The sequence below is a fragment of the Pseudomonas sp. GW821-FHT09D08 genome, assembly GCF_059416305.1.
Genome location: NZ_JBWKOX010000019.1, coordinates 57,296 through 114,966, shown reverse-complemented (window position 1 = coordinate 114,966; position 57,671 = coordinate 57,296). Strand labels below are relative to the sequence as shown.

The following is a 57,671-nucleotide window of genomic DNA, read 5'->3' as shown; positions in this document are numbered from 1 at the left end:
ATGACGCCGGCAACAAAGGGGTCAATGTCGAAACGACTCAACGCAAGCTTGTCGGTGACCTGGTTGATCGCGATCTGGATCGTGTAGAAGATCAGCAACATCAACGCCAGATCCGGAACACCCCGGATCAGGGTGGTGTAGCACTGGGCGGGAAAGGTCAGCCAGGGTTTGCCTGACAGTTTTGCCAACGCGCTAATCAGCCCAAGAGACAGAGCCAGAACCAGCGCTACCAGCGCCAGTTCGACAGTGCTCAAGGCGCCTTTCGCAATCAAGGGTAGATACTCAAGCCATTGCATGGCGCATCACTCGCAATAGATGTACAGAACAGATCGACACAGGGCTGGCCAGGACTTTCAACGAACCGTCATGGCCGCAAATCGTGCCTGCCATCAACCGCCGTAGATATCGAAGTCGAAGTATTTGCTGGCGATCTTCTGATAGGTGCCATCCGCCAGCATCCCGGCAATGGCTTTGTCGATACCGCTCTTGAGGTGTTGATCTTCCTTGCGAAGACCTATCGCAGTACCGCTGCCTAACACCTTGGCATCGACGAGTATCGGGCCGGCAAACTCATACCCTTTGCCCTGATCGGTTTTCAAAAAGGCATAGTTCGCCTGCACTTCATCCTGCAATGAGGTATCGATACGGCCGTTCAACAAGTCGGCGTAAACCTGGTCCTGGCTGGCATAGGCCTGCAGCTTGATGCCCGGAACTTTCCAATAAGCACGCGCATAGGACTCTTGAATGGTGCCTTGCTGATAGCCGACCGTTTTGCCCTTGAGTCCGGCGGGTGTCGGCAAGATTCCTGAGCCGCTGCGAGCAACCAGGCGTGTGGAGGGGTTGGAGAGTTTGTCACTGAAGTCGATCTGCTTCAGGCGTTGCTCAGTGATGGACAGACTCGACAATACGCCGTCGAATTTGCGCGCCAGCAGGCCCGGAATCAAACCATCAAAACTGCTCTGGACGTACTCGCACTTAACGGCCATTCGCTTGCAGATTTCGTCACCCAATTCGATATCGAAACCGATCATCTTGCCTTGCGGATCACGGTATTCCAGCGGTGGATAGGTCGGGTCCACGCCCAGGCGCAGCACGTCTTCGGCCTTTGCCCCAGTGGCGCAAAGGAGCAACACCACACAAGCTACAACGAGATTCTTATTCATGATTATTTCTCTATGAGGTAGTTGGCAGACTTCAGGAAGTTTCGATTGGATTGTTGTTATCCATCGCCGGCCCCAGATCTGGCAGGCGATGGGTGATGCTCTTAGAACAGTGTCTTCAGATCCGGGCAGCCCTCGACCAGCTCGCTGCTGCGAATTAACTCGGCAATGCTGGCCATGTCCGGCGCAATGGGCCGATCCACGTTCATTGCCGGTACTTTGCTGCGAATGCTGGCAATCACCGGTGCCAGGCGCGCGCTGTACAACTCGCCGCCGCGCAGATCCAGACCCTGGGCCGCACACAGCGCCTCGATAGAGAGAATCCCGCGCAAGGTACAAGTCATCTCCAGCAGACGGCGGGCGCCGTGAGTGGCCATCGACACGTGGTCTTCCTGGTTACCCGCTGTCGGGATGGTGTCGATGGACGCCGGGGTGGCCCGTTGTTTGTTTTCCGAGGCCATGGCTGCCGCCGAAATATGTGCGGTCATGTAGCCCGAGTGGAGTCCGGCATCGACGGTCAACATCGGCGGAAGACCCGAAAACGCCGGATCGAGAAGCAAGTTGCAACGACGCTCGGAGAGGTTGCCGATTTCGGTAATGGCGATAGCCAACATGTCTGCGGCAAACGCTACCGGCTCGGCGTGGAAGTTACCGCCGGAAATCACTTCACCGGTTTCAACGAAAATCAGCGGGTTATCGGAAGCCGCGTTGCTCTCGATTTCTAAGGTGACACTTGCGTTGCGAATCAGGTCCAGGCACGCACCCAGCACTTGCGGCTGGCAGCGAATGCTATAGGGGTCCTGCACCTTGCCGGACGCTTGGGAAACGGCCCGCATCGGGCTGTCGTCGAGCAGGCGCTTGAAGGCAGCGCCTACGGCGATCTGCCCTGGATGACCGCGCAATGCCTGGATACGCGGGTCGAACGGGCTGGCGATACCCGCCAGCGCCTCGGTGGTAATGCTGCCGATCGCGATGGCGGCCATGAACGCGTTTTCCAAAGCGAACAGGCCGGTCAGCGCCAGTGCGGTCGATACCTGAGTGCCATTCATCAACGCCAGGCCTTCCTTGGGCGCCAGCACGATCGGGGTCAAGCCTGCACGAGCAAGGGCTTCGCCGCCGTCGAGCAGTTCTCCTTCAAACCAGGCTTGCCCCATGCCGATCATAACAGCGGTCATGTGCGCCAGGGGCGCCAAGTCACCGCTGGCCCCCACAGACCCCTGAGCAGGAATAAACGGGATCACGCCACGCTCGCGCATCTCTTCGAGCAATTCCACGGTGCGATACTGCGCGCCTGAAGCTCCACGCCCCAAGCTGGCCACTTTCAAAGCCATGACCAGCCGAACAACATCGGCGTCCAGTGCAGGGCCGTAGCCGGTCATGTGCGACATCACAAGGTTCTTTTGCAACTGGCAAAGATCCGCGTCGCTGATCCGTACGTTGGCCAATTTGCCGAATCCGGTGTTCAAGCCATATACAGCACGACCGCTATCGACCAGTGTATCGACCATCTTGGCGGCTGCTTCGATGCCTGCCCGAGCGTTGTCGCAGAGGCGAGCCGGAGCCCCGTTGTAAATGGCACGCCAGGTAGAAATACGTGTTTCGCCCGGGACAATTTTTTGTAGTGTGTTCATGTATTTTCTCGCTGTTTGTAAATTGAGTTGAAGCGAACTAAATCGGTTTTCGGTCGAACTGGTTGATTGAATGGCGCATGCCCTCCATTTGTGGGTCGTCCTGGCAATCTCGATAAGCCCCCTCGAGATACGGCCGCAGGATTTCACTGGCGCGCTGCCCGCCACGAACCCGTCCTTGCAGGGTCGGCATGCGCTCCATCAACTCAAGCATCAACGCCTCTTCATCGATGCGGGTGATTCGGCCCTGATCCACCAGCTTGCGTCCCCCCACGTACACGTCACGCACAGAGTTTCCCTGTTCGCAAAAAACCAACTGCGTCAAGGCATCGTTGAGCGGCGTGAATGCACTGGTCTTAAGATCGATCAGACAGAAATCGGCTTGTTTACCGACCTCGATCGAACCCGTCTGACCACCTCGCCCGATGGCTTTGGCGCCACCGAGCGTGGCCATGTTGAACGCCTGCATGGCGTCCACCGGGCAGGTGTCGCTTTGATCAAGCAGTGCGTTGGAGAGTGCTGCCAGGCGCATGGCATCAAACATCGAGTTAAGGTCATTGCCATTGTTGTTATCGGTTCCCAGACCGACGTTTACTTGGCGTCGCAGCATTTCGGCGATGGGCGCTACCCCGCTTCCCAGCTTCATGTTGCAGGCCGGGTTGTGCACGACACTGGAGCCTCTTTTGGCAATAAGATCGAGTTCATCAGGTGAGAGCCAAACGCCGTGGGCCAGCACGCTACGGGGCGTTAACAGACCCAAATCGTCCATATACGCGGCCATCGGCTTGCCATAGAACTTTGCAGCGGTGAGCGCCTGGATTCGGGTTTCCAGTAGATGTATCAGGACGGGGCGGTCGTATTGCTCGGCCAGTGCCCAGGTCTGCTGCAGAAAACCGGCACTGCAGCGCTGTGGACCGGAAGGTGAAAATACAAAGCGCACTCGGCCGTTCCAGCTGCGGGCTAGCTCTTGCCAATGCTCAAGCACTCGATCCGCTGCCTGAATCGGCACACTGCCCTTGAGCTCGTTGGGCAGCCGCTCGGCCAGGTAGGGAATACCCTCCTGAAATGGCCGGTCAGACCACGCAACACTCACGTCGGCACGAATGCCAAGATCCGAATAAGCCTGAAACGCCGAATGCACGACCTCCGGTTCCAGATGACCGCCGAAGTGAATGTCATCGACCACAGTGGTGATGCCACTTCGCAGCATCTCGATGCCGTTGAGCAATGTGCGCAGGTACACCTCGCGGGCGGTCCATCCACGCCGATAGGATGGCGGGTTGTACAAGCCCATCCAGATTTCCAGTGGAATCCCGGAAAAACGGCCCTTGTCGAAACGATCATGAGAATGATGGTGAGCGTTGATCAAACCGGGAATGAGTAACTTGCCCCGACCGTCCGTACGCTCGTCGAGATTGACCGTCGAGAGATCGATTCGCGGCGCCAGGCCCACAAAACGATCGCCGTCGATCAATACATCTACGACCTGGGCGGCCGCACCTCCCATGCCGACCACGCTGACCTGTTCGATCAAATGAAGTAGGGCCATGACGACTTCCTATTTTCCGCGGTACTGAGTGGCTTGAGGAGACCACCAGAGAGGAATTTGAATGGCGTTGTCGGTCAACGGCCCTTCCCCTTTGGAAACGGTTTTGGCCATTGGGTAACCGGCTTGTGCATGGCGCACGACACCAATACCCGAGTCCGTTGTCAGGCACGCATCCAGACGCAGATCGGCCTCCTCCGAACCATCGGCAATCATGGTCACGCCGGTATGGGCGGATATCCCCATGGTGCCGTTGGACTGAATCGCCACCAGATCGGCCATCGCCGAAACGTTGAGCAAGGCGTTCAGGTACGGCCAGTCGGAGATCGCGTCGGAGCCGTCGAGCATGTTTTCGGTTTCAAACGCCGGGTTGGCAATCGAACCTGTATCCAGGTTGTCTCGGGAGAAGGCCACCGGGCCTGCCAGTTCACCGGAACGCACCAAGGCGTTGACGGCAAGACCGAAAGCTCGGCGCTGGCCAAACCCTAGGAAGCAGATACGTGCCGGCAAGCCTTCTACCGGCAAGCGGTGACGGGAGGTGGTGATCCAGCGAGTGACGAGGCTGTCGTCCTTGAACATCTCCAGCGCCAGGTCATCCAAACGCGTCTGGTCAGAGACTTCGCCGGAAACACAGGTCCAGCGGAACGGTCCTCTACCGAGGAAAAACAGCGGCCGCACGTATTCGGCAATGCAACCCGGATAGGCAAAGGCTTCCTCTTTGGACATTCCCGCATCGACCGCTTCCTTGCGCACGAAAGTGCCGTATTCAAACACCACCGAACCGGCTTTCTGGAAACGTGTCATCGCTCGTACAATTCGTATCATCGACTGGCGAGAGCTGGCCATGTAGGCGTCACGGTCGGTTTCCAGTAACGCAGCGGCCTCCTCCAGAGTCAGCCCGGAGGGAATCAGCGCAAACGGGTCATGGCACGGGCACATTTCGGTGACGACATCTGGCCGCCAGCCATAGTCAAGCGCCTGTTCCAGCGCATCGACCATGTTGCCCAACACAACGATCGACAGAGCCCGCCCTTCACGCTTGGCGCTCTCCGCCATTTCAATAGCGTCTTCCAGGGAAGCGGCCTGAACATCGGCATATCCGGCGGCAAGACGATCGACAATGCTCTGCTGGCGAATTTCCACGGTGACACTCACACCGCCGTGCATGCTCATTGCCAATGGCTGCGAGCGCCCCATCCCACCCAGACCCGCAGTAAAGAAGATGCGGCCTTTCAGTTCACTGTCGAAATGACGATCTGCCACCAGCGCAAGGGTCTCAAAGGTGCCTTCGATCACCCCTTGGCTGCCGATGTATTGCCACGGGCCGGCGGTGTACGAAGCGAACGCTGTCAGGTTTTGAGCACTGAGGTCATAGAATTTCGGCCAGTCGGCCTTGATCACGTTGCTGTTGGCCATGACCACCCGCGGTGCCAACCGGTGGGTCTTGAAAATGGCTACCGGCATGCCCGATTGAATCGCCAGGGTTTCGTCATTCTCCAGCGCCTTGAGCGACTCGACGATCGCATCATAGCTTTCCCAGTTGCGCGCGGCCTTGCCGATCCCGCCGTAGACAGTCAATCGCGAAGCGTCCTCAGCATTTTCCAGGTTGTTTTCCAGCATGCGCAGGATGGTCTCCTGCTTCCATCCCTTGCACCGCAAAGTACTGCCACGCGCAGCCATGATTTGTTTGGCTTTTTGCTGAGTCATGTCGAGCCACTCTCGCTTAGGTTAATGCGGAAGCACCTTTGGCAGGCTTCCCCTTGAATGGCTCGAATTATTCAAACCTCAGCGACTTAGAACTATGCCAAATGCTGCAAGTGAAGTTGCCACTTGCTGCATGGTTGGCTCGTCACCCGCTGTCGATACTCGCTCAAAGCTTATTCACCTGATGACGAGGCTGATGTATGAGTGATTTTGACATGGTGGTACGTGGACGCATCGTCGACAGCCAGCAAACAGTAGAAAACGGCTGGTTAGCCGTGAGTGACGGACGCATTGCCGCTCGCGGAAGCGGTGAGCCACCTGCGGCCAGGGATACGCTGGATGAGCGGGGACAATGGATTTTGCCCGGTGTAATCGATGGGCAAGTGCATTCGGGTAGTCAGGCCAACCAGGAAGGCCTGGGTTGGGCCAGCCGCGCCGCCGCTGCGGGTGGCATTACTGTCATGGTTGATATGCCTTATGACGACCCCGAACCTGTGGCCTGCGCTGAACAACTGATTCGCAAAGCCCGAGAAGTCGAAGACACCTGTCATGTCGATGTCGGGTTGTTCGCCACTGTCAACGAAACCCACGGAGTGGCAGCCATACCTGGACTGATCGAGGCCGGGGCTTGCGCCTTCAAGTTCTCGACGTTTGAAGCAGCGCCAGGCCGCTTTCCGCGAATCGAAGAGGATCTGTTGGCCGAGTTGTTCACCTTGATCGCACCGTCTGGTTTGGTGTGTGGTGTGCACAATCAGATGCAGGAACTGACTCGCAGAAACATCAGTCGCCTGATCGAAGCCAATGACACCGGTTGGGATGCGTTCCTTCGGGCTCATCCGCCCCTGGTTGAAGACCTCGCCACGGCATTGATCTATGAAATTGGCGCACAAACAGGCGCTCGCGCCCATCCGGTTCATGTATCAACCGGTCGTGGCTTCGAGTTGTGCGAGATGTATCGCCAGGCCGGGCACAAGACGAGTATCGAGACCTGCATCCAGTACTTGATGCTCAACCATGAAGAACATACGCGGCGCTTCGGCGCCAAAACCAAACACTACCCTCCCATCAGGCCCAAGGCTGAAACCGAAAAACTGTGGGATCACATTGCCAAAGGTCATTGCACCTTCGTTTCGTCTGACCACGTCAGCTGGGGTTTGGAGCGCAAAGGTAATCCCAATGTATTCCGTAACTCATCAGGGGGGCCTGGGCTCGAAACACTCCTGCCGGCATTTTGGACCGGCGCCATGGCCAGAGGCCTGGCCCCTTCGCTCGTGGTCCGACAACTCAGCCACAACCCCGCAAAGCACTTCCTTCTAAATGACCGTAAAGGTGATTTTGCGATAGGTCAGGACGCCGATTTTGTGGTGTTGGCACAAGAGCGTTATCGCTACGACCCCTCAATCAGCTTGAGCGCGGTGACGTGGAGTTCATTCGAAGGCATGGAGTTCACGGCCCGGGTCAAGACAACTTACTGCCGTGGCCAGAGTGTTTTCGATCAAGGAAAGATCCTCAACAAACCGGGATACGGCCGCTTCCTTCGCCCTTGCACGCCAACAAAGAGCACGTACTGACATGACCGACTCACCGCTGCAACTGAACATTGACCGTCTCTGGAACCGGGTCAACACCCTTTCGACGTTCACTCTGCCACACATGCCTTGGACCCGGCGCGCCTTCTCACCCGAGTTCGAACAAGCCAGGCACTGGTTGAAAGCTGAATTTGAGGCGGCGGGCCTCACGGTAACCCTGGATGCCGGTGGCAATTTGATCGGTCAACTCGACGGTAGCGAGCCTGACATGAAACCACTTATCAGTGGCTCGCACTGCGACACCGTGGTCGGCGGTGGCCGGTTTGACGGCATCATCGGCGTCTTGGCCGCTCTCGAAGTCGCCCATGCGCTGAAGGACGCCAATCGGCGCTTGCGCCATCCATTACAGGTGATCGACTTTCTTTCCGAAGAGCCCAGCGACTATGGCATTTCCTGCGTCGGTAGCCGGGCGCTCTCCGGTTTGCTGAGCCCTGAAATGCTGGCCTCGCAGAACCGCGCCGGTGAAAGCCTGGCACAAGCGTTGACCCGTATTGGTGGCGATCCAAAGGCCCTCGGCCAAGCGCTCAGGGCCCCCAACAGCACCGCAGCATTTGTTGAACTCCACATCGAACAAGGCCCCGTTCTGGAAAGCCGCGGCTTGCCTATCGGGTCAGTCACCAACGTCGTGGGTATCCGTCGCGTCGGTATCACTGTCCACGGTTTACCTGACCATGCGGGTACCACACCCATGGATCTGCGTCGCGACGCATTGGTCGGCGCGGCTGAGCTGATTCGCGAGGCACGAAAAATGGCCGCCGTCATGAGCGGTAATCCTCACTACGTGGTTGCCACAGTGGGCCGGCTGGACGTGAGCCCCAATGTGCCGAATGCCGTGCCCGGCAAAGTGGAAATGGTCCTGGAGGTACGCAGCGACTCAAAACAGGTACTGCTTGACTTTCCGGAACAACTGCTTGATGGCTGTGCACCCGCACTGGCTGATCTCAGACTGACAGTCGATTCGGTAGCGTTGACCTATGCCGATCCAACGGACTGCTCGCCCATCGTGATTGAAGCCGTCAGCCAGGTAGCTGAACGATTAGGTTATTCGCACAAGACCATGCCCAGCGGAGCCGGACATGACGCGGTTTACGTCGGCGCGACCGGCCCTATGGGGATGGTGTTCGTCCCCTGCCTGAATGGTCGCAGTCATTGTCCTGAAGAGTGGCTGGACCAGCAACAACTGTTGGACGGCACCCGAGTTCTGGCTGAAACCCTGATTCACTTGGATAGCCAGCTCTCCTAAACAATTGACTTGGTGTACAACACTAACAAAAGGCCGAGCGCGACACGTCTTGCTGACGCAAGCGCTCTACTCCCTGCACCTGGAGTATAAAAAGTTGAACACCCCATCGGTTCCCCCTCTGCACGACATTGATTTGAAACACTGGCGACTGTTTAAGGCAGTCGTCGAATGCGGTGGGCTATCCGCCGCCGAAGAGGCGACTGGAATGGGCATTTCCGCCATAAGCCGGCAACTGTCGGATCTGGAAAGTCGCTTCGGTAGTCAGCTTTGCCATCGTGGTCGTAGCGGCTTTCAGCTGACTCAGGAAGGGCAAGTCGCGTACACGGCGATACTTCGCCTGCTCGACTCGATCGACGAATTTCGCGAAACCCTGGCCAGTTCAAAAGGTGAAGTCAAAGGTGAGTTGAGTTTGTGGCTGATCGATCACTGCGCCTTCACACCCAGCAACCCTATTGCATCGGCCCTGCAGAGTTTTTGCACCCGTTATCCGCTGGTCAACCTCAGCATCGGTGTGGCACCACCCGACGCAGTAGAGCGAGCGGTCGCGGAAAAAAAAGCCGGGGTAGGCGTCACTATCTGCAAATCGGACCTTCCGTCTCTGACCTATCAGGTAATTGGCAGTGAAGCCTCTGCGCTGTACTGCGGTCGTCATCATGAAGCGTTCGGCAAAAGCGAAGAAAAGGCCCGCCAGATTGTCGAGCAAACAGCACACTATGTTCGCCGTGGATACCTGGTGCAGGACGCGGCACCTGCCTCGTTCCTCCAGAACTCCTGCGCCCTGGCCCACCATGTCGAGGGGACTGTGCAGCTGTTGTTGAGCGGCGGCTTTGTGGGGATCGTCCCCGACCACATTGCTCAACCCTGGGTGGCGAGCGATGCACTGTATCGCCTGCCACTACCCGAGTTCATGGTAGAGCGCCCGGTGTTTGTCGTCGCTCGTGAATCTCAAGGGGCGTCCAGAACAGCCGGCCTGATGCAGGAAGCAATCATGGACGCTTTCCGACTTACTCAAAGCTAGGCATTTCGCTGGGAAGACAAAGCCTATGCATCGCTCAAGCAATTTCGGTTAACCGTGCTAGTAGCGATTATCGTCACGACAGCATTGATCTTCCTTGTGCAGAGCATGCTCATGAAGTTGCTGATGCGTCCGTTAGCCAACATGAACGGCGCCATGACTGATATCGCTCGGGGTGAGGGAGATCTGACGCGTCGCCTGCCCGTTATCAATCAGGATGAGTTCGTCGAGCTGACAAACGCCATTAATACCTTCACAGCAGGCGGCGAAAAATTCGTAAAGGATGTAGACATCGTGACATACGACACTCTTGCAAGACATAGCTCAAAAGTCCACCATGGAAATTATGTACACAATAGTGCCTTCCTGAAAAATCTGAATCTGGGAGCGTCTACCGCACCCTTTGTCATGAAACTGGCGCCCGGAGGCGACGATTGGAAGTAAAAGTGTCAATGGGTATGCGCCTGCAAGAGGAGCGAAAGCGACTTGGATACAACCAGGAAGATTTTTCCCGCCTAATAGGTATTTCACGAAGAACCCAAGTCAGTTATGAATCGAGGGAAATGAATGCAGGATTACAGTATCTGAGTAAGGCGCAGGCCGAGGGCTTGGATATCTTCTACATTATTTCAGGAAAAACCATCACGGTAGATCTGCACCAGCTAAGCGAATCAGAGGCAAACCTGCTGAAAACCTACCGCAGTCTGGACCAGCAAAACCAAGAGTCATTGATGATCGTTGCTCAATCATTAGCCAAAGACACATCCGCCCCTTCTTCATAAGAAAATCAGCGTATTCATCAATACGTAGATCATTCGAGTACACATCTTTGGTGTTGCTCGCTCACTCCTTCCGTCTGCCACAACTCCCCCATAGTTCAGCCTGCGTTTCTATCCAGCTACTTCTGTCGGCATAAGACGAGAAAACTCTTCTGCCTGTCGCAGGCTCTTTTTTCGTCTCCCGAAACGGCAACCAGCCTCTTGATCGACAGAGACAATAAGTCCACTATGGATAAATATCACACAAAAATGGATCGCAGGCATGGCCCACACCGTAGAAACCAACCTTCCCTCGCAGACTCCAGGCGTTGTGCACAAGCTTTGCAAGCACACGTTCAGTGGTGGGGCGAGCCAACGTAGTGCCTACATCCAGGCGGGGTTGCATGCCGACGAACACCCAGGACTACTTGTCATCCAGCACCTGCTGAATCATCTGCAACAGCTGGAACAGCAAGGTCTGATTAACGGCCGAATCGTGGTCAGGCCTTTCGCCAACCCAGTCGGCATGGGGCAACAAGTCTTTGGCCAACTGCCTGGACGCTTCAATCTCGCCAATGGTGAAAACTTCAACCGCAACTTCCCGAACATCATTGCCAAGCTGGAGTCCGTGCTGACAACGATGCGACCCGCTCATAACGACACTGCGGCAATGAAGGCGCTGATGCTGTCTGCACTCGGGGATTCGATACCGGCCGAAACAGTCGCCGCTAACAAATACTTGTTGTTGCATGAGGCATTGCAGCACGACCTTTTTATTGACCTGCACTGCGACACCTCCAGCATTTTGCACATCTACGCCAACCTTAATCAGCGCGAACGTGCGCTACGCCTTGCGACAGGCATGGGGGTCAAGGCGGTATTTCTAGAGGAAGAAGCCGGCGGTTTTCCGCTGGACGAGGCCTATGCCAAAGCCTGGAAGACGTTGTACTCCAAGGAATTCGTGGACGCGGAGCATCTCGGATTCTCCGCTACCGTCGAGCTGCGCGGCCAAGCCGATGTTGAAGATGACATTGCCGAACAAGATGCATTGGGCTTGCTCCGCTTTCTCTGCGCAGAAGGTCTGATTCGACAGAAAAACGCCTCGGAACCCCCCATCAAAGCAGAACAGGTGATCGTCTACCCGTTGGAAGGTGTCGCCCATCTGGAAGCAACCGCCACAGGCATCATTGCCTGGAAAAAAGCACTCGGCTCAACCGTACAGCGCGGTGACATCATCGCCGAAATCCTGCCGCTGGACATGCAACTCGGAACGCCGCGTCTTCCGGTAGTGAGTCCTGTGAATGGCGTTCTCGTTGCAAGGCACCACATCAGACTGGTTCGAGCAGGCCAACGAATCGGTATGGCGGCGGGAACCGAACCGCTTCCAGGACGCATAACGGGTCAGCTGATGCACGCTTTCTAAAAGACAGAGTAGGTACAAAACCTATCAACAAGTAATAACGATTCAATTTTCAAGCTGCCTTGGCGAGCCGCTTTTGCGGCTTCACCAACAAAACCGACAATCAACCTGAGGCATGTAAAAATGAAAATACTCGCAGTGTTCAGCGGTCTGACGCTCGCTTTTTCAATGTCCATGACCCACGCAGCAGATCAACCACTGAAAATCGGCATCGAGGCAGCTTATCCTCCCTTTGCTTCCAAGACTCCCAACGGCGAAATCACTGGTTTTGATTACGATATCGGCAATGCGCTCTGTGCAGAAATGCAGGTCAAATGCCAATGGGTCGAGCAGGAATACGACGGCCTGATACCGGCGCTGAAAGTCAAAAAGGTCGATGCGATTTTGTCGTCGATGTCGATCACCGAAGAGCGCAAAAAATCTGTCGACTTTACCGACAAGTACTATCAGAGCCCCGCTCGGCTGGCGATGAAAAGTGGAACTCAAATTGGTGATGACCTCTCCGGTTTAAGCGGCAAGCGTATCGGTGTGCAGCGCTCCAGTATTCATGACCGTTTCGCGACGGAAGTCCTGGCGCCCAATGGTGCAGAGATCGTGCGTTACAGCTCGCAAAACGAGATCTATCTGGATATGAATTCCGGCCGCCTTGACGGAACCGTCGCTGATCAGATCATTCTCAGCGAGTCGTTTCTCAAGCTGCCTACCGGCCAGGGATTCGCCTTTGCTGGCCCGCAATTGACCGATCCAAAGTACTTTGGTGATGGCATCGGTATCGCACTGCGCAAAGGCGATACGCCGCATGTACAAAGCTTCAATGACGCCATCAAGGCATTGAGGGCGAAAGGGATCTACCAGGCCATCAACGCGAAGTATTTCGACTTCGACGTTTATGGCAAGTAATCGCTGATATCAATACTCGAGGGTAGTTCTCTACCCACGCGTTCCTCACTCAATTCGCCGATCCACGCACCAGGCACCGGGAAAAGTTATCTCCGGTGACGTCCTGTGTCTGGTGCATGGATTTATACGCCTTTTGCAAACAGTTAAAAGGTTTGTCGATCATGCTCAAATTGTCCTGCAACACACTGATAGCAACCGTGCTGATGACGGTTCTAACCCAGAGCCAGGCCACTGAAACTGACACCAAGTTTCAGCTTGATGAAGGTAAATGGGCACCCACGACCCGTGCTGCGATCGAACAATTGATCGCGAAACACGCAGTCCCCGACGACACCGCCGAATCAAAGCGCGCCTATGCGGTTTTTGACTGGGACGACACCAGCATCATCAATGACGTTACTGACAAATTCTTCCTCTACCAGATGGATCAACTGGCCTACAAGTTGAGCCCCGCAGAATTCAGCGAAGTGTTGCGCAAGACCATTCCCGATAAGGCGCTGTCGGAATCTGTCAAAAACGTAGCGGGCAAACCCCTCACATTTGCGCAGCTGACGGCCGATATCGAACGCGACTACCTCTATCTCTACAACAACTATGAAGGTATGGCTGGCAAGCAGTCTCTTGCCACCGTTACCCAGACCGATGCATTCAAAGACTTCAAGACCAAACTGTATTTCTTGTTTGGGGCCATCATCGATTCCCACGGGCAACTGGTCGCCTACCCTTGGGAGATATTCTTCTGTGCCAACATGACGGAGAGTGAAGTCGATGCGTTAGCGCTGGCTTCCATTCGACACAGCCTGCAAACCGGCATCGCCAAGGTCGAGCTGACCAGCCCCGAAACCCAGGCGGGACAATCAGGGCAGGTAAAGATCTCGTTCAATGACGGCATGCGTGTTGTCCCGGAGATCGCCAATCTGATGCACGTTCTGCGGCGCAACGGCATTGACGTATTCGTGGTGTCCGCCGGTTTCGAGCCCTTGGTAAGAACCATCGCCACTCGCCCCGAGTTTGGTTACCAGCTCCCGGCCAACCACGTATTCGGCCTGCGCCTGGAGACCAATGACAAGGGCCAGTACCTGGCGCAAAGCAAAAAGGACTACCCGGTCTCCTACCGTGAAGGCAAACCTGCGCTGGTGCGTCAGCTGATCGCTCCCGGCAAAGGCGACCGTGAGCCGGTATTCATTGCCGGTGACAGCAACTCCGATTACGGCAACTTCAGCCTGCTGCCCAAGGTTGAATTGGGGTTGATCGTCAACCACCTGAGCTCTGGGGATTTCGGCAAGGTTTCGCGCCAGGCAGCAGAGCAGCTTGGCAAGCCTAATCCTCGCTGGGTTCTGCAAGGCGTCGATGAAAGTATCGGCCTTTGGTCCCCAAGCGAAAAAACACTGAAAATCGGTAGCACCGAAGCGCGCCTGCTGCGCCCCGACACGCCTTGAATCCGCGTCACATGTAAGCATCACATCCGTGTCATTCCGGGGCCTTCAGGCCCCGGAATCATTTTTGATTCTGGATCGTGGTCGCGCAGCTTCTGAAGGAAAAAACGCTTGCCTATACAGAAAGAATGTCCATAATGGATTTTATGTCCACGCGAGATTATTTCTCTTCGTGATTGCCTTTCTGCAGCCGCCTTTGAGAGCAACGTCCATGTCCACTTTTTTTCAAGCTCCCCTCATCATCCAGGAATCGGATGTCAGGGCATTGCTCCCACTGCTGGATGTACTGGCTGCAATGCGCCACCTGTTTGAATCGTTGGGTGCCGGCAACGCCGTGCAACCGCCACAGCAACTGGTGGAGTTCCCCAATGGGCAGGGAGACTTCATCAATTACCTGGGGGTCATGAGCGAAGAAAAGGTGTATGGCATTAAAACGTCTCCTTACATCAAGACCGACGGCAAACCACTCGTAACTGCCTGGTCCATGCTGATGTCCATGGACACCGGCACTCCGCTCTTGCTGGCAGACGCGGGTCTGCTGACCACCCTGCGTACCGCTGCAACCACCGCTTTGGCAATCGACCACCTCGCCCCCAAGGACAGCAAGCGCCTGGCGGTGATTGGCAGCGGTCCTATTGCATTGCGGCATGTGGAGTTCGCAAAGGGTCTGCGGGAATGGGAAAAAATCTCTATCTACTCCCTCGAAATTCCGTCCATGAATGACGAACAGCGCGAGTCGATTCTGGCCATCGATCCACGCATTACGCTCTGTGAACTGCAATCGAAGGCGGTATCCAATGCGGACGTCGTGATGCTTTGCACTTCGTCACCCAAACCTGTTTTGCAGACGGAAATTCTCGGGCAGCCCACACTCATCACCTCAATCAGCACCAATGCTTATCGGGCACATGAAATTGCGCCGCAGGATCTGCCGAAAATGGACGTGTATTGCGATTACCGACACACGACTCCACTGGCGGCGGGAGAGATGGTGATCGCCGCCGAACGCGGGTTGTGGTCAACCGAAGAACTGGTTGGCGATCTGGCAGAGCTGGCAAACGGGACAGCGCCATTGCCCGAATACAACCGCCACGTTTTTTTCCGCTCCATCGGTCTGGGACTGGAGGATGTTGCTGTCTCTCTGGAAATCTACAAGGCGCTGACTCAACGTTGAGTGCCGCTCGCTAACTGACAAATCAAAACAAAAGGTACTGAAATGAAGATCAAAGAGTTCGGCGTTGAAATCTGGATGAACGCGTACGAAACAAAATGCGAGTACAACCTGGCGGAAACCTGCGTGGAATCCCTGACCATCGAGCAACTGCTGGAGATGGCCGGTAAAAAAGAGAGCATTCTCGCCGAGCTGCTGCCGTTGAAGATGACTTACGGCGCCATCGAAGGCTCTGATCGCCTGCGCAACAGTGTGGCGGCTCTGTACACGAAGCAAAGCAAGGACAACGTCATCATCACCCACGGTGCGATCGGTGCTAACGCCCTAGTGTATGAGACCCTCGTTGAACCAGGTGATCACGTTATTTCCGTGGCGCCGACTTATCAGCAGCATTACTCGATTCCCGAGAGCTACGGCGCCGATGTTTCGATTCTTAAACTGCGTGAAGAAAACGCTTTCCTGCCTGATCTGGTAGAGCTGAATGCGCTGGTCCGGTCGAACACCAAAGTGATCGCCATCAACAACCCGAACAACCCGACCGGCGCGTTGATGGATCAGGCCCTGCTTGAAAAGATCGTGGAGATTGCCCGTTCTGTTGGGGCCTATCTGCTCAGTGACGAGGTCTACCGCGGCATTGATCAGGACGGTAATGGCTTCACTGTCTCGGTGGCAGACTTGTACGAAAAAGGTATCAGTACAGCCAGCATGTCCAAGGCGTTCTCGCTGGCCGGCTTGCGCCTGGGCTGGATTGTTGCGCCAACCGACCTGATTCATCGCGTCTCCATTCACCGTGACTACAACACCATCAGCGTCGGCATGCTGGATGACCATTTCGCCTGCATTGCGCTGGAAAACAAGGACAAGATCCTGGCCCGCAACAAGTCCATTACTCGTACCAACCTCGAGTATCTGGATCAGTGGATCGCCAAAGAATCCAAAGTTTCGTACGTCAAACCGAAATCGGGCACCACTGCCCTTCTGAAGATCGACGTGGATCTGTCTTCCCGTGACTTGTGCGTCAAGCTGCTGGAAAGCAAAGGCGTCATGTTCACGCCAGGCAGTGCTTTGGACATCGAAGGTTATGTGCGTATTGGTTATGCCAACAATCTTTCGGTCCTGAAAGAAGGCCTGGAAAAGGTTTCGCAATTCCTCGCCGAACTTTGATCTCTCCCGGCATGCCTTGGCTCAGTGCCACGGCATGGCCTGATGAAAGACGCCGACGCTGTGCCGTCGGCGTTTTCACTTCGATTGGTAATTACTCGTTTGGGTAGCAAGAGTAAAGAATGAACAACGCACTATGGGCGACTGTGCCTATTCTTTTGGCACTTGCCTTGGGGCTTGGGCTCGGCCAATACGTCAACGTTCAGTATCGAAACTACGTCTCACGATGCGTCGGGATACTGGTCTGGGTGCTGCTTTTTTCACTGGGTGCAGAGTTTGGCAACGTGCTCGGCAATCCGCAGTTGGCGGCAAGATCCCTACTTGTCGGCATCACCTTTGCCATGGCCTGTACCCTTGCCACTTGGCTGTTGATTCATCTGTTCACAGCCACGAATGATCGCAAACCTGCCTTCAAGCTGACGCAACTGCTCAGTTCTCTTGCCGCAGGGTTGAAGAGTTGCACCGTCACGTTGTCCATTGTCACTTTGGGGGCAATCTATGCTCATTTGCCGATCGACTGGATCACTCGGCAAATCTGGAAGCCCGCACTGGGAGACATGATTTGCGTGCTGGTTTTTCTGGTGGGTATCGAACTGGCCAAGATGAAGTTGGGCCGCGATCTCTTCACTTTCAGATCCATCACCGTTCCCCTCATCACGGTTGTGGGCACATTATCGGGTGGACTTCTAGCTGCCTGGATAGTCGATGAGCCACTCAAAATCGGACTGGTGCTTGCTTCGGGATTCGGCTGGATGAGTTTATCGAGTGCAATGGTCAGCGAAACACTGGGCGAGTCCTACGGCTCGATGGTGTTGATAGCAGACCTCCTGCGAGAACTCCTGGCTATCACCCTGCTTTACATCTGCGGCATGAAAGCGCCTCTGGCCTGCATTGGCGCCACCGGCGTTACTTCGCTGGACTCAACCTTGCCGATTGTTCGCGCGACATGCCCCGAAGAAGTCATTCCCTTTGCTGTTGTCAGCGGCCTGATTCTGACTGTGGTTTCACCCCTGTTTATCGCGTTCTTCCTGACGTTGTGAGCGTTCGCGTCATGAACAATCTTGAAAACTACAAAGCCATTGCTGATGGCATCGCGACGCTGTATTCCCCCCATGCCGAGGTGACTATTCACGATGCCAGGACACACGTAACACTCTATGTATCAGGACACCTGGAGGGCATCAACAGCAATGTCCCCTATGTGAATCCCAACCGCAGTGATGAGCGAATTCGTTCGATTACCACTGTGTTGAAAAACGACAAGGACGAGCCGGAGGCACTGCTTTGCATCAATGTAAACTTCTCGGCACTCGACACAGCGGTTGCGGTACTCACCCAGTTCTTGATCCCTCGTCAAATCTCCCCTGGACGTGACGCGCTGTTTCAGGATGACTGGCAAAAACGCATTAATACATTCATCCAGCGCTGGCTGAGAAAGCGCAACTTGGCACTTGAGGGCTTGAATCGCCACGACAGAACGATGCTGGTGGAAGCGTTGCATATCGAAGGTGCTTTTGAGGGCAAAAATGCCGCTGACGTCGTGGCCAGCGAGCTGAAAATGAGCAGGACATCAGTCTTCAACCATCTGAGGTCCCTGCGAAAATCGATATGACCCGCTGTAGTGTTCCGCTTCATGATTGCATCAAACCGTGGCTCGTAGTCAAACCGCGTAACTGCTACATTTGTGCCCCTAATGGACTCTCTTGCGATCTACCCCAGCATGAAAAAACTTAACGACTACAAGACCATCGCCGACGGCATTGCGTTGCTTTACTTTCCTCACGCAGAAGTCATCCTTCACGATGTAAAAACGCAAAGAATCGTTCATATCGCGAATAACATTTCAAAACGACAGTTGGGGGATGATTCTGCCTTGGATGAGTTGCCCGGCGACTTCGCATCCGTCAGCAACCTGGGACCCTACGAAAAACTCAACTGGAACGGTCAGAAAATTCGTTCCATCACCAGCGTGTTGAGAAACGATGATGACGAGCCAGAGGTTCTGCTGTGCATCAATATGAATTTCACAGTACTGGAAATGGCCCGGGAAGCACTGAACAATTTCTTCGAGCCCAGCCGTCTGCTACCGCAGCCTGATGCACTGTTCCGGGATGACTGGCAAGAACGTATCAATACCTTTCTGCACGCCTGGCTCAAGGAACATAACCTTTCACTGCCAGGACTGACACGCAACGATAAACGACTGTTGGTGGAAGCACTGTTCGCCGAAGGCGCTTTTGAAGGACGTAGTGCCTCGGATTACATCGCCAACGTACTGTCTATGGGAAGAGCCACTGTTTACAAGTACGTGAAGCTTTTGCGTGAAGCCGCGTGATGTACAGCGGATCACGCCTGCCCGAACTGAACGACGTCATACAGCCGTCTCAAACGTTTCACCGCACCTTCGATATCAGTTTCTTTCACACCGCCGTATCCCAGCACCAACAGGTTATCGCCGAGCCTGTCTGGATTAATGTGATAGGCACCCCGCAGCGTCAAACCGTGCGCAGGGGCTAACTGAATCATTTTTCGAGCTGTACCCGCGGCGCCGATGGTCACTGCCAGGTGGATCCCGGCCTGCCCCGAAGAAAACTGCACGGCATCGCCAAAGTAATGCTTCAGGTTTTGCTGCAACAGACTCCTGCGCGTCGCGTAGATTGCCCGCATCTTTCGGATGTGACTGGCGAAATGGCCTTCCTGCATGAAATCCGCCATCGCTGCCTGGATGGGCGGAAATCCTGGTCGGTAAAGTTGCGTCATGCCCTTGCTGAACGCGTCCGCCAGAGATTCTGGCACCACCAGGTGACTCAGGCGCATGCCCGGAAACGTCACCTTACCAAGACGCTTTCTTGCAACATCTCTATGACAAAGGCTACTCAGTCCCGGAGATCAGCAAAGAAATGGCGGTCACTGCACCCAATATTTACAACCGCATCACCGCGCATCGCGGGCGCGGCCCACAAACCAATTGAGCCTGCCTGGCCGACCAGGTGAAACCACGGGCTTGCGCCTCGAAAGCAAGCCCGTATCCCCGCAAGCTTGCGCCTTAACGCCTCAATCAGGCCCGGCAAATGATTGGGCGCAGCCAAGCATCGCGGTTTCTGGTGCGCAACCACAGGTGGACTTGCGCGTGATCGGCGTGTTGTGGCTCAGCATCGACGGCAATCAGGCAGTTCCCGGCATCAATCGATTTACCCATCAAAATATCGCGTTTGATCAGGACCGTGTCACCATCCCCCGGTAGTTCGTAGCAACCGTCGAGGGTCGACACGAACCACTGGCGCTGGAACCGGGTGATGCCCAGAGGCTCACCGGGTACTTGCGCAATGGTGCGGGTCACGTCACCCGCAACGCTGACGACCGAACCGCCCGCCGCAATGGCCCACAATTCCCCTCTCGGACCTTCGACACCGGCAATCATATTGATGAACGCGCCGGCCTCAGTCGGCCATGGTCCATCAACTCGCTGCCAGGTCCCGCCCACCGGCCGACGCAGGATCAGGCCCGCATACCCCAGCGCGTATATTGCGTCTTGCGTCTGGACAATGTTGTTGACACCACCCAGCGTTCCGACAACGTGATCGTCGTGTTCAAGGCGAGCAACATCGCCCGATGTCCAACGATACAACCGGCGGCTGAACGTACCGATCAACAAGCCATCGCTCGCCCAACACAGGCATTCAGCAAGCTCGACGTTCTTGCCATCCGTGGCCACATAACCCAGTGTGCGGGAGTACCATTCATCGCGCGCGTTGAGCTGTGGATGGGGCGTAACCTGCCGCCAGCCAGCCACCTGTCCAAGGTCGGTGTTGGTGATCAGCTCATCTTCGCTAGTGATCGCCCAGACTTGGCCATCGCTATCACTGACGATGGCCTGGATGGCATCTGGCACCCAAACCTGTGGTTGCAGGCGTAAATGCTCACCGTCCAGTTCCCCCCTGATAATCCAGGACGATGTATGACCGCTTTCGTCCGACACATGCACGGCAAACCAGGGCACCCCGGCAGCCATTGTCAGGTCGGCAAGCTGGTAGCGCCGAGTGCCATGGGCGGGTGTTGATGGGTTTATGTTGTCGCTCATGTCACAGGCATCGGTTGTTGGGTCACTGTAGAAGGTACGTCGTAGAACAAAGGCAACTCCCTGTCCATGGGCCAGCCGGCCGCCGTGTAGAACTCACGCGCCTCAATCAGGAGCACCATGGCGACAGCGCGACCGACACTTTTGCGTTCATTCCACGTCATGAACCCTGCCTGCGCCAAGGCAAAACCTTTGACGTTGAAACGTTTGAATTCATCCGAGTTGGCAAGGCCACTGTTCCTGACGGCCACATCCACACCCAGATCCGCGGTGGTATAGACATGGGTCATCCACTCAAGCACATGCTCCAGGTACTCGCCAGTCGTTGGGTTTTTCGCGGGCAGTGTCGGATCGCCGCGCAGCCGTTTGCGCGTGTGTTTCTGGGCGTCCGTCACAAATTTATGCTGCGATCCTCTGTTCTGTGAATCCTGCATAAACGTCGCGTAGCTCTGGTCAAGGCTGAAAGACTGCCCCCTGTGCAGTGACCCTCGCAGTGCCTTGTCGGGGATCAAGTGATCGGCATCGTAGCCACGGTAGATATTCAACACCTGGGCGTTGGCCGCGGACTTGACCTGGGAAATGATTTTGTAGCCGCCCGCCAAGGTGGGCATGCGTAGCAGTTCACGCATCGCTTGCTTGGTGCTGGCATCGAGCGCGTCGGTGCGCCAGTCGAGCCCATTGATTTTATTGGCCAACGCGACCGTGGCTTCGATTTCCGCACGCAGCACGTCTGCCTGTAGCGGGTAGGCCGCTTCAATGACGCTGGGCCGCAGGTCCGATACGCTGTACGCCGGGTTGGACAGGATTCTGGAAATCACCTCGCGCGCTTCACGCTCACTCAGTGTGTGCCCATCAGTACGCGGGTAGGTAATGCCCGCGACGTCGAATGAGTCAACGAACGAGTGCTGTTGCGCTTGGTGCGCAGCGACGAACGCTGCCTGGGCAACTGCGTCCGAAGGGTCGCGTAATGCGGCCTCATAGGCGTTTCGCATCAGGGTCATGGCGGCAAAACTGCTATTCATCGGCAGTGCCCTCCGCGCGCGTGTTCGACGTATTGCCACGTACCAGATCATCGATGTGCTTGCCGAATGTCGAGGGCCTACCGTGTCCACGCGCGTGCATCCACGCCAATAAATGATCGACTGTCGGCTCAAGCAGCGAGCGGGTGCGTATGCCGTGGTCTTGCACTATCACTTGCAAGCGAGGGCTTTGCTCATCGAGCACTGCCTCCATCTCTGCCGACGCCCAATTGCGCGTGTGCTGGTGCAGGCCATCGGGGTCCAGCGCAAACCAACCTGGGTAGCTGCCCGGCTTGCCTGTTATCACCTCGACACCAATTTCAACCTGCCGGACAGCCGGTTTACCCGGCCACGTCAGGGGGTAAATCCGGCGTACAGTCTGAAACTGTCCATCTCGCAGGGAAGAGGCCAACATCAGTTTGGACATCAGGTCGTAAAGTTGCCGCTGCCTCGGGGTAAGCGCGGCCATCCTGGGGCTGTCGGCCTCCAGGCTGATGTCCAGAGGCACCAGTGCTCCGTGGGCACCACTGCGGCCGCCGTCCGAAACTGGGTGGGCTTGCGCGCCAGGCGCGGGATCATCGTCGTGCTGCTCGGCCTCAGCGGGTGAAGGCGAACCGGCAGGCGCGCCCCACGTATTCAGCTCGACGGCGGGCTGCAGCGAAAACAGCGCGACCTCAGCGCCCTGCGCATCGACCGTTGGTGCATGGGGGCCCGCAACCGGCTGCGCGCCGCACTGATCATCAAACTGTGCCGCCCAGGTGTGCACGAACGCAAGGTAGTCCGCCTCCCCTGCATCCGGCAATTGGGACAGGTGAGTCAGCGCATCGTCGAAGGCCGTCAACAACGCATTGGCGCTGATTGTGTTCAGCCAAGGGTTGTTCAGCACCTTATCTGCCTGGCGCCGTCCGGACTCGGTCAGGAACAGGCGCCCCTGCGCATCCAATGCAGCCCAACCATTGTCGTTCGGTGCTGACTCGGGCTCGTCCTGCCCCTCGCGCATCTCATACAGTTTTTGCAACGTGCTCATGGTGCTCGACGGCATCCAGCCAAATCGCCTGAACGCCTCTTGCAGGACCAGGTTAGTGCCCAGGCTTTGAGCAGGTGCCAGCAGCAAGTCCTCATGCTCGAGCAGGCAAGGTCTCGGTGAAACCACCGCGTCGCTCAGTTGGTCGATCAAGGTGTGAACGCTCTCTGTGCGGTCACTGCCCCACGCGCGCCAGGCTTCGCTGCCACGCCGCACCATCAAGCGAGCCGGCACGAGGGTATCGTTCACTTTCAGGTTTATCGCGATACCCAAGCGTTTACCGGGTAACCCCAGGGAGTCACCATGGCCCGCCAGTACCCTGAGCAAGGGCCCCTTGATCCGTCCGCCCCCGACAATACCGTGACGCATGTAGACCGAGCCGATGAGGTTGTCCAGCACCCGCTGGGCAATGGCTCCATATGCCAAGCCCATATTCAAGGCCCGGCAAGCGCTGCCAGCTCGCTCGTCGGCGGTAGCGCCCTCGACCTGTACACACCGACCCTCCTCAAATGATCGGGCCATTTCGGGGGTGGTCAATGCATGAAACCTTACCCGACGCACCCTCTGGATATGCATGAACCACGGTGCTTCCTTGAGTACCTGTATCATGTGCCAGGCGATCGCTTCGCCTTGGGCATCATCGTCCGTCCCCAACACCAGCTCAGTGCATTGCAGTAAACGGCTGCCGGTATTGCGTAGGGACGCCGCCAGGTCACTGCCCTCGCGCTCGCTCAATTGCCAGTGCGGTTTGAGCCCATCACGCCAACTGATCGCACCGGGACCTGGGAGGTCACGAATATGACCGCCACAGCCGAACACCTGAGTACCGCCAGGTACCAGTTCTTGAATGATTTTCGCCTTGTGCAAGGATTCGACAACCATCAGCGTGGCGGGACCGAGCTTGCACGCTGGCACCCGCGGGGCGCAGGTGAGCCGCTCGTGCTCTGGCTCACGCACACCGGCCAAGCATCGTCCTACCACAGCCGAAGGCAAATCGTTGTTCGGGTCCATCGCCTGCTGGGAAAAAAACAGATCGGAATGGCCAAACATAATGAAGCTTTTCTGCGCACGACTGATCGCTACGTTGAGCAGGCGCCCATCGTCACGATCGATAAATACCCGCTCACGATGATTGGTATCAGTTCGACGGCTGGCGCGGCTGTCCCGATTCACGGCACTGAACAACACCACAGGTTTCTCCGCCCCTTGAAGGGTATGAACCGTGCCGATGGTCAAACGCTCGCTCAGGTCAGCGTCATCAGGGTCGAGTTCTTCGCGCACCCGACGCTTTATCGCTTCGACCTGGCCTCGAAATGGCGTGACGACCGCGACAAGCTTTTCCAACCCTATCGGCTGCTCCGGGTGGCCTTCGACCCTGGCGGCCCACTTCGCCAGGCGCGGTCCCTGCTCTTTAAGCCAGTCCACGATGGCCTTGGCTTCTCCAGGGTTGGACCATGAGTCGCCTTTGCAGGGCTCATCGTTCGGGCCACCGGTCTGATAGAACCCGAGCGGCGGTAGCGGGAACGTTGCCTTCATGCGTTTGCGCAACTGCATTTCAGCTTCGCCCTCGAGCAAGGGCAACTCGGCATCCGCGAACAGCCCTGCCAGCGGGTTGGGCACTTTGGGTTCCAACTCTTTGCTGAGCAACCCGCCCTCGGCATCACGGTCGTGATCGTGGTACAGCAAATCGATACACACATTGATGATCGACTCTGCACAACGGTAGTGTTCCCGCAGGAGCAGACCGTCCCGTAGCCGTCCGTCCGGCATGGCCTCGGCAAACGATGCCCCGGTTGCGGCAAGCTTCATGATTGAACCCGTGGCGGAGTCTGCGCCACGCACCAGCAAGGCGTCCAAAGACGACGGATCGGCCCAACGGTCCTGCACCTGGCGCGCATCGACCTCGGGTGTTACCGAAGACACGGGAGAGAGCTGCTTCATATCGCCGACCACCACGGCTTTTTTAGCCAGGCTAAACACCGGCACACCCAGCTCCGGCGCAGCTTGCCCCGCCTCATCGACAATCAGCAAATCCAGGAACGCGAACAGCGGCCTACGGCCCTCGCCCAGTAGCCGTGGGGCGCTATGCAAGGTGGCGACGATGCACGGAAACAGCATGGCTGCGTGCCTGAGTGCGTTCTTTCGGCTGCCAGGCTCGGGGGTTGCGATCACACTGGCCAGCCAACGCGTCTCCCAGTAACGCGCGGCCAACTGAAAAATAATCGGCCGCCACACCACGTCCAGCAATTTCTGCTGCTGCGCCTGGCGCGCCTCGGGGGTTGCGGCCACACGCAAATCCGCGAGGATGTCGATGGCCCAGGAAGATGCCCATGCCTCACTGGGAAAGCGCGCAGCCAGTTCACTGGGCTCGATCAACGCGTCGATGTCAGCCTGGCGCTCGATTGCCGAGGCCAACCCGCTGCGCAATACCTGGGTCAGTGTGTTCAAGTGCTCGCAGAGGGTCGACGCCGTAGGCGTTGTCGAAGCACTCTTCTGCATGAGATAGATAAAACGCGTGGCATCACTGACCTGATGTTTCTGCTCAACGCTAAACAACGCATTGAACAACTCTGGCAGCTCGCGGAAGGCATCTTCAAAGTGCCGCGCCAAAGCAAGGGCTGCCGCAACACCGTCTTCGTACGACTGCTTGAGGCTGGAGGACCCGACGCCCAAGATGCGCAACTGCTTTTGCCGGATCTCAAGCGTGGTGAACTTGCTGCGATGGTTTTTCCCCTTGGCCTTGGACGGAGCGCTGGCGGTGAAACCCAATAGTGGCTTGCCCGTAGGGTCCAACCAACGACGTGCCAGGGCATGCTTCCTGCCTACGGCACCATTGAACGTGCCCATCACATTCTCGACACTCTGGTTGGTCGCCCCGCACACAAACGTGACGGGGCAATGTTCGCGGTTATCGTAAGCCGCCAACACCCATTGGTTGGCGATCATCGCACGCAGCATGGCCGTCTTCCCGGTGCCCGGCGGCCCACTGACCGCAACCACCCCGACCTGCTCACCCAACCGGCCGAGGGCGTGCAATGCGCGGCGCTGCGATTCGTTCAAGGGGTCTGCGCCGCGATTGACGTCTGGCTTGTCGAGGTGTGTGGCCTTATCGACCATGGCCACGTGCCGGATCGTCACCTGCGGCGCTGCCATGCCGCCTGCCTGGACAGCCGAACGGTGTCGTCCGGCGCCTATGAGCTGCTCCAGTGCGCCGATGGACGGCGCATTGGGGATCGCTTCATAGATGTTGGCGAGCGCACGTGTTGCATAGCCAGGCTGTCGCGGCACCGCAACCCATTGCCCCGTGATCGGCGCCATTCCCGTCTCCACCCCATCCGCTTGAACGTGGGCGAACAAGGCAAAACAGGCGTCGACATACCCGCTCAAATTGGCGCTTTGGCTCAACGTCGCGAAAAATAGCTTGAGCTCGTCGCGATAGCAATCAAAGTGGCCAATGGCCGGAGGCAGGTCGTTGGCCGCCATCAATGGCTGCGGTTCAAGCCATTGGCGGACCACACGCGGCCGGCAATCGTTGGGGTCGCGTGGTAGGCATATTTGGTTTTTGTCGTTCAGGTCGAAAGGAAACCAGAACGCGATATTCAGCCGGTCGGGCTTGAGGCGGTTTTTTTTCGCGCCCGGCGCAGGCTTTTTATCCGGGTCGGGCCACGTGACCTGGACCTCATCGCTTGATGAGGTGGTTTGATGGAATACCAGCGCCATGGGAATACGCGGATCGTCATCCGGCTCGTTCGCCTCCTGCGCACCCTCTGCGTCGTCCTCTGAGGCCTCAAGCGCCTGCGCTTGCTGTTTTCGCCGGGCCTCTGCGGCACGCTCAGTGAGAATGCCCAGTGCCAGCGCCCGACGCTTGCCGAAACCGAGATTGAAGTTGGGCCAGGCCAGCCCCGCGAAATTTGTCACCGGGATGCGGACATCGGTGGCTTGCAGGCCACCCAAGTCATCGGCAATCAGCGCTCTGTGCCAGTAGTCCAGCACATTCGTGGGCAAACTCCCGACGGGGCCTGCCTGAGGGTCCACCTCCGTCGAGTGCAGAACCTGTTCCTTGGAAACCGCTACAGCAGCAAAATCCTTGCGCAACCGCTTGCTCAAGTCCATGAGACGCCTAAACATTTCTTACACCCTATAAATCCGAACGGCATACGAAGAATGGCTCGTAGCGGCCAACAATGATGGCCCATTGCCTTGATCGCTGCAATTCAAGCCGGGCACGTATAGTTAACGAGTGACCTGTTCAATGCTATACAACTCGTGTTTAGGTCAAACGCACCGTCAACCACACGAGACTTTCCCCGCCCATGCACGGACGCCCCCTGCTCGTCGCCCTATTCCTCACCGGTACTGCCATGGCCGCAGAACCCTCCCGCTACACCTACGACGAAGCCCCCACCGATGGTTTCATGTACGCCGTGCGCTATCAGCAAGCCAAACTGGCCTGTGGTTCGCTGCCCGAAGATCTCGAGGCGGACTATGCTAAAGCGATGCGGCTGACTGGGGAGGCCAGCCCCGCGTTTAAAGCTAGCTATGCACGGCGCTTGGCAACCCAGCCAAAGTGGAGCAAACCGGCGTCGCCTGAAGAACAGGCGCTTGCGTGCGAACAAAGCCAGCACACCTTGCGCGTAACGGTGCAGCTCGCCCGGCAATGGTTTCCCGGTGGCTGGTAGTCACGTGTTTTAACCCATTGATCGGCCCATTGATCGGCATAGGTATCTACACAACGATTGGACCTGACCAATCCCGAAGCCCTGGCTCTGGCTCTGGCTTTTGATCTTAGGCGCCCCGTTAACCACGCTGCCCGAACGCAGGCAAGCCAGCTCCCACATGAGAGCGATGTACACCCAAGAAAACCTAGTAGCATGATGGGCCGCCTTCGCAAGCAAATCGAATCGCCGCACCGCCGCTCCCACAGGTCCGGCGTAACACTCAAAGTTGTGTAGATACCTACCCACTGATCGGAGGTCCACGATGAACCCACACAGCACCGCCCTTGTCCTGATCGAGTTCCAGAACGACTTCACCACACCCGGCGGGGTGTTTCATGATGCGGTCAAAGACGTGATGCGTATTGGCGATATACTGGCGAACACTGCAACCACGGTGCAGCAGGCGCGCAAGCTGGGCGTGAAGATCATCCATTTGCCGATCCAGTTCGCAGAGGGTTACCCGGAGCTGACCACGCGCGACTATGGAATATTGAAGGGTGTGGCTGATGGCAGTGCTTTTCGCACCGGCAGTTGGGGGGCAGAGATCACCGAGGCTGTGGGCCGCGAGGCCGGCGATATCCTGGTGGAGGGCAAGCGTGGGCTGGATGGTTTTGCGACGACGGGGCTGGACCTGGTGCTGCGCAACAACGGCATCCAGAACTTGGTGGTGGCAGGTTTTCTGACCAATTGCTGCGTCGAAGGCACTGTGCGTTCAGGCTACGAGAAGGGCTACAACGTGGTCACCTTGTCCGACTGCACGGCAACCTTCACCAGCGAACAGCAGCAGGCCGCCGAGCAATTCACGCTGCCGATGTTTTCCCAGGTGCTGCAACACACACAGTTCCTGGAAACTCTCAGCCGTTAAGGGTGATTCCCGAATAGACCGTCGCAGGCACCTTGTGCCGGCGCGGTCGCTGTTGCCAGGCAAGTTGCGCTTGCACCCGGGCGACGGCTTCTCATCATCCGGACGCACGACAACCACACGGAAACCGTGGTCGTAACCTTCGATTTGCAACGCCACCATCAACCGGGCTTTCGACAATGCACCCAAGCAGAACAGGGTGACGCCAATTGTAAATATCGTACGCGTGTGTAGGCTCCCCCTTTTCGGTACAGAGCTCATCAAAGTTTGATGACTGGCTGCCATCAGATAGGTGTATGAAGGTTGAGTCCTATCCTTGTGGGCTTCTCGAAACTGCCTCACAACCAGGCGCCCGAGCCGCCAATCGTCGAAGATTGGTTCACGCCGGTTCACCACGGCGGTCAGCAAGTAAACGTCCCCTGCTTGTGACACTCTACCGATTCGCAAACGGCCTGATTTGTTCGAAGTGAGCATTCCTTGCCCCCGTTCTATTGAAAGGAGGCAAGGACACTACAGAAAAAAACAGCTAAACAGCGAACCCAAAAGGCGACGAGATATGACCTGTCAGCGGCCCATACGAATGGTGTTCCACACCCGCGTGCGAATCCGGTCGATGTTCAGCGGCATCGCTTCCAGCGCGAATAACTTGCCCATCATTTCGTCGCTGGGGTAGATCTTGGTGTCCGCCTTGATCTCAGGGTCTACCAGGCTATCCGCTGCACGGTTGCCGTTGGCGTAGTGCACGGCGTTGGTGATGTCCGCCATCACCTGGGGCTCCAGCAGGTAGTTCATGAACGCGTAGCCGGCCTTTTCATCGGGGGCATCGGCGGGCATGGCGACCATGTCGAACCAGATTGCGGCGCCTTCCTTGGGAATCTCATAGCCGATCTTCACCCCATTCTTGGCCTCCTTGGCGCGGCTTTCGGCTTGCAGTACGTCGCCGGAGAAACCAACCGCCACACAGATGTCGCCATTGGCCAGGTCGCCGGTGTATTTCGAGGAGTGGAAGTACGCCACATAGGGGCGCACTTTCATCAGCAGTGCCTCGGCCTTTTTGTAGTCCTCGGGTTTTTTACTGTGGGGCGGCAGCCCCAGGTAGTTGAGGGCGATGGGCAGCAATTCCGGGCCGTTATCGAGGATCGCCACCCCGCACTTGCTGAGCTTCTCCATGTACTCGGGCTTGAAGATCAGGTCCCAGGAATCAACCGGAGCGTCATCCCCCAACACGGCCTTGACCTTGTCGATGTTGTAACCGATGCCGGTACTGCCCCACAGGTACGGGAAGCCATGGGCATTACCCGGGTCGTTGTTTTCCAGGGCCTTGAGCAGCACGGGGTTGAGGTTTTTCCAGTTGGGCAACTGGCTCTTGTCGAGCTTCTTCAGGGCGCCGCCCTGGATCTGCCGTGCCATGAAGTGGTTGGACGGAAACACCACGTCGTAGCCGGAGTTACCGGTCATCAGCTTGCCGTCGAGGGTTTCGTTGCTGTCATACACGTCGTAGCTGAAACCAATGCCGGTTTGTTTCTGGAAATTCTTCGTGGTGTCCGGCGCGATATAGCTGGACCAGTTATAGATCTTCACCGTCTCGGCGGCCTGGCTGATAGAGGCCACCAACATCAAGGGCAACAGGGCAATGGCTTTCATGGTTCGATTTCCTGGCGATTTTAGGGCTGTTTTTATGGCAGGCGATCAAGGATCAAAGCGTTACAAAATCAATACGTAGGTTTTGCGCACGGTTGCCTGGATGTCCCAGATACCGGTGCTGTTGGCCGGCAACATCAGTGCGTCACCGGCTTGTATGTGAACGATTTCACCGTTGTCAGGGGTGAAGGTGCAGCGACCCTGGATAAAGTGGCAGAACTCCTGGGATGTGATCTGCCGACGCCAGCGGCCCGGGGTGCATTCCCAGATACCGGTCTCGACGCCGTCGCTGCGTTCAACGCTCAAGGTCGAGGCCACGGCGATCGGCTCGCCCAGGGGGACGGCCACCGGTGATGAGTCCGGCAGGTGGGCATGCAGCGTGTCTTTGAATTGAGTGATGCTCATGGGGTTTTCTCGTGTAGGTGAAACGGCTCAATGCATGAAACCTTCCATGAACCCGGCTATGCCGATCGCCAGCTTGCGGCGCCAAGGCGCTGTGTTGGGGTTGGCCAGCACCTGGTCTTCATGGACGAAACTGCGAATGATCGCGTTGTAGCCAAGCCAGCGGCATGGCTCCGGCTCCCAGGCCTTGAGCGCGTGCAGGCCACGCTCGCGGATCACCCAGGGTTGGTGGATCAGCGGTGTGTCGCGACCAAGGATCAGGTCGGCCAGGGTGCGGCCACCCAGGTTGGTGGCGCCGACGCCCTCCCCGCCGTAACCACCGGCCAGGGCGATGCCGGTCTTGTGATCGCAGAGCATGTGCGGGCGAAAACGGCGCGACATGCCGAGGTTGCCGCCCCAGGAATGGGTAATCCGCACCTTTTTCAGCTGTGGGAAGAGTTCGCCGAACAGGTAGCGCCGCAGTGCCACTTCGCTGTCAGTCAAATCAAAGTTGTGGCGCAATTTGCCGGCGAACTGGTAACCGCCGCGGGCGCCGAACACCAGGCGGTTATCCACCGTACGCTGACCATAGGTGACCTGGCGGCTACTTTCGCCAAAGGCCTGTCCATGGCTCAGGCCGATTTCATCCCAGGTATCGGCGGGCAGCGGTTCGGTGGCAACGATCAGGCTTTGCACCGGCAACTGGTATCGGCCCAGGGGCGGCAAGGTATTCGCATAACCTTCGACAGCCGGCACCACCCAGGCAGCGCGCACATGGGCCTTGGCGGTGCGCACAGTGCCGGACTGCCAGTGGGTGACCGGCGTGTTTTCATAGACCGTCACGCCCATGCTCTCCACCACCCGTGCAAGGCCGCGCACCAGCTTGGCCGGGTTGATTGTGGCGACATGGGGGGCATGGATACCGCCATAGGGCTTGGCGATGCGAATCTGTTCAGCCAACTGTCGAGGGCTCAGCCAGCGGTAGTCGGCTTCGGTCAGGCCTTGGGCGTAGAGTTTGTCCAGGTAAGCGCGCAGGCTGCCTTCCTGTTCGGGATAGCGCGCGGCGCAGTACAGCGCGCCGCCTTTGCGGTAATCGCAGTCGATGCCTTCCCGGGTCAGGACTTGGGCCACTTCGTCGGGAATGCCATGCAGCAGGTCGAATGAGGCGCGGCGCTGTTCAGGCGCAAGGCCGGCCAGCAGGCGGTCTTCGCCCAGCAGATTGCCCATCAGCCAGCCGCCGTTACGACCCGAGGCGCCGAAGCCGGCGGTTTGCGCCTCGATAATCGCGATCTTCAGCTCAGGCGCCTGGCGTTTCAGGTAGTAGGCAGTCCACAGCCCGGTGTAGCCGGCACCGATAATGGCCACATCGACGTCCAGGTCATGCTCAAGGGCCGGCCGCGCCGACAGCGGGTCGTCCAGTTGGTCCATCCATAAACTGATAGTGCGCCATGCCGGCATGCCAAGTTCCCCAACCACGTTTCGATGGGGGGATCCTAGAACTGCGGGTTATTCGCTGTCTTGCGCGCGTGCACGCAGGGAAATTTGTTTGACGTAGGCCTTGGGCGACTGGCCAGTGTGCTGGCGGAAGGCGCTGTAGAACGCCGACAACGAATTGAAACCGGCGGCGAAGGCCAGGTCGTCGACCTTGATCGGTGGCTGCGCGGTATCCAGTGCGGCCAGCAGGTGCTGGAGCCGAGCCTGGTTGACGTAGCGGTAGAAACTTTGCCCCAGCACCTGGTTGAGCAGATAGGAAATCTGATTGCGGCTGTAGCCACACTCCTTCGCGACCCGCTGCAGGTCCAGTTCCGGGTCCAGATAAGGCTGCCTGCGCTCGAAGTACTGCTGCAAGTCATTGGCCATATGCCCCAATTGCTGGGGTGACAGGCCCAGGCGGCTGACGCTGGGGCGCTGGGCCTGGGAGGGTTGTTCATGCACCAATGACGCGTACTCGTTGACGCGCCAGATCAACCCATCGCGGACGGTGATGGCTTCGCTGGTGCGGAATGACACCAGGCCCTGACCGCCGCGCAAGGTGATGCGGTACTGGATGAACGCCGTGTCGCCATCGGCGCGGATGCGGTCGGTGTGTTCAATGGCCTCGTCGGCTTCGCGGGGCATACTGGCTTGCAGGTACTCACGCAGTTCGGCGTAACCGACCACACGGTTCTGGAAAAAGTCGTGGTACTGGATGTCCGGGTGGTAGTAGGACATCACGCCCTCAAGGTCGCGATGACGCCAGCAAAGGTGGTGGCGCAGCACCAGCTCACGCGTGGCGTGGGTGTTATGGCAATCATCGTCTGGCGCGATGTCGGGCATGGAAGGCTCTGAGGCGGGTAAACCTCGGAGATTGCCGAATTTTGTCAGTGCCGACAATGGCCAATTGGAACTTCGCATTAGTGGCATTGTGCCCAATCATTGGTAAGAGATGACCCACATCAAGTGAATGGCTGACAACCGCCGAACGGGGCAGAAAAAGTCACCTTGTACTTGCGAACGAATGCTATTTTTAGCTTCTACGACGCCACGACCAGTGACGGTCCTGGCCCCCTGCCGCGAGCTAAAGGAAGCGCTCAATGAACAAGGTGGGCAACATGAACAAAGTGACATTCCCCAACGCCTGCCAGCTGATGCGCTGGCATTTTCATCCGATGGGCTTCGAGGGCAGCATGGATGCGCCCGGCAGTATGGTCGCCCGCCTGTTCGACCGGGCCAGCGGCGAGACGCTGATTGCCATCGCCGGCATTCCCTGCGCCACCGTGATGAATGCTGCCGATGTGGAGCGGATTATCGAGGCGGTGGAGGATGAGTTGGAGTCGTTTGTGCCGCCGTTGTCGCTGAGGGCCTGATCCCGGCCCAGCCAACAGAAAGAAGCTCAACTGTGGGAGGGAGCAAGCCTCCTCCCACATTGGAATCGCATTTGTCCCCGACTAATGGCGCTGATCGTCGAAAAACGCTTTCCTGCCGTCGACCCGCTCAGAGGCCTTGGGCACATTGACCGCTTGGCCTTCGGGTTTTTCCACATACCAGTAGCAATGGCTCACGGCCCGGGTAATCCCGACGTAGGCCAGGCGCAGCACTTCGTCCTTTTGCGCAGTGTCATAGGGTTCGCTGTCCCCGTCTTTACCCAGGCCCGCCATGCGGTAGACCTGGTTCTTGTAGGGCGAGCTGGTCACATGCTGGCAATCACCGAGCAGGAACACCGCATCCGCCTGCAGGCCCTTGGCGCTGTGGTACGTCAGCTGCTTCAACCTGCGCGTCGCTGCAGGCAAGCTAGAATCAACATTAACAATCGACTTAATATGCTCTTGAATCAGTAGCTTATCGCTACTTTTTCGATACAGCATTAATATCGAATCGCCCCTTTGATAATGCTCCAGCAGTTGCCGCCCCAACGCCGCATCGTCCCGCTCCAGTACCGTGACCGGCACCAAGGCTTTTGGCGTGCCGCTGGCCTTGGCCTTTTTTCCCGGGATTGCCGGCGCAGCGCGCACGATATGTTCGGCGGCGTCGATGATGTGCTGATGGCTGCGGTAGTTCTCGCCGAGCATGACGCGGGTAGTGCTCGGCGCCGGGAATTGCTGGTTGAATTCCATGAAGTACTTGGGCGAACTGCCGCGCCAGCCGTAGATCGACTGCCAGTCATCACCCACGCACAGCAAGGACGAACGTTGCGCGCCACGGCCCACATGCATCGCCGGCCCACGACTGCGGATTTCCCGCAGGCTGGCGCGTATCCACGAGACGATCTGGGGCGATACGTCCTGGAATTCGTCGATCATCAGGTGCGACATCGGCCGCAGCAGCGGATCGCTGAGGAGCTTGAGGTTTTCCGGGGTGTTCTCGCCGAACAGCGAGAACATGCGGTTATAGGTCATGATCGGCGGCGACTGATCCAGCAGGTGATCTTCCAGGGCTTTCCAGAAGATGCTCAGGGCCTCGAAGAAGAAGCGGTCCGGGTCGTCCTTGGCGAAGCTCATCTGGCCGACGGCAGTCGGCACGTCCAACCCCAGGTTCTCGATAAAGCCGGCGGCCATCACGAAACTGTCCAGCAGCGGCGCCGACACCAGCTCGCCCTTGACCTTGTAATCAAAACCGGGACCCGCGCTGGCATCCCCGGCGAGGCTGCTTAACAGACGCTTTGATGCGTCATAGCTATCAAGCCATATCAATGGCTTACGACAGAAAGCTTGAAACAAGGTGCGCTTTACCGCCCACTCTGCACGGACCGACAGCTTCGAATTCGGCCGGCTGATTTGGGCATTTTCCCTGGGATCAAAGCCCAGCATTACCCACGCATCCAGCGCCGGGATATAGCCGTGGCAATGGAACTGCGCGCCATTGATTTCGAAGCGCTGGCGACTGGGCTCAATCCCCTTGATCGGCCAGGCGCCGGCACGAAACCACAGGTCCTCGATCACATCGCAGAGTTCTTCATCGCGCTTGGCCGCCAGTTCGGTCACGGCTATGCGCTTTTGTACATCCGGATGATCGCGCTCCAGTTCGCGCAGTTGCAGGCCCTGGCGTGCCAGTGGCGCAATCAGTTCACGAAACCGTGCATGTCGCCCCTGCAACTGGTGGTAGCACGCATTCATCTGCTGGCGCTGGGCGTCGCTGATGCGCAGGTCGAACGGGTTGCTGTCAGCGTCTTCGAAACCGGCACTGAGGTTTTCAAACGCCTGCAGGCGTTCAAAACCCGGCAGGCTGCGGACCATCGGCAGGATGCGCGAGTGAAAGGTCCGTACCACCGCCTGGGCTTCTTTCATATCAATGGGTTGGCCCCACAGGGTGAGAATGTCCATGAGCTTGTTGATGAAGTCTTTGCGCGACTCGCGGGTGAAGGTCACCACGGTCATCGAGCTCAATTCGAAGCCCAGGTAATGGGTGAGCAGCAAAATACGCAGCACCAGCGTGGTGGATTTACCCGCGCCGGCGCCGGCGATCACCGAGGTTGACGGCGTATCGCTGAAGATCATCTTCCATTGTGCCGCGCTAGGCTGGGCATGGGCCGGCAGCAAGCGGGCCACATCAGCCTTGATGCGTTTCTTCACGTCAGCGGTCAAGGGCAGCCGCCAATCGTCGAACAGGCTGTCATCGACGCCGGGCGCGCGGTGCTCATCGGGACGGAAGTCGCGGATCAACAGGACTTGTCGGCCCTCCTCGATGCCATCGGCCTTGCCCTCGCGATAGCCATACTCCACGCCGGCCTCGTGACCACTGCGAAAACCATCGGCCTGCCCGTGCAACCAGGAAAACCGATGCTGTGCGCGCAAACGCGTCAGGCCATGGCCAAACAGGCGTGCGGCGAGGCGTTTGAGTAGGGGCATTTCCGCCAGTGGGCGCAGTTCGGGGGGCAGATCAGGCTTGTGTTGCGGCACGCGGACTCCTGCGATGAGCTGGGTTTTGACAAGGGCACCATGGTCGCCGGAATCGGCGCTCAGTTCCAGCCAATTGCTTTACCGTCATGCAGTTAGGCGATGAAGTGAAAGTCAAAACACTGTTTACCCATCGAATCTGCTGATAGGAATCAGGCATTTTTTACGCTTTTTATCGATCATGGGCTCACGGATCATAGCGCCATCAACAGGAGACGATCATGCTTGAACTTCGACCTTTCAACACCCTGGGAGGCGCCCACCACGGCTGGCTTGACGCCCATCACCACTTTTCATTTGCCGAATACCACGACCCCAAGCGCATGCACTGGGGCAACCTGCGGGTCTGGAACGACGACATCATTGCCCCCGGCACCGGCTTCCCGCAGCACGCCCATCGCGACATGGAGATCATTACCTATGTCCGTGAAGGCGCCATCAGCCACGCCGACAACCTGGGCAACAAGGGCTGCACCGAGGCCGGTGACGTGCAGGTAATGAGCGCAGGCACGGGGATCGCCCACAGCGAGTACAACCTGGAAGCGACGCCGACCAAGATCTTCCAGATCTGGATCATCCCGAACGAGGCCGGCCTGCCACCCTCCTGGGGCGCCAAGCCGTTTCCGAAAGGTGATCGCGAAGGGTTTGTGACCCTGGCCAGTGGCAAGGCCGGTGACAGCGAGAGCCTGCGCATCCGCGCGGATGCCCGCCTGGTAGCGGCGAACCTGAAAGCCGGGGAAAGCGCGGAATACCGCTTGGACAGCGGCCGTCGAGCTTACCTGGTGCCGGCGACCGGCGTGATTGAAGTCAACGGCTTGCGTGCGCACGCTCGAGACGGTGTAGCGGTTGAGCATGAGCAGGTGTTACGGGTGACGGCGATTGAAGACAGCGAGATCGTGTTGGTCGACCTGGCCTGATCAACCCTAAGGGAGGAAGGCAATCCTCCTCCCACAGGGGTTTTGCGGCGTTACTGGGAGATGGCGCCGTCTACCAGTATCTGTGCCTCTTGCACCAGTTGCTTGAGGTGATCTTCACCAATAAAGCTCTCGGCGTAGATCTTGTAGATGTCCTCGGTGCCCGATGGCCGTGCGGCGAACCAGCCGTTTTCGGTCATCACTTTCAGGCCGCCAATCGCCTGGTCGTTGCCCGGCGCGTGGCTGAGGATTTGCTGGATGCTTTCCCCGGCCAGTTGCGTGGAGGTCACTTGCTCAGGCGACAGCTTGCCGAGCAAGGCTTTTTGCGCCGGGGTGGCCTTGGCGTCGACACGAATGGCGAACGGCTCGCCCAAGGCATCGGTGAGGCCACGGTAGATCTGGCTCGGGTCCTGGCCTTTGCGCGAGGTCATTTCCGCCGCCAGCAAGGCCGGGATCAGGCCGTCCTTGTCGGTGCTCCACACCGTGCCATCCTTGCGCAGGAACGACGCCCCGGCGCTTTCTTCGCCGCCAAAGCCCAATGAACCCTCGAACAGGCCATCGGCAAACCACTTGAAGCCTACCGGCACTTCATACAGGCGACGACCGATGCGTGCGGCCACGCGATCGATCAGGCCGCTGCTGACCACGGTCTTGCCCACGGCCGCATCGGCGCGCCAGTCGGGGCGGTTCTGGAACAGGTAGTCGATGGACACCGCCAGGTAGTTGTTCGGCGCCAACAGGCCGCCGGACGGGGTCACGATGCCATGGCGATCATGGTCCGGGTCGCAGGCGAACGCTACGTCAAAGCGCTCCTTGAGACCGATCAGGCCTTGCATGGCGTAGCTGGAGGACGGGTCCATGCGGATCTGGCCGTCCCAGTCGACGCTCATGAAGCGGAACGTGGCGTCGACTTCAGTGTTCACCACCTCCAGGTTCAGTCGATAGTGCTCGGCAATCGCCGACCAGTAGCGCACCCCTGCTCCGCCCAGCGGATCCACGCCCAGGCGCAGGCCGGCACTGCGGATGGCGTCCATGTCGATCACGTTGATCAGGTCGGCCACGTAGCTATTGAGGTAGTCATGGCGATGGGTGGTGTCGGCCTTGAGCGCCTGCGCATGGGTGATGCGCTTGACCCCGGCCAGTTTATTGGCCAGCAGCTCGTTGGCCTTGGCTTCGATCCACTTGGTGACGTGGGTATCGGCCGGGCCGCCGTTGGGCGGGTTGTACTTGTAGCCGCCACTTTGCGGCGGGTTGTGGGACGGCGTGATAACGATGCCGTCGGCCAGGCCGCGGGTACGGCCACGGTTGTAGCAGATGATGGCGTGGGAAATTGCCGGGGTTGGCGTGTATTCATCGCCTTCGGCCAGCATCACGTGCACACCATTGGCGGCCAGCACTTCGAGTGCGCTGGCACCGGCCGGGGTCGACAGCGCGTGGGTGTCCAGGCCGACGAACAGCGGGCCGTCGATGCCTTGGGCTTCGCGATACAGACAGATGGCCTGGCTGATGGCAAGCACATGCCATTCGTTGAAGCTCAGTTCGAATGAGCTGCCACGGTGCCCGGAGGTACCAAAGGCTACGCGCTGGGTGGAGATCGCTGCATCAGGCTGGCCGGTGTAATAGGCCGTGACCAGTCGCGGGATATCCACCAGCAACTGGGCCGGCGCCGGTTTGCCCGCAAAAGGACTGATTGTCATGCATAAACCTCGGATAGAAGGATTCGGAAAAAATGGCAGTTTACTGAGAGTTGGACTGCTGCGCGACGGTATCGATCCTACATCGTTAAGAGAAATTTCACCCAGTCTGCGCCTGGCGCAACGCGTCGCTCAATGCTTCCAGGGCAATGTCCAGATTGGGTTGCCCGTGAAAGGTGTGACTCACGCGCAGGTGCTGCTGGTACAAGCCACTGACACTGAACAACTCCCCGGGGGCGATCACCACTTGCCGTGCCAGCAGGCGCTGAAATGCCTGGCGCATGTCCACCGTACGGGTAGAGGCCAGCCAGAACGCGGCACCGGCGGCCGGCATCCGATAAGTCACCTGGTCGCCCAAATGCTGCTCCAGGCGCTGGCTCATGTGCGCCGCCTGCTCGCTCAAGCGTTGGCGCAGTGTGCGCAGATGCTGGTCAATCCGCCTGCTTTGGTACAAACGGGCAATCGCGCGCTGACGGATCGACGATAAACGGAATGAGCGCAGCAGGAACTGACGCTGCAACTCATTGCTCATGTGCCGGCACAGCAGGTAGCCGTAGGGGGCTTCCGAACCAAGCACCTTCTCGAACGAAGAAAACACGATCAGCCGCTCAGGGTTCACCCGTTCGCGCAATGCGGTGTGGGGGGCTTCGAAACCCAGCTCACCAAAGGTGTCGTTTTCAAGCAACCAGCAACCGGACTGCTCCAGCAGGTGTGCCACGTCGAGACGTTCGTCGATTGACATGGCCACCCCGCTGGGCAGGCTGACGGAAGACGAGAGCAACACCAGATGCACCGGCTCATCACGCAACAGCTTCCCCAGCACGGTTCGATCCAGGCGACCCTCCGGCGTCCAGGGCAACTCGATGATGCGTACCCCGGCGTCCTGCAACAGGCGCAGGATCAGCCAGTCGCAGGGCGACTCGACAATCACGGTGGTGCCCCGCAGGCCCAGCACTTCGATCAGGATATCCAGCACGCCACGCAGGTCGGCACCGATATACACATCGTCGGCATGCCAGCAGCGCGTGGGCGACGAGGTATAGCGCGCGGCCAGGGCTGCGCGTAATTCCCATACACCGCAGGGCTGGGACCAGGGCTGCAAATGCGACGGGTACTGGCGCACCAGTTCCCGCTCGAGCCGCAGCAGTGTTTCATCCAGGGAGCCCAGCAATGCCGGCTCGTCACCACTGAGTACCAGCATGCCGGGGCGCCGGGCCGCCGCGTAAAGGCGATCAAGCAGGTCCCCGCCGGCCCAGGCCAGCGGGTTTACCGACATCGGCCAGGCGTAATAGCCGGATTTGGCCACCGAATACACCCTGCCTTCCTTCTCCAGCAACGCATAGGCGTACTGGATCGTCGAAATGGACACGTTCAGGCGTCCGGCCAACTGCCGTAACGACGGCAGTTTTACCCGGGTGTCGGTACTGACCTCGTTGATCAGACTGATCATGTAGCGATAGACCGCCTGGTACGCGAAATCCGCCTGACGCTCGCCACGCAGGGTCATCGCCCGAACAATGGCACGGCCTGCGCGGCGCCCTGGGCCGCAGCGGCGCGACACATGCCGTTTTCTCCGGCCAGCGGCCGCTTGCGGTACAGGTGCTGCAACAAGGGCAGCGGCAAACCGCTGGTGTCCGTTACCCACTGCTGCAGCATTTCGGCGGAACCGTTGCCCTGGAGGACTTTGTGCAACTCAGGCAACGCCACCAGCATGCCCGGGTGACATTGGCGCAGATAACCTTCCAGTCGCTCTCCGTGATGTACAAACGGTGAAAACAGCAGGCAGGTCAGCTGGGTCTCATCCAAGCCGAAGAACTCCTGGGCGTAGGTACTCCAGAGCATGCGCCCTTCGCGGGTCCCGGCTTGAATAAGCAAGTCGTCGGGCATGCGCAGGCGGCGCATGTACGCGGCGGCCTGCTGGACAAAACCTTCGACGCCCTCTTCATAAGTCAGCTCACGTAGGCATTCGGCCTGCAACCCACGCAGATGAGCCATCAGCAACGGATTGGAATAGATCGGATGGCTGAAGTGAAAGCCGAGTGGATCGGGAGCGTAGGCCATGAACTCGGTCAGCAGGGAGGTCGACGCGATGTCGACATCTTCCAGCAGGTCGGCGATGCCGATGTAGGCCAAGTGACGATGCCCTGCCGTGCTGGGGTTATCGCTGGCTACGTAATGCTCACCGAACAGATCCTGGTAATAACCGGTGCTCCACTCGTCCATGTGTGCGAACAACGCGTTGAGGGACATCGGATGGCCCTTGAGAACACGGACGCCTGCACCCTGGGCGGTTTTCTTGAGCCAGGCAAGAAACTGACTCTGCCTACGCGGGGAGTCACCACTGACCAGAGCGTGGACGCCGCCATTGCACGTGGTGACACGCTGGTAAAAATCACCGACGGCCAGGTAAGTGTCGTTGCACAGGGTGGCGCGGCAGTCCCCGGCGCTCACATGGCCCACCATCAACATATTGCGCTGGCTGATCTTTCGCCCGATCGCTGAGGCCGGGCGCTGGTGATTGAAGGGGTGTACCTCCTGGTTTTCCACCATCAACAACTCGACACGCGGGTCATCGTGGAGAAACAGCCGGCCGTAGCCGCGATTCAGGGTATCGAGCTGCCCCTCTGTCATGCCCGCGTGCCGTAACGTCGCGACCCTCAGTTGAAAGGTACGTGGCGCGCGACCGGCAATGGTCAGTTGAGCCGCTCGCAGCAGCGCCAGGGTATAGCTGCTCACTTCACCGCCACCGTGGGCCACCAGTACCTTGAAGTCCCCCACCTGTTCCATCCCGCCTGCCGCGACAATGATTCGCTGGATCAGTAACTGGAGAGCGGTACGTCCCGCGCGACTGAAGTGCCCGATCAGACGTTGCAGAACTTGCTGGTAAACATGATTCATAGCCTGTTCGTGAATAGTGCTCATAGTTCTACTACCCGAGTTGAAATATCAGTTTCAAGCAACTGCTGACAGTGTTTGCTTGACCTATTTTGCGTGTAGGAAAATCGCGCCACGTAGTGTGCGTCGACGTTTAAACACTAGCACCGCGCAACAAAACGACATGAATTGCCGGGCAGCATTTCTCACCCGCGCAAGCGCACAACCCAATGAAAGTAATGGAAAAACCCTTTTAAAAAGCTTTCCTTAGGACTCTTCCGACAAGCTCCTACGCTTTTTTAGCCCGCTTTTTAAAGAAGCGTCCGACAATAGACTCAAACAACTTTTCCATTTGCAGGGTCGGTGCACTTTATGAAAGTACCTGTCTTGCTGAGTACACATGTCTGCCGCGCCGATAGTTCGAATAACTATCTGCAGCCGAGTCAGAGATTCAATCATTGCTCAATCCTTGAGATGAAAGTGAAGGCGCAATTATCAGTGTTGGAATAATGATTCATAGATACAGAAACTGGCCGAAAACCAGCTCAGATGAACAACTGATGTCGCGTAAAAGGCGCACATGCAACGACGCCGCGCTGGAATTCAGGGCGGCGTCAGGGAGAAAGGGCCGGATTTGTGGGCAAAAGCGCCAGGTCGGCAGCTTCTGGAGCGGGCGGGTTAAGCCCTGTCAAATGGCGCATTTGCCCCATTCACTCAGGCGTAGGAGCACTCATTTACGAATACTCCTACAGCTCAAACAGCCGCAACCTGCAATGCAACCCGCTCGCGGCACGGGCATTCGTCCATGTAACGGTGGGCTTCGACAAACTGATTGAACGGAAACACCGTGGTTTTCAGAGGCACGAGCACACGATCGGCGGTCAGTTGGTTGATGTCACGCAACGCGCGCTGTAACGCCACCTGATCCTGGATGATGCCCAGCTCCGGCTTGCCGGTGAAGTTGCCGATACAGTGCACGAAGAACTGAATGTTCTTCTGGAACGCCGCACACGCCGGGAACGGTGTCTGGTTACCACCCTGCAAGCCATACAGCACCAGGCTGCCACGGGGCGCCAGCACATCACCGAGCAGCGACATCTGCGGGCCACCCAAGCCATCGAACACCACGTCGACACCGCGGTTGTCAGTGAACTTGTTGATTTGCATCAGCAGGTCCTGTTCCTCGGTGACAATGACTTTTTCTGCGCCCAGAGAAAGCAGGTACTCGCGCTCAGCGCTGTCCTTGGTGGCGGCAATCACCCGCACACCCAGGGCCTTGCCCAGTTGCACAAACGAAGGGCCGGCGCAATGGCTGGCGTCGGTCACCAGGGCAAACTGCCCGGGCTTGACCCGTGCCAGGTCCACATACGCAAAGTAGGCTATCAGCAGCGGCGTGTAGTGCACACTGGCTTCGATGGGGCTCAGGACGTCCGGATAGCGGGTCAGGGCCGAACGGGGCAGGACGATCTGCTCGCCATACACCGGGTAATCATTGGGGCTCTCGGCCGGAAAACTGGCCACTTTATCGCCCACTGCCAAGTCATCCACGCCCTCGCCCAAGGCTACGACCACCCCGGCCATCTCATGGCCAAGGCCGGATGGAAGGCGTGCGTGGGAAGACGCCAGGTTCTGGCGCCACAAAATGTCATACCAACTGATGCCAATCGCTTCGACACGGACCTGCACTTCGCCCGGTGCGGGATGCGCGGCTGCATGCTCTTCGCACTTGAGCACCTCGGCCGGACCAAACTTGTGAAAACGGATCGTGCGGGACATCGCAAACCTCGTCAAAGTAACCTCTATTGCCATGAACTCTATCTGGGCTTTCCGGCTAAGGCCACCGGTCGCCGTTAATAGTCGACATGTCTGTCATTGATTCCGCATCTGAGGAATAGACCTCAAGTATCGTAGGAAAACTCAATTAGCCGGTGCAGAGTACCAGCCTTTCCCCGTAAGATTCATACCGGTCACGCGTCTGAATGGACCTTCAGGGCTCTTATATCGCCGTTCTCGTCAAATAAAGCTGAATCTTCCAGGACACAAGATGAACCGTAACGACCTGCGTCGTGTCGACCTTAACCTCTTGATCGTATTCGAAACCTTGATGCATGAGCGCAGTGTGACCCGCGCCGCCGAGAAATTGTTCCTCGGCCAACCAGCCATCAGCGCCGCGTTGTCGCGCCTGCGTGGGCTGTTCGATGACCCTCTGTTCGTGCGCACCGGCCGCAGCATGGAACCCTCGGCCCGGGCCGTGGAAATCTTCGCCCTGCTCTCCCCGGCCCTGGACTCGATTTCCACCGCCGTCAGCCGCGCCGCCGAGTTCGACCCGGCCACCAGCACCGCGGTGTTCCGCATCGGCCTGTCCGACGACGTCGAATTCGCCCTGCTGCCCCAACTGCTCAAACGCCTGCGCGCCGAAGCGCCCGGCATCGTACTGGTAGTGCGCCGGGTCAATTACATCCTGATGCCCGGCCTGCTCGCCTCCGGCGAAATTTCCATCGGCGTCAGCTACACCGCCGACCTGCCGGCCAACGCCAAGCGCAAAGTACTGCGCCGCAGCCTGCCGAAGCTGCTGCGCGCCGACAGCGTCCCGGGCTCCCTGAGCCTGGACGACTTCTGCGCCCGTCCCCACGCGCTGGTGTCGTTCGCCGGCGACTTGAGCGGGTTCATCGATGAAGAACTGGAGAAACTCGACCGCAAACGCCATGTGGTGCTGGCGGTGCCGCAGTTCAACGGGCTGGGGACATTGCTGGCAGGCACGGACATTGTCGCCATCGTGCCGGACTATGCCGCCGAGGCACTGACCGCCGCAGGGGGTTTGCGCGCGGAAGAACCGCCGTTGCCGGTGCGTTCGTTCGAGCTGCATATGGCTTGGCGAGGGTCGCAGGACAATGATCCGGGGGAGCGGTGGTTGCGGTCGCGGATACAGATGTTTTTTGGCGATCCTGAGAGTCTTTAGGCGTTGTTGGGCAGGCTATTCGACTGATCATTTCTGCCTTTCCACAAACCCTGTAGCGCCATTCACTTCCAGTGGTCAGGTGAACGAGGAGGGCTGGACCACTACAGGATATCCGGGCGGTGCACTCTACCTCCTCACCGCTGGGCCAGCTCACCCCCAAAAACCATCCTCTGCCCGCCGCGCCTCAGGCAGCGGTTGTCAACTCGGTCAGTTGGCTGGCGACAAAGCCAGCCTAGAGCATCAACGCATACACCGTCTTGTTTGGCCCGGCACTCGGGGTATGGGTCCCGGTGGTCCCACCTGCAATCCACACGCCACCGCGAAATGATGCGGAGCCCGGGCGCGATATACTCCAGGCCAAGCCCGGCAGCACACTCCAGCCATTGTCCGAATAACAATTGAGATCCCCCAGCGCCGAGCCATCCGGCGCGACACCGCCCAGGACAAACACGCCACCGTCGCGGGTGAACACCGTCGGAGACGAGCGAGCCGACGCCGGCAGCGGCGGCTGCTCTTCCCACGTGCTCCCCTGGCTGCTGGTCCACACATCATTGCTGACCGTGTTGATATCGGTCTGTCCGCCAACGACATACAGGGTGGTGTCCGATGCAGCGATCCCAAACCGCGAACGCGGCGTCCAGCCGGCCGTACCGACCTTTTGCCAGTTGCTGCCGTCGCTTGAGCACCACAGATCATTGAGAGGCTGATAGCTCTGGCCAGAGCCCCCCAGCACCCACAGTTTATCCTTGAACACCACGCAGCCGAAATCACTGCGCCCGGGCCAGGCCGCATTCGCGGTCACCTGGGTCCATTGCATGCCGTCATTGCTGCTCCAGACGTCATTCAGACGCTGCGCTCCGGTGTCCCCACCCATCAGCCAAAACTTGCCTTTCCAGTACACGCCGCCGGCATTCGAACGCGCCGGAAAACTGTCGTCGAAACCGGCGACCTGGGTCCAGGTCTGCCCGTCACGCGTGTTGAAGATCGCTTTGGCCGTGTCTGGCGAAAACAGCCACAAGGTATTGGCGTTACCCAGCAGGAGGGCCCCACTGAGCGCTTTGAAGTCAGTACCGCTATTAAAGGTGTTCCAACCCCGGTTCAGGAAGAACAGGTCTAGGGACTTGCTCAACGGTCCACCCTGCCCTTGCACAGTCAGGGTGTAGGTGATCGGCTTCTGCGGAAACACTGGATAACTGCCCGAAACAAGGTCGCCCCGGGGAATCACGTAATCGCTTTGCCCCGGTGCGCTGATAACCGCCGACAAGGCGGCGCGGGTCTGCCAGGTCAGGCTCACCTTGGCCGGCAGCGTGCCGCTGTAGGCAGTGGCGACAAAGGCATCCAGCGCCACCGGCGGCACATTCACAGTGAACTGCGTGGTGAAATCCGGGGTGGCTGCATTGAGGGTCTTGTAGGCATTGAGCGTGAACTGGGTGGTGGTGTCGAGCTTGATCTTGTACTGGTCAATGCCGCTCACCCCAGTGCCGATCTGCCCCTTTGCGCTGTCGAGGGTCGTGTCGCCGAACTGCAGCTTGACCTGCTGCACGTCGAAGCACTGCCAACGCAAAGTGACCTCGTCCCCCAGCTTGGCCAGATTTGAAGGGACGGCATTGAAAAAGATGATGTTCGGCGTCGGCTCGCGCTTTTGCAGCACCAGGGTGAAGTAGCCATCGTCATAGCCCGGGAAGTCGCTGTATTGCAGGTAGGCCACCGTGGCCCCGCGGGGCGCCTGGGTGGTGATCTTCTCTACGACAAAAGCGGCCGTCGCGCCGCTGGCGGGCCCCAGCACGGCCCGGTTAGTGTTGACCGGCTTGAGCGTCCAGACCGGGTCGTTGGCACCGGCACCCGAGTCGGGGTTGGTCGCATCCCATTCGTAAGTCTGATGGCCATCATGGTACGTGGCCTCGACCGACGTCTTGATGTTCCAGGCCGAGAACGGGTCTTTGGGGTCCGACGGGGTCAACGCCCCGATGCTGTCACCATAGACGAAGGACAGCAGCACAGTCGGCGTGTCCACCCAGGGTTTGGTGACCAGGTCCTCGCTGGGCTTGAGGTTGGTCAACTGCAGCACCAACAGGTTTTCGATGGTGACGTTGTCCAGCGGGGTGACATAAACGCTGCTGTCAGGCAACAGTTGCACCGCCATGTTCTGCCGCAGATCGCCGGCAAACTCGGGGTAACGCAACAGGAAGATCTTGTACGGCGGCGAGATGTTCTGCCCGTTAACGCGCACACCGAGATCGGCGTTGGTCTGGCTGGTGAGGCTTGAAACAACGCTGCCAAGCTTGATGATGAGAGTGCCGCCCGCATCGATTAGCTGGCTCCCCTTGAGCACCAGCATGTTGCCCTGCACTGTCGCTGCCCAGCCGGTAGTGAGCACCTTGATCTGCGCCACATCCGCGGCATTGAACAAGGTGCCGGGGAATTGCAGGCGAATATCTACGGCCGTGAGCGCCGAGGGGCTGCGCAGGGTTAGCGTGTAGCTGCCGAGGTCCGAGCGCCCGATGTAGATTTCGGGCTTTTGAGTCGAGTCGTTCAAAAATGTCGCGCTGACAGCCATGTCGTGGCTCCTTTGGTTTACCCGGTATCTACTTGGTTTGCGGCGCAGGCGTCAGCTTGAGCCAGCCGTCCTCGGCCGTTTGCGGTGTATAGGAAAACGCGGCCCGATCGCCCACCTGGCTGGCCGGTAACGGCTCGTCCTGCGGAACCTGCTGGCCGTCCTGCAACACGCTAGTGGTCCATTCCCAGACGAATCCCGATTCCGGCGGTATCGGCAGGCTCAATCGCTGCTGGCTGCGCAGGATCGGATGGGTAAAGAAGGTCATTTCGATGTTGCGCAGCGCCGCCGCCGTGATGTCCGGTGGGATGCCGATGGCCTTCACCGGCAACAGGCCCGTTGTGGCATGCACCATCGCCCGAGGGTCGACCAGCAGGCTCAGGGTTTTCTGCGCGGGGATGCGTACATCTCGCAGATCGTCAATCTGCGCCTTGGCATCGGCGTAAGGGTGTGTCGGCGGATCAATGTTGGCGTGTAGATTCAGGGTGATGGTCTGCGCGGTCGGCCGCTCGATCCCCGCGACTCCCGGGCTGGGGGCCGCTGGTGCATAGAGGGTGGTGTACGGTGTGTCGCTGTCGAGCAGGTACGCCACCAATCCATCCTCGAGGTGGTCGCGATCACCCAGGCGCACCGGAATATCGATGCCGCGTATGTCGGCACTGTCGCGTTGCGTCCAGTCATAAGTCTTGTCGTTCTGGCCGGGTAACAAGCGCGCCAGTTCGTCGCTGCTGGTCACGAACGCCGGCAGCCCCTGCACCTCGCAACGCAAGCCGGCGCGCACCAGGGCCAGCGGCTGGCCCATCAGCACTGCTTGGGCCTGAGCGGCCTGTTTGTCGTCCGGCAGGATGTAGGTGTGGGCATTTTCGATGGTACCTAGCAAGGTGGCAAAAAATGCCCTGGGTTTACCCAGGATGAATGTGGCCAACTTCACAAGGTGCGGGTTGGCGTCGGCGAGGTCCTCCTGCATCGAACGGGCGGCGTTGCCAGGCGCCGAATGCCAGGCAACGGCCTGCTGCGCACCAAATACCCCAAGCGAACCCAATACCTCGCCGGTGCCGGTGAACAGCATCAGCGCGTTTTCCAGGTAGTTCGGCACAATCCAACCACACAGTGGGGAGGTCGAGGGCACCGGGTTCATCTGCACCTCGTCGTTCCCGGCACTCAGCCAGCGGAACAGCAAACGACTGGGCTGGGCGATGCGAGGCGCCAAGTAGCCTTTACCTGTGACACCGTCGGGCGCCTGCATCTGCCAGGACACCGAGACCTTCTTGCTGTCCTCGAACTGCTCGGTGTCGACCAGCAGGCGTTTGCGCCCGAACACATCGACAAGTTGCAGTTTCGATAAGGTGAAATAACCGGCCCGCATCAGGTTGTACAGACTCTCCTGGCTGATCGGCACCTGTCCGGTCTGCTCGCCCGCGGCCCAAGCCACGAAGTGGGTCAGGCTGTTGACGTACTGCGTGTTGTCAAAGCTGTCGACCAGCGCCGTCGGCGTCGACTCCTCGTCGTAGAACGGGTTGAACGGATTGAGCTGCAAGCCCGCCGCTCGGGTGATGAACCCGGCGTTTACCCCGCCCAACCCTTGCGCCAGCAGCGGTTTGTCCACCAGGTACTGCACGATCGCTTGCAGGTCGGGGTTGTCGTTGTGTTGCAGGTAGCGGCGCAACTGTTCGATCAGCGGCTCGGCTACCTTGGACGACAACAGGATGCTGTCGGTCAGCTTCACCCGCCCCTTGGCCGGTTGCGGCGGGGTCTTGCCGAAGACCAGTTCGATCTCTCGTTCATCCAGCTGGAACTGCTCGGTGATATAGCTGGCCTCATAGTCCTGCGATCCGCTGGTGCTGTGCTCGAAAGGCACGTAGGTGGCTTCCCAGACCAGGAACAGCGGCAGGAACGGGTCCTGCCAATCGAGCGCATGGTTCAGGGCCAGCCCCTGCGGCGCTTGCCCACTCCAGGTGAGCGTGAGGCCGTTGCTGGTTTCGCTGGGGTTTTCGATGATCGGTAGGTTTTTCCACGGGGCCGCCGCGTTTTCCGTCCAGGCTTGCTGGATCTGCGCGACGAGCGCTTGCTGTGCGGCCGCGACGTCCGTCTGTGGCGTCCCTTTGAGCGCCCCGGCGATCTGCGGTACCAGCAACGGGTCGAGCAGGCACTTTTCCCCCAGCAGACGGCTCAGATCATCGAGAATCGGCTGCAGGTCGCGTGCTTCAGGGCTGCCGGCCGGATTGACCTTGGGCACACCGAGCGTCAACGCGCTTTGCAGGGCGGCGGCCGTCAGGCTGGCGCCGCTGGTGTTGGCGCTGACCTGGCTCAGCAATTGAGCACCAAGCCGGCACGGCAGGCGTTTGACGTTACCGTTACGCCGGGCCGGTTGCAGCGTGTCGCCGGTCACCACCAGCACCGGCTCGTTGGGCTGCCAGAAGCGCGCGGCGTTGGTGGTCTGCAATTCGAACTGGCTGTAGGAGGAGGCAAGCAGGCTCACCAACGTATTGGCCTGCGTCACCAGTTGCCCAACCAGACTCTGCGCGGACGCCTTGCTGACGTAACTGCCGTCGGCGGCCTGACTGAGAAAATCCTGTGGCCCGCAGTAAAACACCGGAATGTTTTGGGTGGCCGGGGACGCGGCAGCGGCCTTGCCGAAGGCAGCTTCGAACTTGGCCCACAAATCGAGGATCTGCTCGGCCAGGTAAGTGTTCAGTTGCGTGACGTCGAAAGGCACCGAGCCGGTATCGTCGTAGAGACCGGTGATGTACTTGTACCAATCCATGAAGATCTGCTGACGGCAGGACACGATGATGTTGAGCAACGCATCCAGGCGCTGCTGGTACACGTTAAGCGCATTGAGCTTATCGCCCAACTGATTGTGATCCTCAGGCAGCACCACCTGTGGCGCGGCGTACTGCGAGCCGCTACCGGTCTGCTTCTGCCGAATCATCCAAATGCGCCCGGCTTGCAGGGCACCGAAGCCGTTCTGATGTACTTCCTGCTCAAGCTGAACCAGCGTCAGCGAGCTGCCAAGCCGCTCCAGCAAACCCATCTGCAGCGCATCCAGGAGAAATTCCAGGTTGTCTTCGATCTCCTGGCCGGCGCCGTCAAGCTGGCCCTTGGGGTCCTGGGGTTTTCTGTTGCGCCATTGCTCCTTGATCAGCGCGGCCAGTGCCGACGAACTCGAACTGCCCATGGCGGCGCGCACGGATTCGTCGCGGTCGGTCACGGGTACCAGGTAGCACTTGGGAAATCCCGGCTTCGCATTGGGGAACACCGGGTTCTGACCGGTGGTATTCCAAGGGACGTTCGCCACCTGCGCCGTGTAGACACAGCGCGAGGGAAGCTGTGCGGGCGTGGGCGTGTACTGCCACAGGTAAAACCCTTCCACCACCTGGGCGAGCAGTTGCTCCGGGGTCAGTTGCTCGTCGAGCGGCGCCTTGCCGTTGTCGACACGAGCCTGCGCGAGCGCCTGTTCGAAAGCTGTACTCTGCAAGGGGTCGTCCGCCGCGCTGCTGTGCCAGCCGCTGACCTGGTACGACACCTCGAAACGCGCATTGCCCAGGTCAAACCCCTGCCCTATATCCTGGAATGTGTCGTGAAAGCCGAATGCACTGGCGCAGTCCGGGTAATAGGCACTGAACGTCGGCCCGCTGTTGCCCAACGCGCTGATCGCACCCAGGCTTTGCCCAGGCGCCATGAAGTTGCTACCCGACAGGACGAACGCTGGCAGGTGGCGCACATCCGTCAGCGCTGTACCGGGCAAGTCCGGCTCCGGTTGCCAGGTTTGCAGCTCGAACACCCGGCCCATGCGCCGCGACGGCGGGTAATAAGCGGCGCCGCCATTGCCGGCGATGTCGTAGCCAGGTGGTACATCCCAGCCCACCGGCAGGGAAATGCTGGTGCGCTGGCTGGAGGGGTAATAGTCCGAGACGTACTCCTCGGGCGTCATCAGGTAGTCGCTCTCGACCACCCACTGTTTCACTTGCGTGCCCTGCTGCCCCTGGAGGATGCGCGTCACCAGCCAGCGGTTGGGTGCCGGCGCGTAGTCCACCGTGCCGTCCGGTGCCTGGCGCCCTTGGGCTATGGTGTCGGGCAGCGCCCAGTGCAGGTGGATGCCCGCCTTGAGCTGCTCGATCACGTTCTGGCTCAAGGGGTTGTAGGTGTTGCTGCTGACGTTGGCCTTGGTCCAGGTGCCGCTATGCACGATGGCGCCGTTACGGCCCGGTTCGCGCCAGGGCAGCCCCTCATAGGCGGTCGTGCCGCCGGAAAACAGCTCAGTGCTTTTGGTCACCAGGCTCGCGTCGTTCGGGCTGACCCGCAATGCCTGTACGTTGACGGGGATGATCAAGGTCATTATTCAGATCCTGCGCTGAGGTCGAACGAAACGAGGCCGACACCCTTCACCATTTGCAAGGCAAATTCGGAGGACGGCAGATGGTCGAAGCCGCTGTAGATACCCTGGATGTAGTCGCCGTACTTGGGGTCGTGCAGGTTCTTTGACAGCCGGTAAAGGCGCAGCAGCCGCCGCTCGCTCGCATCCCGGAACGGTACGCTCTGGAACACGCCAGGCACCTGCTCGCCCGCCGTATTCGTTTGGGTGGCGTTGGTGAAGTTGTAGCGCAGGTTGATGGCTTTGGGCTCAGTAGCCGCGACGCCAAAGTGCAAGCCTTCGGCGGGCTCATGGATATCCACCGAGCCCAGCGTCTGACCGTCGAGGTCAAACAGGCACAACAGCACGCCGGGGGCCAGGCGCTCGAAGCGCACAATGTCCATCGCCTTGCCGTCGGGGGTATAAGCGTTCACTTCAAGCCCCGGCCAGCCCTGCACCACGTCCGAGCGCAGAATGAAACCGCTCACCACGTCCATGTCGATTTTTTCCTCGGCCTGGTCTTTCAACCCCAACGCGATGCTGCGGCTGATCGAGGCATGCCGGGTGGTGTGCAAATTGACCCTGGCCTTGATCGCAACATCGTGGGCGATGGTCGGGTCGGCGGCATTACCGGTCACGGCCCGGCCGATACTCAGCGCACCGTCCAGCAAGCTCTGAATCCAGTTCTCGTCCAGATAGAAGAAGCGTATCGACTCCGGCGGCAACATACGCTCGTCCGGCACCAGATAGTTGAACGGGACGCCATCGAGTAGCTTGAGCTTGGCCAGCCAGCTGTAGATCTCCAGCGGCACGCTGAACCGAGCGTCGCCGATGGCGAGCAACTGCGTCGCGTCCGAAAGCACCTCCCGTTGGTACCTGACGCGTCCGGCGCGAGCAACAGCCAGGTTGCCGGTGGCCAGGAGTGCGTCGGGGGTTGGCAGGAAGGGCTTGAGCAAGGGATAGATCAGCGAGTCGCTTTGCAATTGCTGCTGGATTTCATCAAGCGACTGCTGCAACACGATAGCTTCCATCTGCGCCACGACATCGCGCAGATTGTCCCGGCGCCAATTGTAGAGCAACACCGAGAAATGCTTGTTCTGCAAGGCCAGCAACTGACCCATTTGCCATGCCGCCGCATAGGAAATATCGAACAGCCCGGTGTCGGGGTCGTACTGGGTCGCGGCATCGGCGGAGGTCCAGGTCGGCGGCACTGTGTCGGTCTTGATCTGATACGGCGTCAGCGGTCCGCGGTACCACGACACGGTATTGCCCGCATCGCGGGTGTGGTGCTTGAGCGCCGTATAGCCCATTTGCAGCGCATTCTTGGCCCCCCGGGTTTCGTCCGTGTCGCCCTCCTCCACCGCCGCGACCGGCAAGCCCAGAGCAAAGTTGGCGGCGACTGTCGACGGCGTCGCCTGACCTGCCAGCGGGTTCTTCGGCTTGAGTTCGAGCAGCAACTGCTCGAACCGCTTGCCCGTACCGGTGGAGGTGAAGGACCAACTCGTCAGCGAGACCAGGCGCATGAACCCTTTGTCATCGATGGCAAACGCCGGTTCGTTCGGCGCCTGCACGGAGCGTGGCCGGCTGACTTCGCCACCGTTGTCCGAAGTGGCCGGGTCGATCGGCAAGAACGGCTCCATGGCCTCCAACGACACAAGGTGTGCGATACAACGCTTGCCGGTTTGCGGCAGGCGGTTGCCGGTGACGATGGCGAAGTTGGAAGTGCCCGGCACTTTCGAAAGGTCGTTGCGCGAGGCCGGGACGCCGTTCTGTGTCGCCTTGCGGATGATCTCGACATTGCGTACGTGGGCCATCATTTTCAAGTCGTCCAGTGACGGCGCAACGCTCCAGAACAACCCCAATGGGACATCAATGTAGTTGCAGGCGTCGTCCGCGTGCTGGCCGTAATCCAGATACTTCTCCAGCCGTGCCGCATCGCTTGAACTGTCCAGGTCTGCGGCGGCGTAGAAGTACGAATAGCCCTGCGCGATCTGCGTCTGCGGACGCTTGAAGAACAGGTCGCGCAGCTTGCCGGCGCTCGGGCTGGCACTGAACCCCTGATGCTTGAAAGCCAGCTCGTCATCTTCGTCGAAAATCAGCACAGCCATCCAGGTGGGCACGTCGTGATCGTGCTCCTGGTCGGGAAAACTGACCACCGGCTCAGCAAGACTCGGGCGGCGCATCCAGGGCAACGTCTGTTTGGTAAACACTACATGCGCCAACGTATCGGTGTATTCGCCCTGGGTCTGGTCAGGCGGGAACACGGTCTGGATATCGTTGCTGTCGAGGGTGAAACGCGGCGCCTGCACCGCAAAGTGATACTGATTGGCATAGTGCTGCTGCTCCTGCGAGACGCGCTGGGAGACCGTGAACTGGTACTCGCCCGCCTCCAGCCCGGGCAGGTTGTGCTGGATGAATTTGACCGTCCCTTGAATGGGGTGTTCTCGATTATCAGTCACTGCTTATCTCCAACACGTAGTGATCAAATTGCACTCGTTTCCTCGCCGAGCACACGAATCAGCGGCCAGTCCCAGAGCGGGTAACGGGCCAGACGGCTGACATCGAGTGCGGCGCTGTCAAAGTTGAAACCGAGCGAGTCGAGGCTATCGACCATCTTCTTGCGTTCGGCGGCGACCGCTGCCGCCGCCAGGTCGGCCAGTTCGAAGCTGACGTTGCGGATGCTGGCGGTCGCACGGGTGTAGGTCAGCACGGTGCCCTCCTCGCTGATGACGGCGGCGAAGCTGTCGCGGGTGGCGACGGTGGGTGTATCGAGCAGCCAGAGCATCTTCTTCGTGGTGTCGAAAAGCAGCGCCCAAAGGTCCGCGTCCGCGGTGATTGCCGGGTGACGGATCATTGGCGAGAGTTCCAGGCCACTCAGGGTGTTGGCGATCATCCGCGCCCCGTTGATGCCCGGGTCCTGCCCGGCCCACAGGGCAGACTGGGCGTTCTGCAAGGCGATGCCGACCGCCACTTCGTTGACCGGCACGTTGTAGTTTTCAGGTTTGGTGTAGTCCTCGCCGGCTGGCAGGCGAGTCAATTGCATCTGATGGTCGACGATGAACTGGCTAGCCTTCAGCGCCATGGGCAGGACACCGAAATCATCGGCCCAGCCCGCACCCTCGTCATTCGCGCCATGGGCCGTGGGCCTCGCGGCGGGCGTGCCGCTACCGACATAGGTGAACGCGCCCGCCGGGGTGAACGGCGTATTGACCTTGAAGTCGTTGAACCGCGCCGTCTTGCTGGGAATGACCATGCTCGAGGCGATACCGAAATGATTGGGGTCGAGTACCCAGTCGAAGAAGGCCGTGCTGTCCTTGGCCTTGAGGTCGCTGATCAAACCCTGCTGGACCGTGCCCCTGACCAGTTGGGTTGGCTGTACGTCACCGGCCTTGTCGGCGTCGGTGCGGCTGAACATCTCCAGGCGTTTTGTGTCGCCATTTGCCGCCGGCAGGAACGACGTTTTGAAGTCTTCCCAAGTCACGGGATCGGGTTCGGCCCTGCCGCTGCCGAAGCGCACGCTGAAACTGATGATGTCCAGGTCAATCGTGGCTACACCGCCGAACTCGGGGCCCCAGATGTTCAGATCGACACCCACGTGAATCGTGATTTTGACGGTGACAAACAGCAGGTTGGCCTTGAACGAGGCGCCCAGGTGAATATACGCGGCGGCTTCGTAATGGAACGGCCGCCAGCCCAGCAGAAAATCGATTCCCACGCTGAACCAGGCGCTGATCGGCCCCGATTCCCAAGTGGCCTGGACCGTGAAACCCGCCATCAGCGTGTGCGAGAGCAGCGCGAAGTAGCATTCGCCCTTGAGCACCAGCGGCCCGGTTTCATAGACCATCTGCAAGCGCGGCACGGTCGGGAAATAGTCAGGTTTCTTGAACCGCGGGCTGTAGCCGCCCATCGAGACCAGAAACTCTCCGGAGTGTTCACCGGCGAACCAGGTGTAGAACGCAAACCCGCCACTGACGTGGCAGAGCCCGGCGTAGATGAACGACGCCGGGGTCAGACGGCCATCGACGGCGATCAGTCCGCTGCTGGACTCGAAACGCGCCTCCAGCGCTACTTCGAGGTAGACGATGGGCTTTGGCGCACCCTTGGGCACCGTCACTCGACAGATTCCGAGCAGCGCCACTTCCAGCGAGACGCCGAAGGACACCGTGAGCAAAGCGGTGGCGTCGACCATTTCGAACGAGGTGAAATCGATGCCGGCCGCCACCCAGTACTCGCCCGCCTGTGGATGAATGTACGCTGCAGTCTTGACCAGCGTTTGTTGCAACACTTGCCCAGGATTGCTCGTACCCAGGGTGGTGGGAAAGCTGTTTTCCGGGCGCTTGTTGTTCTGCGGCAGCAACGGGTAGCTGGTCAGTTGGTCGATGCTCGGCAGCCCCAGGCTACGGTTGATGCCAAAACCGCCAGCCAGCCCCGTCACGAAGAAAAATGGCGGCCCACCCAGCGGTTGCTGAAGCCGAACAAAGATAAAGAAGGAGCTTTCATCGGGCGCATAGCCACCGATGGCGGTGAGCGAGAACGTCGCCACATTGACCCGCGCTTCCCCCAGGTAGTCTTTGTCAAAGCGCAGGAAGCCACCGGCGATGCTCAGCGGACCGGTCTGCAACGCCAGGCTCATGCCATCCAGTTGGGCCGAGATGTCCAGATCCGAGCCCTTGCTATCAGGGATCTTGAAGCCGAGCCCCAGGCCCTGCAGATCGAAGGACAACATCGCCAGGCTGAACCCGGCATCGATCAGCAGCCAAACACGGCCGTCTTCGTAACGTACACCGACGCGGGCGAGCGACACCGGGCCGATGGATTTCCCCACCGTCAACCAGGCGGCATTGCCCGCCGGTGGTTTCGCCGCTACGGCCGCCACCGTCTGCGTGCTCACGGGTGCGGTATCGCCACCGGCCGAGAGCGGCAACGCTACGCCGCCCAGTTCGATGTCGGCGGCAAAGTTGAAGCCTGCGGCAATAACCGTGGTCGAGCCCTTGGCATCCTTAGGTAACGGCAAGCGGCACGGCACCTGTGCCTGCGTCAGCAAGGCGTTGAGCTTTTGCACCTCATCGGCGCTGAGGGGCGATGCGGCGAAGAGCGCCTGCACGTTCTTGATGCTGCCCAGGTTATCGTCGGTGAAGATCTTGCCCACGAGCGGCAGATCGGCCAGCGACGCTTCAAAGCCGAGCAGCATCTGAAACACGTAGTTCGAGGTACTGGTCCCGGTCTTCGGGTCCAGGGATTTGAGCGCCACGAAAGTGCCTGTGCCGTAATGGGCCGAAGTCGCCGACAGCAGCACGGTGTTGTTGCTCATGTCATAGACGAAGCTCGCCTGCGACAGGGCCAGGTCAAGTTCCGCAGGGATGGCGGGAATCGAGAAACCCAGCGCCCCGGCGATATCTGCGAACTGCAGGTAGTCGTTGTCCTGGGCTTTCCAGTTCGCCTGGATCTTCAGGCCGGGCTGGGTGCCGGAATCGAACGTCAGGGCGAAACTGAAGTTCTGCTGCCCAATCACGAAGCTGCCTGTCAGCGCTACAGATGCGTCCGCGCCAGTCTTTTTGAACAGCACCGACATCTGTGCATCCACGCTGGTGTCCAAGAGCGTGAACGCCGTGCGGGCAGCCCCGAACACCGTGTAGGCATAATTGCTTTCGCCCCCTGCCACCGTCACGCCGAAACTGTCGAACACGATGGTGCTCAGCACATCGGGCACCGGCACCGACGCACTGACCACACCCTTGACGATACTGCCCAGCGACACACTATCGGTCATCTGCCCGCTGATCAGGTCGATATTCCAAGCGGCCGCCTGTTTGACGAGCACGATCGAAAAGTCGAACGTGGTGTTGAAGATCGTTGGCAGGAACTGCGCCGAGGCCCGGATCTCGACATTAGTCGTGGGCTTCGGTCCGGCGGGCTCGGTCAGCCTGACCATCAGCGTCAGCGACTCCAACGACAGCACGCTGGGTATCAGTGTCCAGGGGGCCTCGGTATGGATGGCGAGCGTGACCGAACTGACCGGTGCCGATTTGTTCGCCAGCACCATGCGATAGAACGTCAGGCCGATGTTCTCGAACACCTTGCTGAGCACACTTGGAATGTACTCGTCGTAGTGTTGCCCGCCCGGCAGGCTCTTGATCAGGTCCGACGCGCTGAACGTCGCACCCGGTGCCGGTTGCGCGAAAATCACCAGCGAATCGAGGCTCCGGGTGATCTCCACGCCGCAGTCGAGTTTGCCGTCGAACAGCGAGGAGATTGCGAAGCCGATCTGCTGGGGCTCATCGCCCTTCTCGCTGATGCTCACCCCCACCGCTGGCGCAGCCAGGCTCAACCGCCAGTCCCCTACCCCAATGGAAAACACGCCTTCGGAAACCGGGGCGCTAAGCCGCCCGGTCGGGTACGGCGCATCTGCGGCCGGGGCGAACGGCCCATAGAACTTGTACGGCGTACTGCCCACCAGATCGCCGAGAATCGCGCCGACACCGCTGATGTTCTCCAG

At 59.0% G+C, this 57,671-nt stretch carries 40 protein-coding genes (2 of these 40 running past the window's edge); 18 read left to right on the top strand and 22 right to left on the bottom strand.

Annotated features, from left to right (window positions below; genetic code table 11):
• From AC07OP_RS25600 to hutU, 5 genes are all read right to left on the bottom strand, one after another.
• Positions 1-296, bottom strand: the 5' portion of a protein-coding gene (locus tag AC07OP_RS25600) for an ABC transporter permease (protein WP_495102935.1). Its footprint begins 394 nt before the window's first position; only the first 296 of its 690 coding nucleotides appear in the window; it begins with the start codon at positions 294-296; its stop codon lies off the left edge, out of view.
• A gap of 93 nt (positions 297-389) precedes the next feature.
• Positions 390-1,163 carry an ABC transporter substrate-binding protein gene (locus AC07OP_RS25595; protein ID WP_087694500.1) on the bottom strand — a complete coding sequence of 258 codons (774 nt, stop codon included), beginning with the start codon at positions 1,161-1,163 and terminating at the stop codon, positions 390-392.
• Between the two features lie 101 nt (positions 1,164-1,264).
• Entirely contained in the window at positions 1,265-2,791 is a 1,527-nt protein-coding gene (hutH, locus tag AC07OP_RS25590; protein ID WP_495102936.1) for a histidine ammonia-lyase, read from the bottom strand.
• 37 nt (positions 2,792-2,828) lie between these two features.
• The gene (locus AC07OP_RS25585; protein ID WP_495102937.1) at positions 2,829-4,337 is read right to left on the bottom strand and encodes an amidohydrolase family protein; all 1,509 of its coding nucleotides are present in this window, start codon (positions 4,335-4,337) and stop codon (positions 2,829-2,831) included.
• A 9-nt stretch (positions 4,338-4,346) separates the two neighbouring features.
• A complete protein-coding gene (hutU, locus tag AC07OP_RS25580) occupies positions 4,347-6,041 on the bottom strand; it encodes a urocanate hydratase (protein WP_495102938.1) in 1,695 nt (564 codons plus the stop codon).
• A gap of 197 nt (positions 6,042-6,238) precedes the next feature.
• On the opposite strand from hutU, the gene ertD reads away from it, so the two are divergent.
• From ertD to AC07OP_RS25515, 13 genes are all read left to right on the top strand, one after another.
• Positions 6,239-7,609 (top strand): hydantoin-5-propionate amidohydrolase, encoded by a 1,371-nt coding sequence (ertD, locus tag AC07OP_RS25575; RefSeq protein WP_495102939.1) that lies wholly within the window; start codon positions 6,239-6,241, stop codon positions 7,607-7,609.
• A 1-nt stretch (position 7,610) separates the two neighbouring features.
• Complete coding sequence (gene ertE, locus AC07OP_RS25570) at positions 7,611-8,870, top strand: N-carbamyl-l-glutamate amidohydrolase ErtE (protein WP_495102940.1); 1,260 nt, start codon at positions 7,611-7,613, stop codon at positions 8,868-8,870.
• 94 nt (positions 8,871-8,964) lie between these two features.
• A complete protein-coding gene (locus AC07OP_RS25565) occupies positions 8,965-9,888 on the top strand; it encodes a LysR family transcriptional regulator (protein WP_495102941.1) in 924 nt (307 codons plus the stop codon).
• Positions 9,889-9,999: 111 nt separating this feature from the next.
• Complete coding sequence (locus AC07OP_RS25560; protein ID WP_495102942.1) at positions 10,000-10,329, top strand: HAMP domain-containing protein; 330 nt, start codon at positions 10,000-10,002, stop codon at positions 10,327-10,329.
• Positions 10,320-10,667 (top strand): helix-turn-helix domain-containing protein, encoded by a 348-nt coding sequence (locus tag AC07OP_RS25555; protein WP_495102943.1) that lies wholly within the window; start codon positions 10,320-10,322, stop codon positions 10,665-10,667. The genes AC07OP_RS25560 and AC07OP_RS25555 overlap by 10 nt, the downstream gene beginning before the upstream one ends.
• A 259-nt stretch (positions 10,668-10,926) precedes the next feature.
• Positions 10,927-12,066, top strand: a complete 1,140-nt coding sequence (locus tag AC07OP_RS25550; protein ID WP_495102944.1) for a succinylglutamate desuccinylase — start codon at positions 10,927-10,929, stop codon at positions 12,064-12,066.
• A 120-nt stretch (positions 12,067-12,186) separates the two neighbouring features.
• Positions 12,187-12,963, top strand: coding sequence for an ABC transporter substrate-binding protein (locus tag AC07OP_RS25545; protein WP_495102945.1), 777 nt, complete (start codon positions 12,187-12,189; stop codon positions 12,961-12,963).
• A gap of 116 nt (positions 12,964-13,079) precedes the next feature.
• Positions 13,080-14,402, top strand: coding sequence for an HAD family hydrolase (locus AC07OP_RS25540; protein WP_495102946.1), 1,323 nt, complete (start codon positions 13,080-13,082; stop codon positions 14,400-14,402).
• 208 nt (positions 14,403-14,610) lie between these two features.
• Entirely contained in the window at positions 14,611-15,573 is a 963-nt protein-coding gene (locus tag AC07OP_RS25535) for an ornithine cyclodeaminase family protein (RefSeq protein WP_495102947.1), read from the top strand.
• 42 nt (positions 15,574-15,615) lie between these two features.
• Positions 15,616-16,734, top strand: coding sequence for an aminotransferase (locus AC07OP_RS25530; protein ID WP_495102948.1), 1,119 nt, complete (start codon positions 15,616-15,618; stop codon positions 16,732-16,734).
• A gap of 119 nt (positions 16,735-16,853) precedes the next feature.
• Entirely contained in the window at positions 16,854-17,771 is a 918-nt protein-coding gene (locus tag AC07OP_RS25525) for a LysO family transporter (protein WP_495102949.1), read from the top strand.
• 11 nt (positions 17,772-17,782) lie between these two features.
• A complete protein-coding gene (locus tag AC07OP_RS25520; protein WP_495102950.1) occupies positions 17,783-18,343 on the top strand; it encodes a helix-turn-helix transcriptional regulator in 561 nt (186 codons plus the stop codon).
• A 108-nt stretch (positions 18,344-18,451) separates the two neighbouring features.
• A complete protein-coding gene (locus tag AC07OP_RS25515; RefSeq protein WP_495102951.1) occupies positions 18,452-19,066 on the top strand; it encodes a helix-turn-helix transcriptional regulator in 615 nt (204 codons plus the stop codon).
• An 11-nt stretch (positions 19,067-19,077) separates the two neighbouring features.
• Here AC07OP_RS25515 and AC07OP_RS25510 read toward each other — a convergent pair whose 3' ends face one another.
• From AC07OP_RS25510 to AC07OP_RS25495, 4 genes are all read right to left on the bottom strand, one after another.
• Complete coding sequence (locus AC07OP_RS25510) at positions 19,078-19,548, bottom strand: hypothetical protein (protein WP_495102952.1); 471 nt, start codon at positions 19,546-19,548, stop codon at positions 19,078-19,080.
• A gap of 241 nt (positions 19,549-19,789) precedes the next feature.
• Positions 19,790-20,812 (bottom strand): hypothetical protein, encoded by a 1,023-nt coding sequence (locus tag AC07OP_RS25505; RefSeq protein WP_495102953.1) that lies wholly within the window; start codon positions 20,810-20,812, stop codon positions 19,790-19,792.
• Positions 20,809-21,831 carry a hypothetical protein gene (locus tag AC07OP_RS25500; RefSeq protein WP_495102954.1) on the bottom strand — a complete coding sequence of 341 codons (1,023 nt, stop codon included), beginning with the start codon at positions 21,829-21,831 and terminating at the stop codon, positions 20,809-20,811. The genes AC07OP_RS25505 and AC07OP_RS25500 overlap by 4 nt, the downstream gene beginning before the upstream one ends.
• The gene (locus AC07OP_RS25495; RefSeq protein WP_495102955.1) at positions 21,824-26,965 is read right to left on the bottom strand and encodes an AAA domain-containing protein; all 5,142 of its coding nucleotides are present in this window, start codon (positions 26,963-26,965) and stop codon (positions 21,824-21,826) included. The genes AC07OP_RS25500 and AC07OP_RS25495 overlap by 8 nt, the downstream gene beginning before the upstream one ends.
• Before the next feature lie 248 nt (positions 26,966-27,213).
• On the opposite strand from AC07OP_RS25495, the gene AC07OP_RS25490 reads away from it, so the two are divergent.
• On the top strand, positions 27,214-27,531 hold the full coding sequence (locus AC07OP_RS25490; RefSeq protein ID WP_495102956.1) for a hypothetical protein: 318 nt from the start codon (positions 27,214-27,216) through the stop codon (positions 27,529-27,531).
• A gap of 301 nt (positions 27,532-27,832) precedes the next feature.
• A complete protein-coding gene (locus AC07OP_RS25485) occupies positions 27,833-28,435 on the top strand; it encodes a cysteine hydrolase family protein (protein WP_071488379.1) in 603 nt (200 codons plus the stop codon).
• Between the two features lie 561 nt (positions 28,436-28,996).
• Here AC07OP_RS25485 and AC07OP_RS25480 read toward each other — a convergent pair.
• From AC07OP_RS25480 to AC07OP_RS25465, 4 genes are read right to left on the bottom strand one after another with little or no spacing between them, the layout of a single operon-like run.
• Entirely contained in the window at positions 28,997-30,076 is a 1,080-nt protein-coding gene (locus tag AC07OP_RS25480; RefSeq protein ID WP_495102957.1) for a polyamine ABC transporter substrate-binding protein, read from the bottom strand.
• Positions 30,077-30,136: 60 nt separating this feature from the next.
• Entirely contained in the window at positions 30,137-30,478 is a 342-nt protein-coding gene (locus AC07OP_RS25475; protein WP_027605773.1) for a cupin domain-containing protein, read from the bottom strand.
• Between the two features lie 27 nt (positions 30,479-30,505).
• A complete protein-coding gene (locus tag AC07OP_RS25470) occupies positions 30,506-31,912 on the bottom strand; it encodes an NAD(P)/FAD-dependent oxidoreductase (RefSeq protein WP_495102958.1) in 1,407 nt (468 codons plus the stop codon).
• 48 nt (positions 31,913-31,960) lie between these two features.
• Positions 31,961-32,770 carry a helix-turn-helix transcriptional regulator gene (locus AC07OP_RS25465; protein ID WP_092484111.1) on the bottom strand — a complete coding sequence of 270 codons (810 nt, stop codon included), beginning with the start codon at positions 32,768-32,770 and terminating at the stop codon, positions 31,961-31,963.
• 257 nt (positions 32,771-33,027) lie between these two features.
• On the opposite strand from AC07OP_RS25465, the gene AC07OP_RS25460 reads away from it, so the two are divergent.
• Positions 33,028-33,300 (top strand): DUF1652 domain-containing protein, encoded by a 273-nt coding sequence (locus tag AC07OP_RS25460; protein ID WP_027605770.1) that lies wholly within the window; start codon positions 33,028-33,030, stop codon positions 33,298-33,300.
• A gap of 81 nt (positions 33,301-33,381) precedes the next feature.
• Here AC07OP_RS25460 and AC07OP_RS25455 read toward each other — a convergent pair whose 3' ends face one another.
• On the bottom strand, positions 33,382-35,829 hold the full coding sequence (locus tag AC07OP_RS25455) for a UvrD-helicase domain-containing protein (RefSeq protein ID WP_495102959.1): 2,448 nt from the start codon (positions 35,827-35,829) through the stop codon (positions 33,382-33,384).
• A gap of 218 nt (positions 35,830-36,047) precedes the next feature.
• Here AC07OP_RS25455 and AC07OP_RS25450 point away from each other — a divergent pair, with 218 nt between their 5' ends.
• Entirely contained in the window at positions 36,048-36,743 is a 696-nt protein-coding gene (locus AC07OP_RS25450) for a pirin family protein (RefSeq protein ID WP_495102960.1), read from the top strand.
• Positions 36,744-36,793: 50 nt separating this feature from the next.
• On the opposite strand, the gene pgm is transcribed toward AC07OP_RS25450, so the two are convergent.
• The 4 genes from pgm to AC07OP_RS25430 form a co-directional block, all read right to left on the bottom strand.
• Positions 36,794-38,437 (bottom strand): phosphoglucomutase (alpha-D-glucose-1,6-bisphosphate-dependent), encoded by a 1,644-nt coding sequence (pgm, locus tag AC07OP_RS25445; protein ID WP_495102961.1) that lies wholly within the window; start codon positions 38,435-38,437, stop codon positions 36,794-36,796.
• Between the two features lie 97 nt (positions 38,438-38,534).
• Complete coding sequence (locus AC07OP_RS25440) at positions 38,535-39,941, bottom strand: aminotransferase-like domain-containing protein (protein WP_495102971.1); 1,407 nt, start codon at positions 39,939-39,941, stop codon at positions 38,535-38,537.
• Complete coding sequence (locus AC07OP_RS25435; RefSeq protein WP_495102962.1) at positions 39,938-41,356, bottom strand: hypothetical protein; 1,419 nt, start codon at positions 41,354-41,356, stop codon at positions 39,938-39,940. Before AC07OP_RS25435 ends, AC07OP_RS25440 begins: the two co-directional genes overlap by 4 nt.
• Positions 41,357-42,061: 705 nt before the next feature.
• Positions 42,062-43,084, bottom strand: coding sequence for a zinc-dependent alcohol dehydrogenase family protein (locus AC07OP_RS25430; RefSeq protein WP_495102963.1), 1,023 nt, complete (start codon positions 43,082-43,084; stop codon positions 42,062-42,064).
• A gap of 268 nt (positions 43,085-43,352) precedes the next feature.
• Here AC07OP_RS25430 and AC07OP_RS25425 point away from each other — a divergent pair, with 268 nt between their 5' ends.
• Complete coding sequence (locus tag AC07OP_RS25425; RefSeq protein ID WP_027605763.1) at positions 43,353-44,267, top strand: LysR family transcriptional regulator; 915 nt, start codon at positions 43,353-43,355, stop codon at positions 44,265-44,267.
• Between the two features lie 232 nt (positions 44,268-44,499).
• On the opposite strand, the gene AC07OP_RS25420 is transcribed toward AC07OP_RS25425, so the two are convergent.
• The 4 genes in view from AC07OP_RS25420 to AC07OP_RS25405 are tightly spaced (at most 28 nt apart) and all read right to left on the bottom strand, a layout consistent with a single transcriptional unit that may run on beyond the window.
• Positions 44,500-46,824 carry a Kelch repeat-containing protein gene (locus AC07OP_RS25420; protein WP_495102964.1) on the bottom strand — a complete coding sequence of 775 codons (2,325 nt, stop codon included), beginning with the start codon at positions 46,822-46,824 and terminating at the stop codon, positions 44,500-44,502.
• A gap of 28 nt (positions 46,825-46,852) precedes the next feature.
• Positions 46,853-51,160, bottom strand: a complete 4,308-nt coding sequence (locus tag AC07OP_RS25415; RefSeq protein ID WP_495102965.1) for a hypothetical protein — start codon at positions 51,158-51,160, stop codon at positions 46,853-46,855.
• Positions 51,160-53,634: a hypothetical protein gene (locus AC07OP_RS25410; protein ID WP_495102966.1), complete on the bottom strand. Its 2,475-nt coding sequence runs from the start codon at positions 53,632-53,634 to the stop codon at positions 51,160-51,162. Before AC07OP_RS25410 ends, AC07OP_RS25415 begins: the two co-directional genes overlap by 1 nt.
• 23 nt (positions 53,635-53,657) lie before the next feature.
• On the bottom strand, positions 53,658-57,671 hold the 3' portion of the coding sequence (locus tag AC07OP_RS25405) for a DUF6603 domain-containing protein (RefSeq protein WP_495102967.1). It continues 486 nt past the right edge of the window; 4,014 of the gene's 4,500 nt are visible here — the last part of the coding sequence; the start codon falls outside the window, past its right edge — the gene reads right to left on this strand; it ends in the stop codon at positions 53,658-53,660.

Excerpts from the sequence above, each read along its gene's own strand:
- pgm (WP_495102961.1), bottom strand. The coding sequence starts at position 38,437 with ATGACAATCAGTCCTTTTGCGGGCAAACCGGCGCCGGCCCAGTTGCTG.
- AC07OP_RS25545 (WP_495102945.1), top strand. The coding sequence starts at position 12,187 with ATGAAAATACTCGCAGTGTTCAGCGGTCTGACGCTCGCTTTTTCAATG.
- AC07OP_RS25535 (WP_495102947.1), top strand. The coding sequence starts at position 14,611 with ATGTCCACTTTTTTTCAAGCTCCCCTCATCATCCAGGAATCGGATGTC.
- AC07OP_RS25550 (WP_495102944.1), top strand. The coding sequence starts at position 10,927 with ATGGCCCACACCGTAGAAACCAACCTTCCCTCGCAGACTCCAGGCGTT.
- AC07OP_RS25470 (WP_495102958.1), bottom strand. The coding sequence starts at position 31,912 with ATGCCGGCATGGCGCACTATCAGTTTATGGATGGACCAACTGGACGAC.
- hutU (WP_495102938.1), bottom strand. The coding sequence starts at position 6,041 with ATGACTCAGCAAAAAGCCAAACAAATCATGGCTGCGCGTGGCAGTACT.
- AC07OP_RS25500 (WP_495102954.1), bottom strand. The coding sequence starts at position 21,831 with ATGAATAGCAGTTTTGCCGCCATGACCCTGATGCGAAACGCCTATGAG.
- AC07OP_RS25415 (WP_495102965.1), bottom strand. The coding sequence starts at position 51,160 with ATGACCTTGATCATCCCCGTCAACGTACAGGCATTGCGGGTCAGCCCG.
- AC07OP_RS25530 (WP_495102948.1), top strand. The coding sequence starts at position 15,616 with ATGAAGATCAAAGAGTTCGGCGTTGAAATCTGGATGAACGCGTACGAA.
- AC07OP_RS25465 (WP_092484111.1), bottom strand. The coding sequence starts at position 32,770 with ATGCCCGACATCGCGCCAGACGATGATTGCCATAACACCCACGCCACG.
- AC07OP_RS25425 (WP_027605763.1), top strand. The coding sequence starts at position 43,353 with ATGAACCGTAACGACCTGCGTCGTGTCGACCTTAACCTCTTGATCGTA.
- AC07OP_RS25480 (WP_495102957.1), bottom strand. The coding sequence starts at position 30,076 with ATGAAAGCCATTGCCCTGTTGCCCTTGATGTTGGTGGCCTCTATCAGC.
- AC07OP_RS25595 (WP_087694500.1), bottom strand. The coding sequence starts at position 1,163 with ATGAATAAGAATCTCGTTGTAGCTTGTGTGGTGTTGCTCCTTTGCGCC.
- AC07OP_RS25440 (WP_495102971.1), bottom strand. The coding sequence starts at position 39,941 with ATGACCCTGCGTGGCGAGCGTCAGGCGGATTTCGCGTACCAGGCGGTC.
- AC07OP_RS25520 (WP_495102950.1), top strand. The coding sequence starts at position 17,783 with ATGAACAATCTTGAAAACTACAAAGCCATTGCTGATGGCATCGCGACG.
- AC07OP_RS25495 (WP_495102955.1), bottom strand. The coding sequence starts at position 26,965 with ATGGACTTGAGCAAGCGGTTGCGCAAGGATTTTGCTGCTGTAGCGGTT.
- AC07OP_RS25515 (WP_495102951.1), top strand. The coding sequence starts at position 18,452 with ATGAAAAAACTTAACGACTACAAGACCATCGCCGACGGCATTGCGTTG.
- AC07OP_RS25525 (WP_495102949.1), top strand. The coding sequence starts at position 16,854 with ATGAACAACGCACTATGGGCGACTGTGCCTATTCTTTTGGCACTTGCC.
- ertD (WP_495102939.1), top strand. The coding sequence starts at position 6,239 with ATGAGTGATTTTGACATGGTGGTACGTGGACGCATCGTCGACAGCCAG.
- AC07OP_RS25540 (WP_495102946.1), top strand. The coding sequence starts at position 13,080 with ATGGATTTATACGCCTTTTGCAAACAGTTAAAAGGTTTGTCGATCATG.
- AC07OP_RS25505 (WP_495102953.1), bottom strand. The coding sequence starts at position 20,812 with ATGAGCGACAACATAAACCCATCAACACCCGCCCATGGCACTCGGCGC.
- AC07OP_RS25560 (WP_495102942.1), top strand. The coding sequence starts at position 10,000 with ATGAAGTTGCTGATGCGTCCGTTAGCCAACATGAACGGCGCCATGACT.
- AC07OP_RS25435 (WP_495102962.1), bottom strand. The coding sequence starts at position 41,356 with ATGAGCACTATTCACGAACAGGCTATGAATCATGTTTACCAGCAAGTT.
- AC07OP_RS25460 (WP_027605770.1), top strand. The coding sequence starts at position 33,028 with ATGAACAAGGTGGGCAACATGAACAAAGTGACATTCCCCAACGCCTGC.
- AC07OP_RS25430 (WP_495102963.1), bottom strand. The coding sequence starts at position 43,084 with ATGTCCCGCACGATCCGTTTTCACAAGTTTGGTCCGGCCGAGGTGCTC.
- AC07OP_RS25510 (WP_495102952.1), bottom strand. The coding sequence starts at position 19,548 with ATGCGCCTGAGTCACCTGGTGGTGCCAGAATCTCTGGCGGACGCGTTC.
- AC07OP_RS25450 (WP_495102960.1), top strand. The coding sequence starts at position 36,048 with ATGCTTGAACTTCGACCTTTCAACACCCTGGGAGGCGCCCACCACGGC.
- AC07OP_RS25490 (WP_495102956.1), top strand. The coding sequence starts at position 27,214 with ATGGCCGCAGAACCCTCCCGCTACACCTACGACGAAGCCCCCACCGAT.
- ertE (WP_495102940.1), top strand. The coding sequence starts at position 7,611 with ATGACCGACTCACCGCTGCAACTGAACATTGACCGTCTCTGGAACCGG.
- AC07OP_RS25475 (WP_027605773.1), bottom strand. The coding sequence starts at position 30,478 with ATGAGCATCACTCAATTCAAAGACACGCTGCATGCCCACCTGCCGGAC.
- hutH (WP_495102936.1), bottom strand. The coding sequence starts at position 2,791 with ATGAACACACTACAAAAAATTGTCCCGGGCGAAACACGTATTTCTACC.
- AC07OP_RS25485 (WP_071488379.1), top strand. The coding sequence starts at position 27,833 with ATGAACCCACACAGCACCGCCCTTGTCCTGATCGAGTTCCAGAACGAC.
- AC07OP_RS25420 (WP_495102964.1), bottom strand. The coding sequence starts at position 46,824 with ATGGCTGTCAGCGCGACATTTTTGAACGACTCGACTCAAAAGCCCGAA.
- AC07OP_RS25585 (WP_495102937.1), bottom strand. The coding sequence starts at position 4,337 with ATGGCCCTACTTCATTTGATCGAACAGGTCAGCGTGGTCGGCATGGGA.